At 47.5% G+C, this 57,671-nt stretch carries 41 protein-coding genes, 7 tRNA genes, 2 rRNA genes and 1 riboswitch (1 of these 51 running past the window's edge); of the genes, 46 read left to right on the forward strand and 4 right to left on the reverse strand.

Annotated features, from left to right (window positions below):
• From U1I11_RS13215 to U1I11_RS13255, 9 genes are all read left to right on the forward strand, one after another.
• Nucleotides 1–229: ribosomal RNA gene (locus U1I11_RS13215) — 23S ribosomal RNA — on the forward strand; the annotation flags it as partial.
• A gap of 131 nt (nucleotides 230–360) precedes the next feature.
• Nucleotides 361–477: ribosomal RNA gene (gene rrf / locus U1I11_RS13220) — 5S ribosomal RNA — on the forward strand.
• Nucleotides 478–528: 51 nt separating this feature from the next.
• A tRNA-Thr gene (locus tag U1I11_RS13225) sits at nucleotides 529–604 on the forward strand.
• A gap of 35 nt (nucleotides 605–639) precedes the next feature.
• A tRNA-His gene (locus tag U1I11_RS13230) sits at nucleotides 640–712 on the forward strand.
• Between the two features lie 25 nt (nucleotides 713–737).
• Nucleotides 738–812, forward strand: a tRNA-Gln gene (locus U1I11_RS13235).
• A 12-nt stretch (nucleotides 813–824) separates the two neighbouring features.
• A tRNA-Lys gene (locus U1I11_RS13240) sits at nucleotides 825–900 on the forward strand.
• A gap of 42 nt (nucleotides 901–942) precedes the next feature.
• Nucleotides 943–1,029, forward strand: a tRNA-Leu gene (locus tag U1I11_RS13245).
• Nucleotides 1,030–1,035: 6 nt separating this feature from the next.
• Nucleotides 1,036–1,110 (forward strand) — tRNA-Gly (locus U1I11_RS13250).
• Nucleotides 1,111–1,295: 185 nt separating this feature from the next.
• Nucleotides 1,296–1,365, forward strand: a tRNA-His gene (locus tag U1I11_RS13255).
• A gap of 115 nt (nucleotides 1,366–1,480) precedes the next feature.
• Here the strand turns inward: U1I11_RS13255 and U1I11_RS13260 are convergent.
• Nucleotides 1,481–2,488, reverse strand: a complete 1,008-nt coding sequence (locus tag U1I11_RS13260; RefSeq protein WP_322906614.1) for a ketoacyl-ACP synthase III — start codon at nucleotides 2,486–2,488, stop codon at nucleotides 1,481–1,483.
• A gap of 1,065 nt (nucleotides 2,489–3,553) precedes the next feature.
• Here U1I11_RS13260 and U1I11_RS13265 point away from each other — a divergent pair.
• From U1I11_RS13265 to U1I11_RS13315, 11 genes are all read left to right on the forward strand, one after another.
• Entirely contained in the window at nucleotides 3,554–4,741 is a 1,188-nt protein-coding gene (locus U1I11_RS13265; RefSeq protein ID WP_322906615.1) for a GNAT family N-acetyltransferase, read from the forward strand.
• 759 nt (nucleotides 4,742–5,500) lie between these two features.
• Nucleotides 5,501–7,654 (forward strand): DNA topoisomerase III, encoded by a 2,154-nt coding sequence (locus U1I11_RS13270; protein WP_322906616.1) that lies wholly within the window; start codon nucleotides 5,501–5,503, stop codon nucleotides 7,652–7,654.
• A 308-nt stretch (nucleotides 7,655–7,962) separates the two neighbouring features.
• Nucleotides 7,963–8,949, forward strand: a complete 987-nt coding sequence (locus U1I11_RS13275; protein ID WP_322906617.1) for a LacI family DNA-binding transcriptional regulator — start codon at nucleotides 7,963–7,965, stop codon at nucleotides 8,947–8,949.
• Nucleotides 8,950–9,849: 900 nt separating this feature from the next.
• Nucleotides 9,850–11,364, forward strand: coding sequence for a glycoside hydrolase family 32 protein (locus U1I11_RS13280; protein ID WP_322906618.1), 1,515 nt, complete (start codon nucleotides 9,850–9,852; stop codon nucleotides 11,362–11,364).
• A gap of 46 nt (nucleotides 11,365–11,410) precedes the next feature.
• The gene (locus U1I11_RS13285; RefSeq protein ID WP_322906619.1) at nucleotides 11,411–12,823 is read left to right on the forward strand and encodes a sucrose-specific PTS transporter subunit IIBC; all 1,413 of its coding nucleotides are present in this window, start codon (nucleotides 11,411–11,413) and stop codon (nucleotides 12,821–12,823) included.
• A gap of 296 nt (nucleotides 12,824–13,119) precedes the next feature.
• Nucleotides 13,120–13,836 carry an N-acetylmannosamine-6-phosphate 2-epimerase gene (locus U1I11_RS13290; protein ID WP_322906620.1) on the forward strand — a complete coding sequence of 239 codons (717 nt, stop codon included), beginning with the start codon at nucleotides 13,120–13,122 and terminating at the stop codon, nucleotides 13,834–13,836.
• A gap of 132 nt (nucleotides 13,837–13,968) precedes the next feature.
• Nucleotides 13,969–14,145: a hypothetical protein gene (locus tag U1I11_RS13295; RefSeq protein ID WP_322906621.1), complete on the forward strand. Its 177-nt coding sequence runs from the start codon at nucleotides 13,969–13,971 to the stop codon at nucleotides 14,143–14,145.
• 817 nt (nucleotides 14,146–14,962) lie between these two features.
• Nucleotides 14,963–17,161, forward strand: a complete 2,199-nt coding sequence (locus U1I11_RS13300; protein WP_322906622.1) for an alpha-galactosidase — start codon at nucleotides 14,963–14,965, stop codon at nucleotides 17,159–17,161.
• 233 nt (nucleotides 17,162–17,394) lie between these two features.
• Nucleotides 17,395–17,586: a hypothetical protein gene (locus tag U1I11_RS13305; RefSeq protein ID WP_322906623.1), complete on the forward strand. Its 192-nt coding sequence runs from the start codon at nucleotides 17,395–17,397 to the stop codon at nucleotides 17,584–17,586.
• Nucleotides 17,573–18,220, forward strand: coding sequence for a Fic/DOC family protein (locus U1I11_RS13310; RefSeq protein WP_322906624.1), 648 nt, complete (start codon nucleotides 17,573–17,575; stop codon nucleotides 18,218–18,220). The genes U1I11_RS13305 and U1I11_RS13310 overlap by 14 nt, the downstream gene beginning before the upstream one ends.
• Nucleotides 18,221–18,460: 240 nt before the next feature.
• Nucleotides 18,461–18,745, forward strand: a complete 285-nt coding sequence (locus U1I11_RS13315) for a DUF1294 domain-containing protein (RefSeq protein ID WP_322906625.1) — start codon at nucleotides 18,461–18,463, stop codon at nucleotides 18,743–18,745.
• Nucleotides 18,746–18,858: 113 nt separating this feature from the next.
• Here the strand turns inward: U1I11_RS13315 and U1I11_RS13320 are convergent, their stop codons facing one another.
• Nucleotides 18,859–19,830: an AraC family transcriptional regulator gene (locus tag U1I11_RS13320; RefSeq protein ID WP_322906626.1), complete on the reverse strand. Its 972-nt coding sequence runs from the start codon at nucleotides 19,828–19,830 to the stop codon at nucleotides 18,859–18,861.
• 464 nt (nucleotides 19,831–20,294) lie between these two features.
• Between U1I11_RS13320 and U1I11_RS13325 the strand changes: the two genes are divergently transcribed.
• The 24 genes from U1I11_RS13325 (at nucleotide 20,295) to U1I11_RS13440 (ending at nucleotide 52,847) form a co-directional block, all read left to right on the forward strand.
• Entirely contained in the window at nucleotides 20,295–20,735 is a 441-nt protein-coding gene (locus U1I11_RS13325; RefSeq protein WP_322906627.1) for a universal stress protein, read from the forward strand.
• A 580-nt stretch (nucleotides 20,736–21,315) separates the two neighbouring features.
• Entirely contained in the window at nucleotides 21,316–22,749 is a 1,434-nt protein-coding gene (locus tag U1I11_RS13330) for a phosphopantetheine-binding protein (protein ID WP_322906628.1), read from the forward strand.
• Between the two features lie 373 nt (nucleotides 22,750–23,122).
• A riboswitch (purine riboswitch) is annotated at nucleotides 23,123–23,224 on the forward strand.
• A 309-nt stretch (nucleotides 23,225–23,533) separates the two neighbouring features.
• Nucleotides 23,534–24,031 carry a 5-(carboxyamino)imidazole ribonucleotide mutase gene (purE, locus tag U1I11_RS13335; protein ID WP_322906629.1) on the forward strand — a complete coding sequence of 166 codons (498 nt, stop codon included), beginning with the start codon at nucleotides 23,534–23,536 and terminating at the stop codon, nucleotides 24,029–24,031.
• The gene (gene purK, locus U1I11_RS13340) at nucleotides 24,031–25,212 is read left to right on the forward strand and encodes a 5-(carboxyamino)imidazole ribonucleotide synthase (RefSeq protein ID WP_322906884.1); all 1,182 of its coding nucleotides are present in this window, start codon (nucleotides 24,031–24,033) and stop codon (nucleotides 25,210–25,212) included. The genes purE and purK overlap by 1 nt, the downstream gene beginning before the upstream one ends.
• The gene (gene purB, locus U1I11_RS13345; RefSeq protein WP_322906630.1) at nucleotides 25,205–26,500 is read left to right on the forward strand and encodes an adenylosuccinate lyase; all 1,296 of its coding nucleotides are present in this window, start codon (nucleotides 25,205–25,207) and stop codon (nucleotides 26,498–26,500) included. Before purK ends, purB begins: the two co-directional genes overlap by 8 nt.
• 41 nt (nucleotides 26,501–26,541) lie before the next feature.
• On the forward strand, nucleotides 26,542–27,435 hold the full coding sequence (locus tag U1I11_RS13350; RefSeq protein ID WP_322906631.1) for a phosphoribosylaminoimidazolesuccinocarboxamide synthase: 894 nt from the start codon (nucleotides 26,542–26,544) through the stop codon (nucleotides 27,433–27,435).
• Nucleotides 27,436–27,741: 306 nt separating this feature from the next.
• A complete protein-coding gene (purS, locus tag U1I11_RS13355) occupies nucleotides 27,742–27,987 on the forward strand; it encodes a phosphoribosylformylglycinamidine synthase subunit PurS (protein ID WP_188778527.1) in 246 nt (81 codons plus the stop codon).
• Nucleotides 27,988–27,991: 4 nt separating this feature from the next.
• Nucleotides 27,992–28,681: a phosphoribosylformylglycinamidine synthase subunit PurQ gene (gene purQ / locus U1I11_RS13360; protein WP_322906632.1), complete on the forward strand. Its 690-nt coding sequence runs from the start codon at nucleotides 27,992–27,994 to the stop codon at nucleotides 28,679–28,681.
• Nucleotides 28,659–30,908, forward strand: coding sequence for a phosphoribosylformylglycinamidine synthase subunit PurL (purL, locus tag U1I11_RS13365; protein ID WP_322906633.1), 2,250 nt, complete (start codon nucleotides 28,659–28,661; stop codon nucleotides 30,906–30,908). The genes purQ and purL overlap by 23 nt, the downstream gene beginning before the upstream one ends.
• Nucleotides 30,893–32,374, forward strand: a complete 1,482-nt coding sequence (gene purF / locus U1I11_RS13370; protein ID WP_322906634.1) for an amidophosphoribosyltransferase — start codon at nucleotides 30,893–30,895, stop codon at nucleotides 32,372–32,374. The genes purL and purF overlap by 16 nt, the downstream gene beginning before the upstream one ends.
• 806 nt (nucleotides 32,375–33,180) lie before the next feature.
• On the forward strand, nucleotides 33,181–34,224 hold the full coding sequence (purM, locus tag U1I11_RS13375) for a phosphoribosylformylglycinamidine cyclo-ligase (protein ID WP_322906885.1): 1,044 nt from the start codon (nucleotides 33,181–33,183) through the stop codon (nucleotides 34,222–34,224).
• Complete coding sequence (gene purN, locus U1I11_RS13380; protein ID WP_322906635.1) at nucleotides 34,224–34,844, forward strand: phosphoribosylglycinamide formyltransferase; 621 nt, start codon at nucleotides 34,224–34,226, stop codon at nucleotides 34,842–34,844. The genes purM and purN overlap by 1 nt, the downstream gene beginning before the upstream one ends.
• 238 nt (nucleotides 34,845–35,082) lie before the next feature.
• Nucleotides 35,083–36,630 carry a bifunctional phosphoribosylaminoimidazolecarboxamide formyltransferase/IMP cyclohydrolase gene (gene purH / locus U1I11_RS13385; RefSeq protein WP_322906636.1) on the forward strand — a complete coding sequence of 516 codons (1,548 nt, stop codon included), beginning with the start codon at nucleotides 35,083–35,085 and terminating at the stop codon, nucleotides 36,628–36,630.
• A 107-nt stretch (nucleotides 36,631–36,737) separates the two neighbouring features.
• Nucleotides 36,738–38,015: a phosphoribosylamine--glycine ligase gene (purD, locus tag U1I11_RS13390; RefSeq protein ID WP_322906637.1), complete on the forward strand. Its 1,278-nt coding sequence runs from the start codon at nucleotides 36,738–36,740 to the stop codon at nucleotides 38,013–38,015.
• A 1,054-nt stretch (nucleotides 38,016–39,069) separates the two neighbouring features.
• Nucleotides 39,070–39,846 carry a hypothetical protein gene (locus U1I11_RS13395; RefSeq protein WP_322906638.1) on the forward strand — a complete coding sequence of 259 codons (777 nt, stop codon included), beginning with the start codon at nucleotides 39,070–39,072 and terminating at the stop codon, nucleotides 39,844–39,846.
• Nucleotides 39,843–48,038 (forward strand): zincin-like metallopeptidase toxin domain-containing protein, encoded by an 8,196-nt coding sequence (locus U1I11_RS13400; RefSeq protein WP_322906639.1) that lies wholly within the window; start codon nucleotides 39,843–39,845, stop codon nucleotides 48,036–48,038. Before U1I11_RS13395 ends, U1I11_RS13400 begins: the two co-directional genes overlap by 4 nt.
• On the forward strand, nucleotides 48,035–48,388 hold the full coding sequence (locus U1I11_RS13405; protein WP_322906640.1) for a hypothetical protein: 354 nt from the start codon (nucleotides 48,035–48,037) through the stop codon (nucleotides 48,386–48,388). Before U1I11_RS13400 ends, U1I11_RS13405 begins: the two co-directional genes overlap by 4 nt.
• 360 nt (nucleotides 48,389–48,748) lie before the next feature.
• A complete protein-coding gene (locus tag U1I11_RS13410) occupies nucleotides 48,749–49,450 on the forward strand; it encodes a pre-toxin TG domain-containing protein (protein WP_322906641.1) in 702 nt (233 codons plus the stop codon).
• Between the two features lie 20 nt (nucleotides 49,451–49,470).
• Nucleotides 49,471–49,794 (forward strand): hypothetical protein, encoded by a 324-nt coding sequence (locus U1I11_RS13415; protein ID WP_322906642.1) that lies wholly within the window; start codon nucleotides 49,471–49,473, stop codon nucleotides 49,792–49,794.
• Between the two features lie 272 nt (nucleotides 49,795–50,066).
• On the forward strand, nucleotides 50,067–51,308 hold the full coding sequence (locus U1I11_RS13420) for an RHS repeat-associated core domain-containing protein (RefSeq protein WP_322906643.1): 1,242 nt from the start codon (nucleotides 50,067–50,069) through the stop codon (nucleotides 51,306–51,308).
• Between the two features lie 16 nt (nucleotides 51,309–51,324).
• Nucleotides 51,325–51,804, forward strand: a complete 480-nt coding sequence (locus U1I11_RS13425; RefSeq protein ID WP_322906644.1) for a hypothetical protein — start codon at nucleotides 51,325–51,327, stop codon at nucleotides 51,802–51,804.
• 187 nt (nucleotides 51,805–51,991) lie between these two features.
• The gene (locus U1I11_RS13430; RefSeq protein WP_322906645.1) at nucleotides 51,992–52,228 is read left to right on the forward strand and encodes a hypothetical protein; all 237 of its coding nucleotides are present in this window, start codon (nucleotides 51,992–51,994) and stop codon (nucleotides 52,226–52,228) included.
• 25 nt (nucleotides 52,229–52,253) lie between these two features.
• Complete coding sequence (locus U1I11_RS13435) at nucleotides 52,254–52,421, forward strand: hypothetical protein (protein WP_322906646.1); 168 nt, start codon at nucleotides 52,254–52,256, stop codon at nucleotides 52,419–52,421.
• 189 nt (nucleotides 52,422–52,610) lie between these two features.
• On the forward strand, nucleotides 52,611–52,847 hold the full coding sequence (locus tag U1I11_RS13440; RefSeq protein WP_322906647.1) for a hypothetical protein: 237 nt from the start codon (nucleotides 52,611–52,613) through the stop codon (nucleotides 52,845–52,847).
• A gap of 210 nt (nucleotides 52,848–53,057) precedes the next feature.
• Here U1I11_RS13440 and U1I11_RS13445 read toward each other — a convergent pair whose 3' ends face one another.
• Nucleotides 53,058–53,786, reverse strand: a complete 729-nt coding sequence (locus U1I11_RS13445) for an amino acid ABC transporter ATP-binding protein (RefSeq protein ID WP_322906648.1) — start codon at nucleotides 53,784–53,786, stop codon at nucleotides 53,058–53,060.
• The gene (locus U1I11_RS13450) at nucleotides 53,779–55,242 is read right to left on the reverse strand and encodes an amino acid ABC transporter substrate-binding protein/permease (RefSeq protein ID WP_416235623.1); all 1,464 of its coding nucleotides are present in this window, start codon (nucleotides 55,240–55,242) and stop codon (nucleotides 53,779–53,781) included. The genes U1I11_RS13445 and U1I11_RS13450 overlap by 8 nt, the downstream gene beginning before the upstream one ends.
• 437 nt (nucleotides 55,243–55,679) lie before the next feature.
• Here U1I11_RS13450 and U1I11_RS13455 point away from each other — a divergent pair, with 437 nt between their 5' ends.
• Nucleotides 55,680–56,603: a nucleoside hydrolase gene (locus tag U1I11_RS13455; protein ID WP_322906887.1), complete on the forward strand. Its 924-nt coding sequence runs from the start codon at nucleotides 55,680–55,682 to the stop codon at nucleotides 56,601–56,603.
• An 884-nt stretch (nucleotides 56,604–57,487) separates the two neighbouring features.
• On the forward strand, nucleotides 57,488–57,671 hold the 5' portion of the coding sequence (locus tag U1I11_RS13460) for a DeoR/GlpR family DNA-binding transcription regulator (protein ID WP_322906649.1). It continues 614 nt past the right edge of the window; 184 of the gene's 798 nt are visible here — the first part of the coding sequence; the start codon lies at nucleotides 57,488–57,490; its stop codon lies beyond the right edge, outside the window.

Genomic DNA, 57,671 nt, shown 5'->3' on the forward strand with positions numbered 1-57,671 from the left:
GACCGGGATGGACGCACCGCTGGTGTACCAGTTGTTCCGCCAGGAGCATCGCTGGGTAGCTACGTGCGGACGGGATAAGCGCTGAAAGCATCTAAGCGTGAAGCCCCCCTCAAGATGAGATTTCCCAAGTCAGTAAGACCCCTTGAAGACGACGAGGTAGATAGGTTGGAGGTGGAAGTGCAGCAATGCATGGAGCTGACCAATACTAATCGGTCGAGGGCTTATCCTATCTTCTATATACGCGATGATTCGTTTCGGATTCAGTTTTCAGGTGATCGACACCTGTCAGGGGTAGCTTGTACCAAGGAATTCACTTTCTTGTTCAAGATACTTACGAAGCCTAGGCTTCGACAACTAAGATTTGGTGATGATGGCGGAGGGGTTCCACACGTACCCATCCCGAACACGACCGTTAAGCCCTCCAGCGCCAATGGTACTTGGACCGCAGGGTCCTGGGAGAGTAGGACGTCGCCAAGCAACATTTTTTACCTTAAGGTTTTCATTGGAAATGTGAAAACCTTACTTTATGCCGGTGTAGCTCAGTTGGTAGAGCAACTGACTTGTAATCAGTAGGTCGGGGGTTCAAATCCTCTCGCCGGCACCATTTTCTTTTGAGGAAATATAGGATGTTTCATTGTGGCGGTCGTGGCGAAGGGGTTAACGCATCGGACTGTGACTCCGACATTCGCGGGTTCAATTCCCGTCGATCGCCCTTTATTTTTTCTTTTTTATATCGTAGGGGGTTAGCCAAGCGGTAAGGCAACGGACTTTGACTCCGTCACGCATAGGTTCAAATCCTATACCCCCTGCCATTTCATTTATATGAGCCATTAGCTCAGTTGGTAGAGCACCTGACTTTTAATCAGGGTGTCGAAGGTTCGAGTCCTTCATGGCTCACCATTTGTGTTTACAGATGGTTGAATAGTTTTACTTGTGTAATATGCGGTCGTGGCGGAATTGGCAGACGCGCACGGTTCAGGTCCGTGTGGGCTTACCCCCGTGGAGGTTCGAGTCCTCTCGACCGCACCATATTATGCGGACGTGGCTCAGCGGTAGAGCATCGCCTTGCCAAGGCGAGGGTCGCGGGTTCGATTCCCGTCGTCCGCTCCATATAGATTTCAGTAGGTGCCAGAATGGGCAGAGGAGAAATGTAGTATTTGTTTCTTTTATCCTGATCGAGGGCGCTTTTGTTTTGGGTTTAAGGCTTGAATGGGTACTTTGGGACAGATGCGATGTTGGATGAATGATATTGTTGCCCTGTATTCGTATTGCGTTAAACCTTCACTTCCTGATCCGCGAGTGTCGTTCTGTGGTAGAACGTTCGGTTATGCAACCGGAGTTTGGGTTCGAATCCCATCACCCGCTTCATAAAAAGAGGCTGTTTTCACGTCAACATGACGTAGAAAGCAGCCTCTTTCTGTATGGAAAATGGGTTCGTTTAAAGAGACGTTTTTATAAGCGTATACAGTATGGAATTGTACTATTGTGAATGGGTACGCTGGATGGTAGGATTCCATTGAAGCAGCATGCCCATCTGGGTTAGTCCTGCACCAAAGCCGTACATCAGTAATGTGTCGCCGGCTTGTACTTTTCCATCTTGTATGCCTTGTTGTAGGGCGAGCGGAATCGATGCAGAGGAAGTATTGCCGAACCATTCGGCACTTGTTAGCGTATGTGCAAATGGGATGCCAGACTTCTCGCAAATGGAATCGATCATTTTCAAATTGGCACTATGGGGAATAAACCAATTGATTTGCTCGGTTGTACGTTGATTGCGTTCAAGCAACTGGCGCACACCTTGTGGTACGGTACGTACTGCCCATTTATACACTTCGCGTCCATTTTGATAAATATTGCCATTACCTTCCATTGGTATACCGCTAATCTCGTTGGACAGGCTGCTGCGATACACATGCTGTCCGCCACCGCCATCACTATCCATGATCGTATCGATAAAGCTAGGATGATCGGCATCGTACTCGACCAGTGCCGCACCGGCACCATCGCCAAATAAAATGCATGTGCTGCGGTCGGTATAATCTAGCGTTTTGGTCATCGTTTCGCTGGCGACAACGAGAATTTTGCGATGCATTCCCGCAGTGATTAGGCTGTTTGCCATATGCAGCGCGTATACAAAACCGGCACAGGTTGCATTCAGGTCAAATACACCTGCGCCGGCAATATGAAAATGCGCTTGAATCTGTGCCGCTACACTCGGAAATACATAATCCGCAGTCGTAGTAGCGACGATAATTAGTTCAACTTCGTTCACACTGACCGGGTATTGGGTAAGCAAATGCTGTACAGCTTCGATGCCAAGTGACGAACTAAATTGATCAGGAGCTGCGACTCGGCGTTCTCGCATCCCGGTGCGCTGGACAATCCATTCATCTGAGGTGTCGACCATTTGCTCCAAATCGGCATTGGTCAGTCGTTGTTCGGGTACATATGTTCCAAGAGCAGTAATACGAGCTGTAGATGAAATCATCTAGGTCACCTCATTTTGTAGTTGTAGGGCTATAATGTAGCGGGTTGCGGTAAAAGCAAGCATGGAGCAAAAATGCAACGTGTTTCCATTGTATGATGAATGGACAAGTAGTGGGATAGAAGTGTTCATTTTGCATGAAAGGATTGTCAGTGGTAGCTGTGCATGCATGGATACAAACTATCTCATTCATATGCAAAAGTTGTTTGTTAGTTGAGATGAATACAAATAAATATATAATACATAGGAGAGCCGATATGGAAAAATTCAGTACGGTTTATTTAGGTTATGATCCTTTACGATCCGCTAAGCTGTCTCAAGCAAAATCAAGTTCGAACGTATCTGAACGCATTCATGATCAAGCGATGATGAGATAGACACACCATAAATGCATCTGAGACAAGCTACTAGAAGTAACAGGCTTGTATCAATAAAATATAGCAAAAAAAGAAAGTAGCTGTGAGATTGAATTAATACTTGGTATTAGTATCTGGTGCTAATATTAACAAATATTTAAGATGAAGTAAATAGAAATTGTAATTCATGATAGTGTTATTTAATAGCGATGCTATACGCTATTAAATTTCATGTATAACTCGTCTTATTTTAATTTAGTATATGTGCATTTCCTAATTGTTTGAAGATGGACAAGTTTAGGCATATTCAAATCTGACTCGGTATGGAGACAGGCTACTAGAAATAATGAAGTGGCAGAACAATATGGCGATGTAAGTGTTTGCGAATATGAATAGGATTCGGAAAAAGGCAGATGATCGCTTGCATTGGTAGCGCTTATAAAAGTCTGTTATGATGTTGGAGACAGTGCTGGTCAATGTGCTAGGCAGTATTTTCAAATCGCTATACTTATCAGTTCATCTATTAAAATAGTTGGAATGTAATGGACAGTATGCTCAATAGGATCATATCGTCTGGCGAAAATAATACGTTGCTTCCAGCAGTTTGAAAACATATGTTATCGTATCGTTTATTCTGTGTCAGCCCATTAGGTTTGTTGGGTGGCAATCGTGAGGATGAATGAAAGCTAATTATAGAATGGAGGAGAATGACTTGGAGATTAGGCAGTTAAAGGCAGATGAGTTTGAGCAATATATGGAGTTGTCGATGTATGCTTTTCAGTATAAGCCAAGTGCGGAGGAGATGGAGCGGGCGCGTCAGTTGTTCCAGCCGGAGCGAGTATGGGGGATTTTTGCGGATGGGGTGCTGCAAGCCCAATTACAATTAATTCCATTTCAAACTTACATACAACAGCAAAAAATAGCTATGGGTGGCATAGCAGGTGTATCTACATGGCCGGAAAATCGCCGTCAAGGACTAGTCGATCAGCTGCTTCGTCATGTTTTGCAGCTGATGCGGGAGCAGGGGCAGTCGGTTTCGTTTTTGCATCCATTTTATTTTCCATTTTATCGTAAATACGGCTGGGAGCTGTATGCGGAATATATGCAATATACGATTCCGACGGCATTGCTGCCTGCAAAAGTGCAAACAGACGGAGCGATCAAACGTGATGTGCGTGATTTGGAGCTGCTGAATGCGATTTATGAGCAATATGCGAGCGAATATAACGGTACACTTGTGCGTGATCCACAATGGTGGCAATCTGCAAAGCTTCGCGCAGAAAATATACGTACAGCTGTTTATTATGCAGCCGATGGGCAGGCACAGGGATATGTGTTGTACACGATTGCCGATAAAGAAATGAATATTAGCGAGCTTGCTTATACGACAGAGGAAGCGCGACAGGGGCTATGGACGTATATTTCTAATCATGATTCGATGGTGCAGCAGGTGAAGCTGCGCGCGCCAATGGATGATGGGTTGCCGTATTTGCTGCAAGACCCTCGGATTGATCAGCAACGGATACCTTATTTTATGGCAAGGATCGTCAGTATGCCGACGTTTGTAGAGCAGTATATGTTTGCAAAAGGGATTGGCGGACAGTTAACGATTGCAGTGAGCGATCGGGTGGCAGATTGGAATGATGGCATTTGGCGGATCGTATGGGATGAGTATGGACAGGCGACAGTGGAGCAAGTGGCGGACGTGGAGCGCTCGCAGCAGTCGGCAAATGTTGTTCATTTGCAGGCGGATATTCGGGTATGGTCAGCGTTGTTGCTCGGCTATAAGCGTCCACATGAGCTGTATCGCTGGCAGCAATTGCATGGAAATCAGCAGGCTGTACAATTGTTGGAACGACTTATTCCGCAGCGCGGGACGCATTTAATGGACTTTTTTTGAGCGGTAACGAATCGTTGATAGGGCTGTATTATGGATTGATTGGTCGGACATGTGTTTGTGGTGCGGATGATGATCAAATGGGATAGATGAAGATAAGCAGTCAAAAAGTCTTTTTTGCCATGAGAAATGGGCTTGTGAATGGATGTTCGTTTACCTGGTGGGAGCGGGTATCTATTGTGCGGCATTTTGGATGGGAGAGAAGGCTTTTTGTGTTTATTTTGTATGTGTATTTATGGTGGTACAGGGCTTATGGTGGTCGCAGATCGGCATAGGTGTGGATCGTTCAATCTTTGGCGATCGTGATGGAAGTTGAACGGAGCCGGTATAATCGTCTGCATCGGTGCAGAAGTTGTGTTACATTTAGAAAAGCCAGTTTACCTGTACATGATTGGTCGCATAATGTGTGTAGTAGATTGGCTTAAATAAAATCAAGTGTGAACGCACTTTAACGTATGCATAATCGAGTGATTATTAGATAGGTAGGCGATACATTCATTTGAGACAGCCTACTAGGCGATGTGTTCAAACGATCTTATGTATTATTTTATTGTTCACAACGGTCAGAAATAAGACCTGGTATAGCTTAGTCTGACGCAAACTACCCGTATCGAACGATCTGTAAAGCAGTTTGAAGACACGCCCTAATAAGAGCCTGGAAATATACAGATTAAATTGAACTGGAATAGTGGAGCGCTAGTTTCAACTGAAGCGGAGGAAACGTTTGGATATACAGCAACCGCAGGAAAGGAAGATAATACGATGAGTAAAACGCTTGTACTGGCGGAGAAGCCGTCTGTGGCACGGGAGATTGCACGTGTACTAGGTAGTCAGCAGCAACAAAAAGGGTATTTGGAAGGGCCGACTTATATTGTGACATGGGCGCTTGGGCATTTGGTTGGGTTGGCGGAGCCGGAGGATTATAATCCGCAGTATCAGAAATGGAATTTGGAAGATTTGCCGATTTTGCCGGAGCGGATGCGTTTGAAAGTACTGCGTGAAAGTGCGCAGCAGTACAAAACCGTCCAGCATCTGCTGAAACGAAACGATGTAGGTACACTTGTCGTCGCCACCGATGCCGCGCGTGAAGGCGAGCTGCTGGCACGCTGGATTATCGGGCTGGCAGGTTGGAAAAAGCCGTTTCAGCGGTTATGGATATCATCGCAGACGGATCGGGCGATTCGGGACGGTTTTAATAAGTTGCGACCGGGGAAGGAATTTGATCGTTTGTACGAAGCAGCACGTTGCCGGGCAGAAGCGGATTGGATGATTGGGCTGAATGTGACGCGTGCGCTGACGTGTAAATTCGATGCGCAGTTATCGGCAGGACGGGTACAGACGCCTACGCTCGGTATGATTATGCAGCGCGAACAGGAAATTCGTAGCTTTCGTTCGCAAGATTATCGGACATTGTACATCGATTTGGGCGAATTTCGTGCACATTGGCGTAGCAAGCAAGGAGACGGTAGGCTGTTTGAAGCTGAACCGGTACAGCAACTGCAACAGAAGTTGGAAGGCAAACAGGCTCGAATTGCCAATGTAAAAAAGAGCGAACGTCAAGAGCCTCATCCACTTGCTTATGATCTGACTGAATTGCAACGGGATGCAAATCGCCGGTATGGATTTTCAGCCAAGCATACGTCCAATGTGCTGCAAAAGCTGTATGAGCAGCATAAGCTAGTTACGTATCCACGTACCGATTCGCGTTATCTTACGTCTGATATGATCGATACGCTCAAAGAACGGTTGACGAGTATCGCTGTCGGCCCGTATGCACCGCTCGCACGTCCATTGCTGCGCGGCAAGCTGACGATGACGCGCCGGATTGTGGATGACAGCAAAGTAAGCGATCACCATGCGATCATTCCGACCGAAGAAACGGTGCTGCTGAACGGTCTGAGCGCAGATGAGCGTAAGTTGTACGATTTGATTGTGCGGCGGTTTATTAGTCTCTTTTATCCAGCTGCACGGTATGATACGGTACAGGTGATGATCGAAGCGGCGGCAGAGACGTTCCAAGCGAGCGGCGTGACCGTAAAAGATAGTGGCTGGAAAGCGGTCTATGGCGAGCAATGGACGGACGATGAGGACGAGGAGCAGGATGACACTGCGTCCGCACAACGTGAGCAGGGGCAGACGGTGCAGTCGCTGCCAGAGCTAAAGCAAGGTGAAGTGTTGATGATTCGGCGCACTGTAGTGCAGACTGGACGTACATTGCCGCCTAAGCGCTATACGGAAGCAGCGTTGTTATCGCGTATGGAAAAACATGGCTTGGGCACGCCTGCTACACGCGCCGATATTATTGAAAAGCTTGTTGCATCCGATACGATTGAGCGTCAGGGGCATTCGCTTCATCCGACTGGCAAAGGAACCCAGTTGATCGAGCTCGTATCGCCTGAACTGCGTACACCGGAGCTGACGGCACGTTGGGAAGCGGAGTTGGAGCGGATTGCGCGTGGTCAGGGGAAAGCAGAGCCTTTTTTACAAGGCATTCGTGAGATGGCAGCTTCGCTTGTTGGTGGTGTAAAGACGAGCGAGGTGGAGTATAAGCCGCATAATTTTTCCCATAGTCATTGCCCGGATTGCAATACACGTATGTTGGAGAAAAAGTCCAAGCGTGGCACCTTTCTTGTCTGTCCGGCTGACGGTTGTGGGTATCGACGCTCGACGGAAAAGCAGCTTACCCAGCGTCGCTGCCCGCAATGTCATAAAAAGATGGAACTTAAAGACGGCAAGTCAGGCAAATATGTGCAATGTCTTGGTTGCGGCATTACCGAAAAGTTAAACAAGGACGGCGGTCGTCCAGTCAATAAGCGGGAACAGCAAAAATTAGTGCAGCAATTTCAGCAAAAAGAGGAATTTGGCTCGAATTTGGGGGATTTGCTTAAAGCGGCTCTGCAAAATAAGTCGCAATAACGATGATCATTCCAGGAGGGGAGCGTATGGCAAGCGAATTAAAAATATTGTTTGCTTAAGCGAGCAGAAGCTTGTTATGATGCAGGGATTAGGCTGTAAAAGGCGTATATTATATATACGCATTGGGGAATATTTGGAAGATGCACAACTGCTGGACGATGTTGTAGAGGCAAGCGATTAGAACATATACTCAAACGTAAGCTTACATTCGTACAGTATACATCACCATCACCATTTTTCGTTATAAATAACAGGCGAATAGCCGATCACACGGGCGCTTCAAATGGAGCGTCCTTCTGGAGGTTAACATGAGCAAGACGATTGCAGATATTGCCCGTATTGCCGGTGTGGCGAAAAGTACGGTATCCCGTTATTTAAACGGCGGCTCGGTCAGTGTGGCGACACGCCACAAGATTGAACAGGTGATCAAAGAAACAGGATATGTGCCGAATACGTTCGCACAGAGCTTAAAAGCAAAAACAGCTAATATTATCGGTACGATTGTGCCTAGGCTGGATTCGTTTGCGACTTCCCATACGTTAATGGGCATTGATGATCAGTTGCGTCAGCAAGGCTGTCGGATGCTGATTACGAATACGAGTCAAGATATGAATCGCGAAATTGAAGCGATTTACGAATTAGCACGGCAGAAAATATCCGGTATTATTTTGCTGGCAGCGCGTATTACCGAAGCGCATCTGGAAGCGATCCGTACGACTAATATTCCGGTGCTGCTCGTCGGTCAGCAGCATGAGCAGATTCATAGTTTGATCCATAACGATTATGATGCAAGTTATGAATTAGGACGTTATGTGCTCGATCAAGGGCATCGTCGACTTGTTTATCTCGGTGTGACCGAGCAGGATATTGCAGTAGGTGTACGTCGAAAGCAAGGCTTTACACAGGCGGTGGAAGAAACGAATGAATGTACAATTGCTTATTATGAGACAAGCTTTCGTATGTTTGATGCACGCCAATATGCACGAACACTGTTACAGAAACCGCTTGATGCGACGATTATCGTCTGTGCGACCGATAATATTGCGCTTGGTGTGATGAAGGCGGCGCATGAGCTGGGCATTCGCATTCCAGAGCAGCTATCGGTAACCGGTTTTGGTGGTTATGATGTGACGGAAGTAGTTCATCCCGCGCTGACTACGATACGTTATCCGTATGAAGAAGCAGGCAAGCTTGCCGCACAGGACATCGTAAAATTGGTACATCGTCAGCATGTACAAATGGTCACCGTGATGGATTATGAATTGTTGCAGCGAGAAAGCGTTGACAAATGCTGAAAGCGGTTTTATAATAACTTTGGAATCGGTTCCAAATCGCTGTAATCGGATACAAAGTGATCGATGATAAAGCGAGAATTTGGAATGGATTTGCAGTTAATTAGGCTTGATTCGATATGCAATAATCAGGCAAGCACAACGAGATGGAGTATAGGGAAGCTGCAAGAACAGGCATGAACGGAACGTGTATGAACATAACGTATATGAACATAACGTATATGAACAGCCAGTGTCCAATTTGAATACAACCAGCAACTGATCTCCTCAAGGAATCAGTTGTTATTTAAAATCGATTGGAACCGGTTCCTGTTTATACGTAAAAAGGCAACGACAATCTTGATGGCGCAAGTGGAAGCAAAGTAATTGCTCATAAAATTTTAGAGATTGCTAATGCTTTGACCGAGAATAATTGGAGTGTTAAATCTGTTTTAAGATCGTATTGAGCAGCATTTCAGTATGCAGTCAAAATTAGCATTTAACTTGGTCAAAGTACTAGTGCGTGTCTTTAAACGGCTTTCTAGACAGTTCGATGCGTTTATTCATTAGATTATGCTTGTATACGTAGCTTGACTCACTTAAAACGCGATCAACTTGAATAATAAAATGATAATGCTGAAGGTTTGAAGACAGTGCCTAGTCTGAATAGGAAATAAATAATCAGCTTGTTAGAGTATAGCATCAACAAGTACGGGAGTAGAGCAGCCGAATTAACCGATATTGCTACTGCTGTTCGTAACGTATAGCATCAACAAGTACGGGAGTAAAGGGGCTTTCACCGAGGGAATTTACTTGTACTGTGTATACGCCCTAGCCCATATGATTTGCGAACAGATCGCTAAGCCTGCAAGAGATTATTTTTTTAATAAAATTGGAACCGGTTCCGTATAGATGGAGATAACGATGAAAATGACGAGAGAACAGAAATATCGCTTATTAGACGAGGTAGAGCAGCAGGAAATCGAGCAGCTTTTACAAAAGATTCAGGCGTCCCCGTGGCGTCAGCAGTATCATATTCAGCCGACGATGGGGTTGCTAAACGATCCGAATGGATTTGCTTATTATGATGGGTATTATCATTTATTTTATCAATGGTTCCCGCTTGGTACGGATCATGGCATGAAGTATTGGTATCATTTAAAATCAACCGATTTGGTGAACTGGATCGATTGTGGGATCGGGGTGAAACCGGGAGATTGGTTCGATTCGCATGGTGCGTATTCCGGCAGCGGTATCGAGTATGAGGGGAAGCTGTATTTGATGTATACAGGCAATACGCGTAATACAGAATGGCAGCGTCATTCTTATCAATGTGTGGCGATGATGGATCAAAACGGTCATATATGCAAGCTGGAACAACCGGTGATCGCTGCGGTGCCTGCCGGGTATACCGAGCATTTCCGCGATCCCAAAGTGTGGCGCGATGGCGACTCGTTCTATTGTGTAATCGGAGCGCAGCGCAGTAATTTGTCCGGTGCGATTGTGATGTATCGCTCACCTAATATGGTGGATTGGGAGCTGCTCGGTGAGTTGGAAACCGCGCTGCCACAGTTTGGCTATATGTGGGAATGTCCGGATTATTGGGAAATGAACGGGCAGGCGGTGCTGTTGTTCTGTCCTCAAGGGCTAGCTGCTGAGGGGGAACAGTACCGCAATATTTATCAGTCCGGCTATGTGAGCGGAAAACCGCTGGCACTGCCTGAGCTGAAGTTGGAACATGGTTCGTTTCGCGAGTTGGATTATGGGTTTGATTTTTACGCTCCGCAAACGACAACAAGGCCTGATGGCAGGCGCATACTCGTAGGCTGGATGGGGCTGCCGGATACGCATTACCCGACTGATGGTCATGGATGGGCGCATTGTTTGACATTGCCGCGTGAGTTGGAACTGCGAGCGGATGGTGTGCTGCTGCAAAAGCCTGTGCCAGAGCTTGCATTACAGCGTGGTAAGAAGGTCGAATGGGCTGGTTTATTGCCGGAAGGACGCAGTCAGTATGACGGTTTGAGCGGGATAACGTATGAGCTGGATTGTCGCTTGCAGTGGGATGCGAATGATCGGTATGCAGGCGACGCCGGCGCGCTTACTTTTGGCTTGGAGTTACGTACAGGGGAGTGTGAGCGCACCGTACTGCGCTATGAAGCAGGCAGTCGTCGGCTGACGCTGGATCGCTCGCTGTCCGGGCAGCCATTTGCCGAGGCATATGGCACGACACGCACCATTTTGCTGGAACGTGAGTTGGAGCGGCTGCATTTATTTGTAGATGTATCGTCGGTTGAGATTTTTGTCAATGATGGAGAGGCGGTATTGACGAGCCGTATTTTCCCGCAGCATAGTAGTCAAGGCATCGTATTTGTCGCTGAGGCTGGACAGGTGAAGCTTCATGCTGAAAAATGGGAGTATCCTTCCAAGCAAATGTAATGAAGTTGCCGTAGTCGTAAAAATGGGTAGGAGAGGATGAATCAAAATGGCGCAAAATGATGAAATTGCCAATGAAGTGCTGGCAGCGGTGGGAGGTAAGGACAATATTGCTTCGTTCGCGCATTGCGCAACACGGCTGCGAATTATGGTTAATGATAAAGACAAAATCGATCAAAAAAAGGTCGAAAATATAGACAAGGTGAAAGGCGCATTTTTCAATTCCGGGCAATACCAGATCATTTTTGGAACCGGTACGGTTAATCAGATTTATGAGGAAATGGAGAAAATGGGGCTGGACGGCTCGACTAAAGAAGAAGTGAAAAGCCAGGCAAAACAGCAAGGTAGCCGCTTCCAGCGAGCGATTCGTACGTTTGGTGATGTGTTTGTGCCGATCATTCCGGTGCTGGTGGCGACCGGTTTGTTTATGGGATTGCGTGGTTTGCTTACACAGCCTGAAATTTTGGCGCTGTTCGGTATGACCAAAGAAACGATCTCACCTAACTTCCTGTTATATACACAGGTGCTGACAGATACGGCATTTGCCTTCTTGCCAGCGCTTGTTGCCTGGTCAGCATTCCGTGTGTTTGGCGGCAGTCCGGTACTTGGTATTATTCTCGGCTTAATGCTAGTTAACCCTGCGCTACCGAATGCGTACTCGGTAGCGGACGGTTCGGCGCAAGCGCTGCGTTTTTTTGATTTTATTCCGGTCGTCGGCTATCAAGGTTCGGTTTTGCCGGCATTTATGGTTGGGTTGCTAGGCGCGAAATTGGAACGATTTTTGCGTAAGCGCATTCCGGAAGCGCTTGATTTGATTTTGACGCCATTTTTGACGTTGCTAATTATGATTACGCTAGGGCTGTTTGCGATTGGACCGATTTTCCACTCGCTTGAAGAAGTGGTGCTGAATGCGACGACAGCTGTACTGAATTTGCCGTATGGTATTGCTGGTATCGTTATCGGTGGGCTGCATCAGATCGTCGTGGTGACGGGTGTGCATCATATTTTTAATTTGCTGGAAATTCAGTTGTTGGAGCGTACGGGCAAAAATCCGTTTAATGCGATCATTACGTGTGCGATGGCGGCACAAGGAGCCGCATGTTTGGCGGTCGGTCTGAAAACAAAAGACAAAAAGTTGAAAGCGCTCGCGCTGCCATCGTCATTGTCCGCATTCCTCGGTATTACGGAGCCGGCGATTTTTGGGGTGAATTTGCGGTATATGAAACCATTTGTGATGGGCTTGATTGGCGGAGCGGCAGGCGGATTTTTGGCGTCATTGTTCCATCTCGCCGGTACAGGGATGGCGATTACGGTATTGCCGGGCACATTGCTCTATTTAAACGCACAGTTGCCGTTGTATATTTTATGTAATGGGGTGGCGATCGCGGTCGGGTTTGTGCTCACATGGCTGTTCGGGTTTAATGATAAAATGTTGAATGATCTGAAAATTGCCGGGAAATAAGCAGTGTACCGGTAAAAAGTATCGGCTTGAGCAATAAAGCAGCCGCTCGTATGATTATGAACACGTACGATGAACGGGCATACGCAGCAAAACGATACATCAAAAATTACGAACTAACAGCAGGTAACCATCGATTAGGAGGGTGCCTGCTTGTTGGCGTTGTTTTGTTATTTGTAAACAGATTTGTTATTGTTAAGCATAAATAAGGTGATATGGAAATCGGTATGTAGACGTAGATGCCCCCTTTTTTCGAACAGGCATCGTGGTTTGACAAATGGAACAGGAGTGATGAACAGATGAAGCTAGATTCCCTCGGTTTACAACAGCAATTGATCGTATCTTGTCAGGCGCTTGCGGATGAACCGCTGCACGGTGCATGGATGATGGGGAAAATGGCGCTTGCCGCCAAACAGGGCGGAGCGGCAGGCATCCGTGCCAATTCAGTGGACGATATTATCGAAATTCGCAAGCAAGTGGAGCTGCCGGTCATCGGCATTATTAAACGCAATTATGGCGAGCATCCGGTCTTTATTACACCGACGCTACAGGAGGTAGCAGAGCTGGCAACGACTGGCTGTGAGATTGTGGCGCTAGATGCTACTTGTCGTCCGCGTCCGGACGGCATGGAGCTGGCGGAGCTAGTGCGCCAAATTCGACTTCATCATCCGCAACTATTGCTAATGGCGGATGTGTCAACGGTAGCGGAAGGGATCGAAGCAGAGCGTCTCGGCTTTGAGCTGGTGTCGACTACACTAGTCGGGTATACCGCTTATACGCAAGGGCAGAAAGTGTATGCGGACGACTTTGCCATTTTACAAGAAATGGTACGGCAGATTTGTGTTCCCGTCGTGGCGGAAGGCAATATTTTGACACCAGAGATGGCGGCGCGCTGTTTGGAGTTGGGCGTATACAGCGTCGTTGTCGGCGGTGCGATCACACGCCCACAGCAAATTACAGAGCGGTTTGTGGAAACGATGAACAGCGTGCAATCCACTTCCGTGACGGAACGATAGTTGGATGCGTAATAACGTTTTAATAACGTTAAAAAGTGTGCTTGTACATTGAATTTCGTGTATACTGTAAGCAAGACATAGAGCATTTCGGTGGGGCGATCACGGCATAGCCTTCAATAAGGAGGTGACGCCATGATCGCACTTGTTTTGATGGAGCTGGTGGATATTTTAAAAGCATTTGCCGCAGCGCTTAGTATCGTACTGAGCGCGCAAATTGTATCGGATCGTCCGCCGCGTGTTCAAACACAAGAAAAAACCCACCGAGTAAGGTTCAGAGCCTTCGGTGGGTTTTCTGCTCATTTTGAGTAGAATTGCGTGCCGTGGTTTCCCAGGCTTTGTGTCCCAGCCCTGTCGTTCCCGCGACGGGGCTTTTCCACATACAACTAAACTGACTTATGCCCTTATTATATACGTGGCAAGCGGTCATTTCAACGCTCATTTTTGCAAGTGGGCGAGAAATTTTATGGATCAGCTAGCTTGAGTGCGATTATGTTGTTTGTCTAATATAACACATCTAGTGTTTGCTGCTGCGCTGTCTGCATCTCTAATTGCTCATTACTTGCCCGTTGCCAGCCTACTATGCAGACCCGATTAAATTTGAACTTTGATTGTGTACTGAAATTCTGATCCATGCGATCTTAAAACAGATTCAACATTCAAATTCATCTTGGTCAATGTGCTGGAGCAAACCAATACAAAGCGGTCGCTGCGGTAAAAGGGGCATGATCCAAAGGGGCGATGTCGATAAGAGAAGCACGTTGTGCGCGGTAGCGAGCGCAGTTATCACTTCGTCGGTATGTGGATCGTAATACGAACAGCAATGAACGCAAGGAACGCAAGGAACCATGAAAATAATGGATCATGCCATTTTGTTTCGCCGTCGCTCGTTCTACAATGAGAATGTAAGCGTTATAGTAAGAGCCGGGCAGCACAGTGTTATGACTGTTTACAATTGCAACAGACGAGAAGCGTAGAGCAGCATCGATTGCTTGCTGGATGAGCCGGATGGAAACTAGCATAAGGCTGCAATGAATCGTGATTGCCATCCATACTGTTATCGATCGTTTTACAACTTCGCACACAAACCTGTTTGCTGTACCGGTCATCATATAGGAGGAACACAATTATGCCTATTTTATTTGACCAAAATCAACAGATTTTTCATTTGCAAACGAATGCGACCAGCTATGTGATTCAGCTTGTTCATGGTCGTCATCCTGCTCATTTATACTGGGGACCGCGTTTGCGTCAGCCTTCGGTTAGCAGTTTGCTACACCGGATTGAGCGCTGTTCGTTTAGTCCTAATTATTATGCGGAAGATCGGACATTTTCGTTTGATACATTGCCTCAGGAATATCCGGGGTATGGACGCGGTGATTATCGCGAGCCTGCTGTTGAAATTGCGCTCTCAAACGGGTCGACTGTGAGCGATCTGCATTATGTTAGCCACCGGATTACGCTTGGCAAACCAAAGCTGGAAGGTTTGCCGGCAACGTATGTAGAGCATAACAGTGAAGCCGATACATTGGAAATTGTGCTGCAAGATGAATTGACCGGTGTGGAAGCGGTATTGCAATATTCGGTCTTTAATGAATTGAATGCGATTAGCCGTTCGGTGCGACTGCGTAATGGAGGGACAGCAACGGTTTCGATTGAGCGCGCATTGAGCAGCAGTGTGGATTTTGGTGCCGATCAATTTGAAATGTTGCATCTGTCCGGTGCCTGGGTGCGTGAGCGTCATATGCATTACCGCAAGCTGGCGCCAGGTTTGCAGCGTGTTGAAAGCAAGCGCGGTTCCAGCAGTCATCAGCACAATCCGTTTATTGCATTGCTTGAAAAAGGTGCGGATGAGCAGCATGGTGGCGTATACGGGATGAGTCTAGTATACAGCGGTAATTTCGTGGCACAGGTGGAAGTGGAGCAATTTGGCACAACACGGATGCAAATCGGGCTGTCACCGTTTGATTTTAGCTGGCAATTAGCGCCGGGGGAATCGTTCCAGACACCGGAAGCGGTACTTGTGTATTCCGCTCATGGGCTAGGTGCATTATCACGCACATATCATCGCTTATATCGTACTCGATTGAGCCGTGGCGAGCATCGCGATAACGTTCGTCCGATTTTGATTAACAATTGGGAAGCGACGTATTTTGATTTTGATGCACCAAAAATTAAACAAATTGCTGCTGCCGGCAAAGAGCTGGGCATCGAACTGTTCGTGCTGGATGACGGTTGGTTCGGTCATCGGGATGATGATCGCTCCTCGCTTGGCGACTGGGTGGAGGATCGTCGTAAACTGCCAGAAGGATTGAGCAAGTTGGCACAACATATCGTCGATACTGGCATGCAATTTGGGCTTTGGTTTGAACCGGAAATGATCTCGCCGGATAGCGATCTGTATCGTGCACATCCAGACTGGTGTTTGCATGTGCCGGATCGTAACCGTACGATGGGACGCGAGCAGCTCATTCTTGATCTGTCACGCGCCGATGTGTGCGATTATATCGTTGATTCGATCAGTAAAGTGTTATCGTCTGCACCGATTACGTATGTCAAATGGGATATGAACCGCAATATGACCGAAATCGGCTCTGCTCTGTTGCCAGGGGAACGCCAGCGGGAAACAGCGCACCGTTATATGCTCGGTCTGTACAATGTGTTAGAGCGCATCACGACCGCATTCCCACATGTGCTGTTTGAAAGCTGCTCTGGTGGTGGCGGTCGCTTTGATCCGGGCATGCTGTATTATATGCCACAAACGTGGACGAGTGATGATACCGATGCGGTTGAACGACTGAAAATACAGTACGGCACAAGCGTTGTCTATCCGGCAAGTGCGATGGGCTCACACGTATCGGCAGTGCCAAACCATCAGGTTGGGCGCATCACTTCGTTTGCGACGCGCGGTCATGTAGCGATGTCGGGCAATTTTGGTTATGAATTGGATTTGACTCGTTTGACAGATGAAGAAAAGCAAGAAGTACGTGAACAGGTCAAACAGTATAAACAATTGCGTGAACTCATTCAATTTGGCGAGTTTTACCGTTTGCTTAGCCCGTTCGCTGGCAATGAGGCGGCATGGATGTTCGTTTCTGGCGATCAAAGTGAAGCATTTGCCGGTTATTTTAAAGTGTTGGCTGAGCCGAATCCGCCGCTGCGTCGGTTGAAGCTGCAAGGGCTTGATCCAGAGCGCCAATATCGGATGAGCGTCAATGGTGTTGCTGAAGGTTTGTATTATGGCGATGAGCTAATGTATCACGGGATTGCGTTGGCAGAGCGTTATGGTGATTTCCAGAGTACGTTGTTCTCGTTTCGGGCGGAATGAGTCGGGCGGGAGTATGCAATAGTAAAAGAAATGAATAAATAAAGAGAACACCATTACGGTGTGCTTGGGCTGTCGAGACTTTTTCGACAGTCTTTTTTTATATCTTCTTGGTTGATGACGACATAAAAATAGCAGCTGATCCAATACCGAAAACTCCTGATATGACTGAGGGAAACATGTTTTTAAGGTGTTGGAAATGGTATAATATCGTATAGACTTAAATAGAAGGAGCGATGATAGTGAAGAAATTTACGGACATACAAGCAGAACGGGCAATTCGGGGAGCTAAAGCGACATTAGCTGTTGAAGGTATGTACCCAACCATTGAACAAGAAAAACTAGTTAAGCAGCAGCTAACCGGCAAAATTAGTGAAGCACAATTTAAAAAGATGGCATTGGAGATGGCAACGGGTGTCAAGGTATAATGATGAACAATCTCGGTACTATTATCCCGGTACAGATGTTTTAAAAAATAAAGTAAACATCCGCGATGCTGTGGCATTGGGAGCGTATGAGCTAAGCATGACTTTACTTCGGACATCTCAACTAAAAGAGCATCCGCTTGCCGGCAAGTTTGATTTAAAGCATCTGCAAAGTATTCACTATCATCTGTTCAAAGATGTGTATTCGTTTGCCGGCAAGTTGCGAACCGAAGGTATTGCTAAAGACAACTTTCCGTTTGCCTTGCCGCAGTACATGCAGGATGAGGCACAGGATTTATTTCGTCAGTTAAAGGCAGAGAAAAATTTATCCGGATTGCCTGCAGACAAGTTTGCTGAACGTGCAGCTCATTATATGGCTGAAATCAATGTACTGCATCCATTTAGAGAAGGTAATGGACGGACTCAACGCGAATTTATTCGCTGCCTGGCGCATTTCAATGGGTATGCACTTGAATGGGAACGCACTAATCCGCAACAGTTGCTTCATGCATCGATTCGTTCTGTCTCCAATACCGATGCACTGACTCAACAAATACATAATTGTTTAGTGAATAAAGAACCAGACCCTGCTATTGCCCAGCAATATAAGACAAATGCTCAAGCACTAGAAAGATAAAGCTCCTTCGATCAGAAGGAGCTTTATCTTCAGCGTGTCGAGCAACCTAGCGTTTTAGATAGTGGCTGGGTTGCTTAACGCTTTGAGAACACCATTACGGTGTTCTTTTTATTTGATTTGTGTCCGCGCATGATGCCATGTATACTGTTCGTAGCTCGTTGCCAGGCAGCTTGTCATCAACGGCTATATAATCGATCAGCAGAGGCGAAACGAGTAGAATGGTTGGAATGAGGGACGGCAATGACGATACAAATCATCGGTGTTTGGCTGATCATTATTAATGTGGTTGCCTATATTACGATGTCACTGGATAAAAGCCGGGCAGTGCGCGGACGAAGCCGCGAGCGTATACCGGAAAAAACGCTGTTCACGCTTGCCGCTATCGGTGGTGGTGCCGGCATCTGGATCGCTATGCTCACACGTCGCCACAAAACGAAGCATCGTTCATTTGTGCTCGGTGTGCCTGCACTGCTGGTGTTGAATGTGCTGCTGTATGGCTATCTGTTTTACCGTTTGCTGGCATAATCAACATTAGCCGGAGCAGCATACCGATGTGGTATCGCTCCGGCTAGTTGTCGTTTTTAGGAGAACGGTTCAAGCTCATGGCGCGCTCTGCATACGTTAACTTCTAACCTGTTTCAATCACGCGCCTGCTGACGATAGCTGCTCGGAGTTGCACCGAATCGCTCCTTAAACTTTTTATGGAAAAACGAAGCGCTGGCATAGCCGACCTCCTCGGCAATTGCAGGAATGGGCATATCCGAGTTCGTTAAATACAGTGCTGCTTTGTTCAATCGTTCCATTTGCAGCAAATCCATAAACGAATAGCCAGTTTCTTTTTTCAGCAAAGCGGAAACGTAATTCGGATGATAATCAAACTGTTGGGCAAGCTCAATCAGGCTGCAATCGCGGTAATGCTCACGGATATAGCGCAGCAGCTCCAGCACGGTCGTATGATGTGAATCCGGCTGTGTGCCACTATGCCGTACCAATTCGGTAAACAATATAAAGCAGTAGGCATCGATCAGTTTAGCAGAGCAAAAATCGCGCTCAAAATACTCACATAATATGCGTATCATCGTATCGTGAATCGGCAGCTCCGGTTTGGCTTCAAAATACAAATAACGATTGACCCGGCGACTGTCGATCAGTGCATGCACCAGAAACTGAGCGATCGTATCGGTAAACCGGTTCAAACAGCGGAATGACAAATAGTCTCGTTTAAGCTTCACATCGATAATAATATCGTTTATACCTGTAGGTGAGACCGTATGTGGCGTTTGTTGATCGATTAAAATGAGATCGCCTTCACGCATCACGATGTGTTCGTGTAGCAAAGCGATCGTGCATTGCCCCCGATATACATAAATGAGCTCGCTATAGGGATGCATATGAAATGGGATATCTGTACCAGGAGGCTGCTGTGAAACAACGATGTGATGCTCGAACGGTACATCATATATGCTATTGAAATGGAGATCGAACACATATACTTGTTGTCCTTGTATATTTACCGATTGCGGCTCGTCATTTGCAATCAGTTGGTGCCAATCCGAACGAGGACGTTGATTGTTTTGCAGCAGAAACGCATCCAGTTGTGAGGGGTTCATCGGTATGCTCCTTTCATCATTGTGGGGGATGCTAATATGGTGTAGAAGCTAGCTATGGAACACTTCTGTGTGCAAACTAATCATTACTTTGCTTATTATACAATCGGTTCATGAAGATAAAATGAACAACACTTAAAATATTGCACCGTTTGCAATGGAGTATAATCGTACAGGCGCTGGAACGAGCAAGTTGAGCCACATTGCGTTGCGCGCTCGTTTCAGCAGGAAACGGTTGCGGGTAATTCATCGTACAGGCGCTTGCTGTGCGTCTGTGCCGACTTGCCGGTTAGGATGGACAAGTTGATAGGATCGCGGCAGATGCGGCTAATATGTTAACAGTGATATAATGGGAATGTGCCATCTGAACTGTCCGGGCATGTACATAACCGTCTGCAGCAAGAGAAACCGGGCAGCGGCTATCATTTTGTAATCAGCGTCACGCTGAGAAAGAGAGGGGAACAAACATGTTATTTTCTAATATTTTGCTTGCTTATGATGGTTCCAAAGCATCTAACAAAGCGCTAAATCGTGCGATTGAGTTGGCTAAAGCGAATCCTGAGGCGCATATCGATGCGATCCATGTGTTTGATTTTCCACGTTATTTTATGGGGGAAGGGATTGTACCAGTACCGACCACTTCCAATGAAGAACTGTATGAGATGGCGATGCAGACGGCAAAAGAGGCAAAACGCCGTTTGGACGAATCCGGCATTACGAACCAATACGATGTGGAAATGATTCAAGGTTCCGCCGCCCAAAGCATTCTTGAATTTGCCGAAAGCCATAACTCTGATGTGATCATTATCGGTAGCCGTGGTTTGGGCAGCATTCGCGAATTTGTGCTTGGCAGTGTCAGCCATAATGTAGTGCAACATGCGCGTATTCCGGTATTGATTGTAAAATAAAGCGATCTTCACATAGCGGCAGCAGTCTGAATAGCAGACTGCTGCCGTTTTGAATATACACTGTTACAGTTGGCTAACATGATGATAGGCGAATGAAAGTAGCCGCTTGGTCGATGTAAACTAGTAGGCTGTCTCAAATAGAAATTGTGTTTGAACGTACCTTAACCGATTCATCATCAAGCAATGGTTAGATCGACAAACTGTAAATGTATTTGAGACGATTTACTAGTAGGCTGTCTCAAATGGAAATTGTGTTTAAACGTACCTAAATCGATTCAGCACCAAGCTATTGTTGGATCGACAAACTGTAAATATATTTGATACAAACTACTAGCTGCTTGCTTGGTGCATAATTTTACATAATAATACTAATTTACTATATATTATGATGTAAAAATGCCGATAACATAGGTATGTTGTACATAACAAGAAGCGAATGTACAGAACGAATTGGATTAAAGTGCATACATTTATTGTTAAGCAGGTTAATAAGACAGTAGTGCAACATCTTCTATTCAGCAATTCACGCACACCGATCAACAACGATAAAGTGATCCAACGGAGAAGGGAGTTATCACAGATGGAAATACGGCTGCAAGTATCAGACGCTATGTTAGGCAAACTTGATCTGCTTATGGAGCGGATTCCTTATTTAGCCGAAGCGATAACCGCTGTACATTATATCGAAGACGATCATATCATTGTTGTTGATTGCCATGAACAACAGGAGGCACAAGCAGAGGAGCTGCGTGCAGACTATGCCGCTCTGTGCGACAGTCTAGCGCCAACGCGTGTGCTCGGCAAAACGGTCGTACGCAGCAACCGATCCGGCTCGGAGCAGGCGACGGCGCAATCAGTGGAGCGAGCGGCAACCGGATCGGTATCCGCAACTTATCTAGATGAAACAGACATTACGCTGCTGGAGCAGCTTGATCGTGTATTTATCGATATCGCCCGTCGACATGGGGCGATTTTGCGCGAATATCCGTCCACGTTTACAAAAGCGAATATGGCGCGCAACCAATATCATATTAATTTCCCGCAACATATCGTCGGTGTGGCGACCGTGCCGCATCAGTTTAAAACGATCAATCGTTTTCGTGAGCAAGCGGCTGCGCATACTCATCATCAGTCGCTCGTGCCGACTGGCGAAATTTTGCAGCCATGTATTTGTTATCACTGTTATGAGGAGCAGCAAGGTAGTCGTACAGGCAAGCGCCACGTTATGACCGCAAAAGGCAAATGTTTTCGCAATGAGATCGCTTGGCGTAAGGACGAGTTTCGGCGCGCTGAATTTATGATGCGCGAAATCGTATTTGTCGGTGATCAGCAGTGGGTGATGGACATGCGCAATGCGATTATGGACGATGTATGGGAGCTGTTTACGAGTCTCGGGTTAACAGGTCACATCGAAACAGCGACCGACCCGTTCTTTTTCAGCCAAGATGTGAAAACAAAAGGCACGTATCAGCTAGTGAGCAATGCAAAGTATGAACTAGCGGCGGTGCGCAACAATGGACAGCAAAGCTCGATCGCCTCGTTTAATTATTGCGAAGATGTGCTGTGTAGCAAATATGATATTTGTGATGAAGATGGTAAGGAGCTGTATTCTGGCTGTGTTGCATTTGGAATGGATCGCTGGAAGGAAGCATTATTAGAGCGATACGGGCGTGATCAGAGCCAGTGGCCTATAATTACGTCAGTAACGCCGCAGACGATACAGCCGGAAGCCGACGTTTCTATACACTTGTCGCAAACCGGTTGTGCGGAAGATACGGAGCAAGCTGTGCTGCATGTGCTGCACAATATTTTCCAAACTGAAGTGGAGTTGCACCCGGATAAACCATTGAAGGAGGCGGGACTGGACTCCATTACAACGATCGATCTGATCGTCGGTTTGGAGACAAGGCTGGGCATTCATATTGAGGATCAAGATTTAACAGTGGCTAATCTTTCGTCCATACGCACGATTACCGAGCTGTTGAACAGCAAGTACTGTGTAGTGAATTCATAGTGAGACAGCTTTCTGAACAATCAGACAGATTGATCTATCAGCTAGAGTGCGGAAGTAAACGAACGTAGTCAGCATCTTGCTTCAGTTTATGTGTAACCCTATTGTATTAACTATAAGCAGGCGTACCGGAATGATGGTAAATCCCGCTCTAACAATCGAGCATCGCTTTTGATAAAACTGTTCGTTTGTTTCCAAAGGGGAAATGATGTCATAGCGGTGCGTCTTTTTTGCCATTTTACCGATTGATCCCATTGGATAGGTTGTATAATCGACTAAAATACGAACAATGGAAAATGTGAACTTTATAACGTTCGCCTTTTAAGTTGACATATCGTGTAGCTCATTGGTACACTGTGTAATGAAGCTTATAGTTAACGTGAATTGTGATTTTACTCGTATAACGCTGGGAATAAGGCCCGGAAGTATCTACCCGAAAACCGTAAATTTTCGGACTACGAGCGCAGATAATGAACAGGCGAGCAGTCGTCGGGCTGTCTCGATGTTGCGGCTGTATCCGGTGCCATCCTTGAAGCTAAGGGAGAGCCGGTCGATCAAGCGCCTGCATTTCATCTGTTTGATGCTCGTAGTCCGGAAATCTTGAGAAACAAACAACATTTGTTTACTCATAGATTTGCGGATTTTTTTCTGGCTGGAAATTGGAATTGTCATAATGGGGCGGCGATTTCCAGTCGCTAACATTGCGCGAACAAGCGAATGCTATGCTTGATCTATAAAGCCGTCATTTGGTTTACTATTTATCCTTTTACAGAAAGTAGGTAATGTCATGTCAGTACAGATCGCTATCGTGATGGGCAGCAAGTCAGATTGGGAAACGATGCAGCATGCCTGTCAGGTGCTGGACGAGCTGGATATCCCTTACGAAAAGCAAGTCGTATCTGCACATCGTACACCGGATTTGATGTTCCGTTTTGCTGAAGAAGCGCAAGATCGCGGAATTAAAGTTATTATTGCTGGTGCCGGAGGCGCAGCGCATTTGCCGGGCATGATTGCCGCCAAAACGCTGCTTCCGGTTATTGGTGTGCCGGTCAAATCGGCGGCGCTAAACGGGCTTGATTCCTTGTTGTCGATCGTACAGATGCCGGGTGGCATTCCAGTAGCGACGGTAGCGATCGGCAAAGCGGGCGCGATCAATGCCGGGTTGCTTGCCGGACAGATGCTCGGTGCATTTGATCGTGCGATTCTGGAACGTTTGAACGAGCGCCGCGAGCGCATCAAGCAAGAAGTGCTGGCATCGAGCGAAACGCTAGGAGCGGACGAATGATGAACGAATCGGTACAAGCACATGTGATCGCGCCTGGCTCGACGATTGGGATACTTGGTGGCGGGCAGCTCGGACGGATGATGGTGTTGCAAGGTGCACCGCTCGGCTATCGATTCGTTACGCTTGATCCGGCAATGGATGCGCCATGTGGTCAAGTGTGCAGCCAGATCGTAGCCGGTTATGATGATGTGACTGCCGCTGGAAAGCTTGCCGAGCAAGCGGATGTGATCACCTATGAATTTGAAAATGTAGATGCCGGTGTAGCGGCATTGTTAGAGCAGCAGTCGTATGTGCCGCAGGGCAGTAAGCTGTTATATACGACCCAGCATCGTCTGCGGGAGAAACGGGCGATTGAAGCGGCAGGCGCGACCGTAGCGCCGTATGCTGAAGTGACAAGCGCCGAGGAAACGTTGGCAGCGGTACGTCGTTTTGGCACACCATGTGTCATGAAGACGGCGACAGGCGGTTATGATGGTAAAGGGCAATTTGTTATTCGCAGCGAGGAGCAGGCAGCACAGGCGTATGCCGAGCTCAGTGTAGCAGGCACCGACCTGGTCGTAGAGCAGTTTATCGACTTTGCGTGTGAACTATCCGTCATCGCCGCCCGCAGCAGCAATGGCGAGATTAAAACATTCCCGGTTGCCGAAAATATTCATATCGATAACATTTTGCATCTGTCGATCGTGCCTGCGCGTGTGGCGGATGAAGTGCAGCAGCGTGCCGAGCAGATGGCGGCAGCGATCGCTGAATCGATGGATGCGGTCGGCTTGCTGGCAGTGGAACTATTTTGTACCGTGGATGGCGAGCTGTATGTGAACGAGCTGGCACCACGGCCGCACAATTCCGGGCATTATACGATGGAGGCGTGTGCGACCTCCCAATTTGAACAGCATGTGCGGGCGATCTGCGGTTTGCCGCTTGGCAGTACGAAGCTGCATATGCCGGTGGTGATGGTGAACATTCTCGGTGAGCATGTGCCGGATGTACAACAGCGTATGCTGATAGCAGATGACGATGCAGAGCGGCTGCATGTCATACCGAAGTACCATTTATATGGTAAAGCAGAGGCGAAAACGAAACGTAAGATGGGACATATCAATGTGCTGTGTCATAATAGTGAAGACGCTCTACATTGGATAGAGCAAACCAACATATGGGGGACGAGAACATATCATGATTGAACGTTATAGCAGACCCGAAATGCGCAACATCTGGAGCGAGGAAAACAAATTTAAAGCATGGCTTGAAGTCGAAATTTGCGCCTGTGAAGCATGGGCAGAGCTTGGTGTCATTCCGCACGAAGATGTAGCCAAGCTGCGCGCTAACGCCAGCTTTGATATCGATCGCATTTACGAAATCGAGCAGGAAACACGCCATGACGTAATCGCGTTCACGCGTGCGGTATCGGAAAGTCTGGGCGAGGAACGCAAATGGGTACATTACGGTTTAACTTCGACCGATGTGGTTGATACGGCGCTCGGTTATCTGCTGCGTCAGGCGAATGAAATTTTGGAACGTGATATCGTTCATTTTATCGAAATTTTGAAGGAAAAAGCGTTAGCTTACAAAAATACGCCGATGATGGGACGCACGCATGGCGTACATGCCGAGCCAACGACATTCGGTTTGAAAATGGCGCTTTGGCATGAGGAAATGAAACGTAATCTGGAACGTTTCCGCCATGCGGCTGACAATGTGCAATACGGCAAAATTTCCGGTGCGGTCGGTACGTACGCCAATATCGATCCGGCGGTAGAGGAGTTCGTCTGCAATAAGCTGGGCACCAAAGCGGCACCGATTTCCACACAGACGTTGCAACGTGATCGTCATGCTGAATATATGGCGACGCTAGCGCTCGTAGCGACTTCACTCGACAAATTTGCAACCGAGATTCGCGCCTTGCAAAAGAGCGAATTCCGCGAGGTGGAAGAAGCATTTGCCAAAGGTCAAAAAGGCTCATCCGCGATGCCGCACAAACGCAACCCGATCGGTTCGGAAAATATTTCCGGTCTGTCGCGTGTCATCCGCGGTCATATGGTATCCGCGTATGAAAATGTAACATTGTGGCATGAGCGCGACATTTCGCATTCGTCGGTGGAGCGTATTATTTTGCCGGATGCAACGATGCTGCTGAACTATATGCTGAACCGGTTTGGCAATATCGTGAAAAACTTGACCGTGTTTCCGGAAAATATGCAGCGTAACATCCAGCGTACGTATGGCGTACCGTTCTCCGGTCGTGTGATGACGAAGCTGATCGATAAAGGCATGAGTCGTGAGCAAGCGTATGATACGGTGCAGCCGCGTGCGATGCAGGCGTGGGAGCAGCAGCGTTCGTTTAAAGATATCATTTTGGAAACGCCGGAGATTACGTCGCAACTGAGCAGTGAAGAAATCGATGATGCCTTCAATTCGGCATGGCATTTGAAACATGTGGATACGATTTTCAAAAAGCTTGGTTTGGACTGAGTAGCAGCGATATATACCAACTGAGGGAGAGGGAACGCAACATGACAGCACAGGCATTATCCACGGCAGCGAATCTGATCGATGCGCCGCTAATTTATAAAGGCAAAGTACGCGAGCTGTACGATTTGGGCGAGCATCTGTTGATCGTCGTCACCGATCGTATCTCGGCATTCGACTATGTGCTTGATCCGCCGGTGCCGCATAAAGGCGAGGTGCTCAATCGGCTGAGCGCGTACTGGTTTGGAGAAACGAAGCATCTGATCGACAATCATGTCGTGCATATCGATGTGGACGAGCTTGGCGATATCGTGCGTGATCGCGAAGCGCTGCGTAACCGGATTATGGTTACCCGCAAAGCGGAGCGAATCGATATGGAGTGCGTCGTACGCGGGTATATTACCGGCGGCGGCTGGCGTCAATACGAACAGACCCGTGCAGTGAATGGGATTGCCTTGCCGCTCGGCTTGCGCAAAAATGAAGCGTTCCCTCACCCGATCTTCACCCCGGCAGCGAAAAACGATGTCGGTCATGATGAGGACATTTCATTTCAGCACATGCAGCAACAGATCGGAGAACAACTAGCTGTACAACTGCGCGACAAAAGTATCGAGCTGTATGAATTTGCGCGCAGGCAGTGTTTGCAGCACGATATTATTTTGGCGGATTGCAAATTTGAGTTCGGTTTGATCGATGGCAAGTTGATTTTGATCGATGAGATTTTTACCCCGGATTCTTCACGTTTCTGGTCAAAAGCGAATTATGCGCTGGATATCGAAATCGACAGTATGGACAAAGAGCCGGTACGCACGTATTTGGCAGGCACCGACTGGGATAAAAACAGTCCGCCCGCCCCGCTGCCTGCTGAAGTCGTACAGGCGACCGCAGACCGCTATCTGGCGATTTATGAAAAGCTGACCGGTTCCAAACTTTCGTAATTCGCATAAGGTAGCGATACTGAAATGGACGACGGCGAGACGTTCATTGTTATGCGGACTCGTTTGTATAGAGGTTTGTGTATAAACAATGTACGATATAAGCAACCGATATAACGATGACCGAGGCGATGTGTAGCAATTGGGCTACAGTTTTCACCGCAACGGTTATCGATTGCAGTCCTATCGTTGCTTTTGTTTTAAAATGAACAGCAGTACTGGTAGATAGGCCAAACATGCCACAATGCCCGGCACATCCTACCGCTAAAGCGTAAGCTACTCACCATCCCAAGGAGGAACAATTAACCTATGATCAAAGCGACTGTCCATGTGACCATTAAAGAAAGCGTACTTGACCCACAAGGAGCGACCGTACAAGGCGCACTGCATTCTCTCGGATTCAATGAAGTGGAGAGCTTGCGCATCGGCAAATTTATGGAGATTGAGCTGGATACCGACAACCGCGAGGAAGCGGAACAGCGCCTGAAAGTAATGTGTGAGAAACTGCTGGCTAATACGGTAGTTGAAGACTATCGATTCGAACTGGAGGGTTAATTCCATGAAATTTGCGGTACTCGTATTTCCTGGCTCCAACTGTGATATCGACTGCTTCAAAGCGGTCGAAGAAACGCTAGGCGAGCCGGTTGATTATGTATGGCACACGGCAACCGATCTGTCGGCTTATGATTGTATTCTCGTTCCGGGCGGCTTCTCCTACGGTGATTACTTGCGCTGCGGCGCTATTTCCCGCTTTGCGCCTGTTATGAATGAAGTGGTGAAAGCGGCAGAGCAAGGCAAGTACGTGCTTGGCATTTGCAACGGTTTCCAAATTTTGACTGAAGCGCGTTTGCTGCCTGGCGCATTGCTGCGTAATGAATCGATGAAATTCCGTTGTCATGATACGGTGCTGACCGTAACGAACAACGAAACTCCGTTCACGCTCGATTATGCCCAAGATGAAGAAATCATTATTCCAATCGCACACGGCGAAGGCAATTATTATTGTGATGAAGCGACATTAGAACAGCTGAAAGCGAACAAGCAGATCGTATTCCAATATGGCGACAATCCAAACGGATCGCTGCACGATATCGCTGGCATTTGCAATGAGCGCGGCAATGTCGTAGGCATGATGCCGCACCCGGAGCGTGCGGTCAACGAACTGCTCGGCAGCACAGACGGCAAGAAAATGTTTACATCTATTTTGAAAGCCTGGAGGGATCAGCATGACGCAGCAAACATCCGTTAAGGAACCGACGGCGGAGCAAGTCGCAGAACAGAAATTGTACCAACAAATGGGCGTATCGGATACCGAATTCGACCTGATCTGCGGTTTCCTCGGACGTAAACCAAACTATACGGAAATCGGCGTATTCAGTGTCATGTGGTCGGAGCACTGTGCCTACAAAAACTCCAAACCACTGTTGAGACGCTTCCCGACGGATGGCCCGCGTGTATTGATGGGTCCGGGCGAAGGTGCTGGTATCGTCGATATCGGTGACAATCAGGCGGTTGTATTCAAAATTGAAAGTCATAACCATCCATCCGCAGTAGAGCCGTATCAAGGGGCGGCTACCGGCGTGGGCGGGATTATTCGCGATATTTTCTCGATGGGCGCACGGCCGATCGCGTCGCTCAACTCGCTTCGTTTTGGCAAATTGGAAAGCGAGCGTGTGAAATATTTGTTCGAGCATGTGGTCGCTGGTATCGCGGGTTATGGAAACTGTATCGGTATTCCGACCGTTGGCGGCGAAGTGATGTTTGATGAGAGCTATGAAGGCAATCCGCTCGTCAATGCGATGTGTGTCGGCTTGATCGATCACGATAAAATTCAACGCGGTGTCGCCAAAGGGGTAGGTAATCCGGTATTTTACGTCGGCCCGCCAACTGGACGCGACGGTATCCACGGCGCGACATTTGCGTCTGAAGAACTGACCGAAGAATCGGAAGCGCGCAAAACAGCGGTACAAGTGGGCGATCCATTTATGGAAAAGCTCGTTATGGAATCGTGCTTGGAGCTGATCGACAGCGGTATCGTACTCGGTATTCAAGATATGGGCGCAGCCGGACTGACATGTTCCAGTTCAGAGATGGCAAGTAAAGCGGGTAACGGTCTAGAGCTGTATCTGGATCAGGTGCCACAGCGTGAAGAAGGCATGACACCGTACGAAATGATGCTGTCGGAATCGCAGGAACGGATGTTGTTTGTCGTGGAACCGAAGGATGAAGCGCAGGCGCTGGAAATTTTCGAGCGCTGGGGTGTCATTTGTGCCAAAGTCGGTAAAGTGACCGATGATGGTCGTCTGAAGCTGTTCCATCATGATGAGCTGGTTGGTGATATGCCTGTACATGCACTTGTTGACGAGTGCCCGGTATACAATAAACCATCTGCCGTACCTGCCTATTATGAGCAAATGGCAACGGTGGACACGACAAGTTATAACGAAGTGACCGATCTGTCAGCTGCCCTCAAATCCGTACTCGCTTCGCCAACGGTAGCGAGCAAAGCATGGGTATATGATCAGTACGATTATATGGTGCGCACAAGCACCGCCGTTCGTCCGGGTTCAGATGCGGCGGTTGTGCTTGTACCTGGCACACGCAAAGCGCTGGCGATGACGACGGACTGCAATTCCCGGTTTGTGTATCTTGACCCGGAAGTGGGCGGCAAGATTGCAGTCAGCGAAGCGGCGCGCAATATCGTCTGCTCCGGTGCAGAACCGCTGGCGATTACGGACAACTTGAACTTTGGTAGCCCGGAAAAGCCGGAAATTTTTTGGCAAATGGAAAAATCGGTCGACGGTATGGCAACAGCTTGCCGCGCACTGGAAACGCCGGTAATCGGCGGTAATGTTAGCTTGTACAATGAAAATGCACGCGGCTCCATCTATCCAACACCGGTTGTCGGTATGGTCGGTCTTGTACACGATACCGATCACATTACGACACAAGCATTCAAACAAGCGGGCGATGTGCTGTTCCTGCTCGGTGAAACGAAAGTTGAGCTAGGCGGTAGCGAATTCCAATATGTCGTACACGGCAAAACAGAAGGCCGCCCACCGGCGCTTGATCTAGTCGTAGAAAAACAATTGCTCGATGGCGTATTGAGTGCCATCCAAAGCGGTCTCGTACAATCTGCACACGATCTGTCCGAAGGCGGACTGGCGGTTGCGCTGGCAGAGTCATGCATCAGCGGTAAGCTTGGTGCCGAAGTGGAGCTGCAATCGAACGGTCTGCGCAGCGATCTGTTGCTGTTCAGCGAATCGCAATCCCGTATTTTGCTGTCGGCAACGGCGGACAAAGCGGACGAACTCGCCAACAAGCTGGCGACAGCAGGCGTACCGGTAACACGAATCGGACAAGTTGTAGCGGCACCAAATCTTAATATTCAAGTGGACGGTAAGCAAGTCCTGGCTGAAGAAGTAGACGCACTTCGCCAGGTCTGGGAGGATGCGATTCCATGTCTGATGAATTAAACGGATTACAACTTTGGACCGGGGACTATTACAATCAGGGCACCGGGCCAAATGATATTTTTGATACGTTAAAGGAGGAATGCGGCGTCTTCGGTGTCTACGGACACTCGGGGGCCGCTTCCCTGTCTTATTACGGTCTGCACGCTTTACAACATCGTGGGGAAGAAAGCTGCGGCATATGTGTAAGTGACCGGAACCAGTTTAACTACCATCGCGGGATGGGACTCGTTAAGGAAGTATTTGATAAAGACATGATGAGCAAGTTGAACGGCGACATCTCGGTCGGTCATGTGCGTTATTCGACGAGTGGTAGTAGCCATCTTGGCAATGCACAGCCGCTCGTATTCCGCTATCGTGCAGGTGAGCTGGCACTGGCGACTAACGGTAATATCGTCAATGCGCCGCAAATTCGGCGTGAGTTGGAAGAAGCAGGTTCGATTTTCCAGACGACGAGTGATACGGAAGTGGTTGCGCATCTGATCGCACGTTCGTCGAAGCCGCTTGTGGAAGCGGTCAAAGATGCGTTTCGCCGTATTGTCGGCGGTTTTGCTTTTCTCGTGATGACGAATGAGCAATTAATCGTAGCCAGCGATCCAAATGGCTTGCGTCCACTCACGATGGGACGTCTTGGTGATGCGTATATTTTCACTTCGGAGACGTGTGCATTGGAGACGATTGGTGCGGAAGCGATTCGTGATGTGAAGCCGGGCGAGCTGCTTGTGCTGGATGAGAACGGATTGCATGAAGATTCCTATGTGGACGAACCGCAGCGTAAAGCGCTTTGTTCGATGGAATATATTTATTTTGCCCGCCCGGATAGCGATATGAACGGTTCCAATCTGCATTCGGCACGTAAACGGATGGGTTCGGTGATGGCGCGTGAAGCGTTCGTCGATGCCGATCTCGTCACCGGTGTACCGGATTCCAGCATCTCGGCAGCGATCGGTTATGCCGAACAAACCGGTATTCCGTATGAGCTTGGAATGATCAAAAACAAATATACCGGACGTACATTTATCCAACCGAGCCAGGAGCTGCGTGAGCAAGGTGTCAAAATGAAGCTAAGCGCTGTACGCCGCGTTGTGGAAGGCAAACGTGTCGTGATGATCGACGATTCGATCGTACGCGGCACAACGTCGCGCCGCATCGTCAATATGTTGCGCGATGCCGGTGCGATCGAAGTGCATGTGCGCATCACATCGCCACCATTTAAAAATCCATGTTTTTACGGTATCGACACACCGGATCGACGCGATCTGATCGCTTCCTCCAAGTCGATTGAAGAAATCCGCGCGGAAATCAACGCCGATTCGCTCGCTTTCCTAAGCCATACCGGGCTAGTGGAAGCGGTCGCTGGCGATAATCAGAACGACTATAAAGGCGGCATGTGTATGGCATGCTTTGACAACGACTATCCGACCCAGGTCGATTTCGGCGGCGAAGAACAATTCGGGTGTGGGTGTTGAGAGGGAGAGACTGGTTTTCATTTGTGGAAAAGATGATGTGGAATAGGTACAGGGACCGCTCCGGGGGAAGAATAGGTCGCCGCTCGTGTGTTGAAATCGGGTGCCTTGGATTGGATAACCTCTTGTAGAAGAAGGAACCCGATTTCAAAGGCGATCTCAGACCTATTTCCTCCCCCTGCGCTCCGCACATTCCGCTTCAGTTTCCAAGAAGGAAAATCGTTTCTCGGGTGGAAGTGGCAGGTGGGCAGATCAAAGGCACAAGATCAAAAGCACAAGATCAAAAGCACAATAGATACAAGCAGAGATTTTGCTCTTGTGTGAGATCGTAAACACATCCAAATGCATACCCTAAACTCAATACAGCATACCGAACAGCATGCTATACATCTAGCTGCATCATACGATTCAACACAATCTCTATTGGTGCGACCGGTAATCAACTTGATCTGGGAACGATCAACTTCAACATATGTATCGTCTCTTAATTTTTAGAACGTTTAAACTCATTGAAATTTAATAGTGTCCCAACTATCTGAGTAGCAGTTACGAGCAGTATTTCCCGACAACCCCCTAATGAGGCGGAAATGGTGTTGGAGCGCAGTAGCTTTCTGCACGAAGCGGAGAGGATGGAATCGTTTGGGCGTAGCATTTGCCGCTGGCTTTTGACCGCTAATCGGTCATTCCAAAAAAGCCAGCGGCAACGGCGTAGCCCGAGCGATCCATCCCCGCAGCGTTGTAGCAGTAAATCCGCAGTCGCTCCACCACCATTTCCCGCCACCATTTCAACAATGAAAGGTGCGATGGCAGTGTCAGAAGCGTATAAAAATGCCGGCGTCGATATTGCGGCAGGCAATGAAGCAGTCGAGCGGATGAAAAAGCATGTGAAAACGACGTTCCGTCCGGAAGTGATGACGGATTTAGGTGGTTTTGGTGCGCTGTTCGGTTTGAATAAAGATAAATATGAGGAACCTGTACTCGTGTCCGGTACGGATGGTGTCGGTACGAAACTGAAGCTGGCATTTGCGATGGACAAACATGATACGATCGGGATTGATGCGGTGGCGATGTGTGTGAACGATATTGTCGTGCAGGGCGCAGAACCGTTATTTTTCCTTGATTATCTCGCTTGTGATCGTGTTATTCCTGAGAAAATTGAAGCGATTGTTTCCGGTATCGCGGACGGTTGTCGTCAGGCAGGCTGTGCGCTAATCGGTGGCGAGACGGCTGAAATGCCGGGTATGTACGCTGAAGGCGAATATGATATCGCTGGCTTTACGGTTGGAATTGTAGACAAACCTAAAGTAATTACAGGCAGCAGTATCGCTGCTGGTGATGCGGTAATCGGTCTCGCTTCGAGCGGTGTGCATAGTAATGGCTTCTCCTTAGTGCGCAAGCTGCTGCTGGAAGATGGCGGTTATGAGCTGACTGCACAAATAGCTGAACTGGACAATGCGGTATTGGGTGATGTGCTGTTGGAGCCAACACGCATTTATGTAAAATCATCGCTGGCACTGCAAGAGACGGTGCAAGTGAAAGGAATGGCGCATATTACAGGCGGCGGTTTTATCGAAAATATTCCACGGATGCTGCCGGATGATGTCAATGTAGATATCGAGTACGGCAGCTGGCCGATTTTGCCCATTTTCCAACTGATGCAGGCAAAAGGGGCGATCAGCAATCGCGATATGTTCACTACGTTTAATATGGGCATTGGGATGGTGATCGTGGTGCCTGCTGAGCAAGTGGAACAGGCGCTGACCGTGTTAGAGCAGCATGGTGAGCAGGCGTATCAGATCGGCACGGTGACTGAAGGCGAACGAATCGTAACCTTTACCGGAGCGGATGTGTAATGAAGCCTGTAGCCATTGCCGTATTTGCATCCGGACAAGGCAGTAATTTTCAGGCGATGGTCGATGCCGAGCGCAGTGGTCTGCTCGGTTTGGCTGAAGTGAAGCTGCTTGTGTGCGATAAGCCGCATGCGCCGGTTGTTGAGCGGGCGCAGCGTGCCGGTGTGGACACGTTTGTGTTTCAGCCGAAGGAATATGCTAGCCGTGAGCAGTACGAAATGGAAATTGTGGGCGAGTTGCAGCGGCGCGGCATCGACTATGTCGTATTGGCAGGTTATATGCGGCTATTAACACCAACGATGGTCAATCCGTATATGGGACGTATGATTAATATTCATCCGTCCCTGTTGCCGGCGTTTCCGGGCAAAGATGCGATCGGGCAGGCGCTGAATTACGGGGTAAAGCTGACAGGGGTAACCGTGCATTTTGTCGATAACGGTATGGATACCGGTGCGATTATCGCACAACAGCCTGCTCCGATCCATCCGCACGATACTGCCGATACGCTCGCTGAACGTATTCATCATATTGAACAAACGCTGTATCCACGTGTCGTGTCCCAGCTTGCCGCAGGCAAGATTCGGCTGGCGGGCGATGGGCGTCATGTAATTGTCGAGCAATGATACCGCTATCTTCGATGTGGACATGCTCATAAAATATAGATGGTAAGCCAATCTATCGTGTACATTCAAATTGATCCTGTTGTGGAATCTATTCATGTATTCTGTTAAGCGGTCAAAAGATCAGCTCCGCGTTTATTCCATGCATGCAAATAGCATCCGTTCGTTTGTATATTGCTGTGTTGCTTATCGTATTATGATCGATTCAAGCTGTACCCATTTGAAGGAGGAATCCCTAATCATGAGTATTAAACGAGCGCTCGTTAGCGTATCTGATAAAACAGGTGTCGTCGATTTTTGCCGCGAGCTGTCCGAGCTGGGCGTAGAGATCATTTCGACCGGAGGAACAAAAAATTTGCTGGCGGATGCAGGCGTACCGGTAATCGGTATTTCCGAAGTGACCGGCTTTCCGGAAATTTTGGATGGACGTGTGAAAACATTGCATCCTGCTGTACATAGCGGTTTGCTGGCGATTCGTGACAGCGAAGAACACCAAAAGCAGATGGACGAGCTTGGACTCGGTTATATCGATCTTGTCGTTGTAAACTTGTATCCATTCCAGGAAACGGTAGCGAAGCCGGATGTCGCTTACGAGGATGCGATTGAAAATATCGATATCGGCGGCCCAACGATGCTGCGCAGTGCGGCGAAAAACCATGCGTTTGTTACGGTCGTAGTAGATGCGGCTGACTATAGTCATGTGCTGGAAGAAGTACGTGCAGGTGGCGATACGACACTGGCGACACGGAAAGGGCTGGCGGCAAAAGTATTCCGTCATACCGCAGCATATGATTCGCTCATCTCCGACTATTTGGCAGGCGTGCTGGAAACGCCATACCCGGAGCGTTACACCGTCACTTATGAAAAGATTCAAGATTTGCGCTACGGCGAAAATCCGCATCAGACGGCTGCATTTTACCGCAAGCCATTGGCACCGGCAGGCACGCTAACTACAGCCGAGCAACTGCACGGCAAAGAGCTGTCATATAACAATATTAACGATGCCAATGCCGCTTTGCAGATCGTCAAAGAATTTACCGAGCCTGCGGTTGTAGTCGTGAAACATATGAACCCTTGTGGTGTTGGTGTTGGCACAACGATCGCTGAAGCATACAACAAAGCGTATACGGCTGACCCAACATCGATCTTTGGCGGCATCGTTGCTGCTAACCGTGTGATCGATGCGGAAACAGCGCAGCCGCTGAGCGAAATTTTCCTTGAGATCGTCCTGGCACCAGACTTCACTCCGGAAGCACTGGACATTTTGACGAAAAAGAAAAATATTCGCCTGCTAAAAATGGGCGAATTGTCCCCTATCGGTGAGCGCAAAGCACAGCCGATCGTAACGATGGTCGAAGGCGGTATGGTCGTGCAAGATAGCGATGTGCATATCATTACCGAAGCCGAGCTGAACATCGTCACCGAGCGTGCTCCGTCTGCGGACGAATTGAAGCAATTGCTGTTCGGCTGGAAAGTCGTCAAGCATGTCAAATCGAATGCGATCGTACTTGCAACCGACGATATGACGGTCGGTGTCGGTGCTGGGCAAATGAACCGTGTCGGTGCCGCCCAAATTGCGATCGAGCAAGCAGGTGATAAAGCCAAAGGCGCGATCCTCGCTTCAGATGCCTTTTTTCCGATGGGCGATACGGTTGAAGCCGCAGCTAAAGCAGGCATTACGGCGATCATCCAGCCAGGCGGCTCGTTGAAGGACGAAGAATCGATCAAAGCGGCAAATGAGCACGGGATTGCGATGGTGTTTACCGGCATCCGTCATTTTAAACATTAATAATGAATAGCCTCAACCTGCACAGGCGCCGTATCGGTTACGACAACGCTAGTGCAGGTTGTATTCCTGTATTCCATTTTTTTATTTTACGAAACGGAGAGTGAACTATGGATATTCTGGTGATCGGCAGCGGTGGGCGGGAACATGCGATCATTTGGGCACTGGCGAAAAGTCCAAATGCGGATCGTATCTATTGCGCACCTGGCAATGCTGGCATCGCACAAATTGCCGAATGTGTACCGATTTCGGTGCATGAGTTTGATAAGCTAGCTGATTTTGCCGCTGAACGTAATGTAGGACTCGTCATGGTTGGGCCGGATGATCCGCTCGCTGATGGGATCGTTGATGTGTTTGAAGCGCGTCACATTCCGGTCTATGGTCCACGTAAAAATGCAGCCATTATCGAAGGCAGCAAAACATTTATGAAAGACCTGCTGCACAAATACAATATCCCGACCGCAGCGTATGCCAAATTCGACAATTACGATGCGGCGCTGGACTATTTGCAACAACAGTCGCTTCCGATCGTCATTAAAGCGGATGGGCTTGCTGCTGGTAAAGGTGTGACGGTAGCGCGCAGTATGGACGAAGCGATCGATGCATTGCAGGCGATTATGCAGGATAAAGTATTCGGAGCAGCAGGTAGCCGTGTCATTATCGAGGAATTTATGGCAGGGCAAGAAATGTCCATCCTCGCCTTTGTCGACGGTGAAACGGTACGGGCGATGCCTGCCGCGCAAGATCACAAGCCGGTTTATGATCATGATGAAGGCCCCAATACCGGCGGAATGGGCACGTATTCGCCACTGCCACATATCGATCAGGCGATCATTGACGAAGCGATGGAGACGATCGTCATTCCAACCGCCAAAGCGATGGTGGCGGAAGGTCGTCCGTTTTGCGGCGTATTGTTTGCCGGTCTGATGATCACACCGGACGGCAAGCCAAAAACGGTCGAATTTAACGCGCGCTTTGGCGACCCGGAAACACAGGTTGTGCTGCCACGTTTGAAAACCGATCTGCTCGATATTTTCCTCGCTAGCGTCAATGGCACATTGGCAGAGCTGGACATCGAATGGTCGGATGAGGCAGCCGTCTGCGTCATTTTAGCTTCCGGTGGCTATCCAGCTTCGTATCCAAAAGGATTACCGATTCATGGTCTGGATGAAGTCGATCGCTCGAAAGCGCTCGTGTTCCACGCTGGTACAGGCACGAACGCAACCGGTGAATATGTCACTAATGGCGGTCGTGTGCTTGGCGTCGTCGGTCTAGGCACAGATATTGCGTCCGCACGCACGGCAGCTTATGAGCAAGCGACGAAGATTACATTTGAAGGCAAACACCAGCGCAGCGATATTGCAGCGAAAGCGCTTGTTGGTCGTTAATACAGGCTACTAGTACTTTGACCAAGTTAAATGTTAATTTTGATTGTGTACTGAAATCCTGATCCATACGATCTTAAAACAGATTCAACACTCAAATTAATATCGGTCAAGGTACTAGGCGTTATGTTCCTTATCCATTTATCGTTCAAAAACGTCTCGTTATAAAGTGGAGCGAGCGGAATATAGGCGGCTATCTCGTCAAAATAAACAGCAGCGAGCAGTCTATCACATAGCTTGCAGACATGTCTTCACATGGAAAATGGCAATCGTAACAGCTTAACGCCGATTATAAATGTTTTAACATTGATGTTAGTGTATACATGCACACTCGAAAGTTACGACAAAATATAATCCGGCTGTAATTTTATGTAAACTTAATTTGTTGATATCCCTGTAAGCCAAGCAGAAGCCTATTCGGAGCGATAACCGTTGTTGGTTAGCATCTGAATAGGCTGGAACGCTTGTGCACAGGGATTTTTTGTGCCAATAATAGCATAGTCTGATCCGGATCAGCGTATACGGTCACAAACGATGATCCGATCATCCGAAATACCCCCTGCACTTGTACCTATATTTTCCTGTTATTAAGTAAGTCTCTTTCAAAACAATATTTTGTATCGGTTAATCAATAAATGAAATGTATAGTTAAAAAGTCACAAATAATTAGTAAATAAGTCTTGATTATTTAAAATTTTATTATAAATATGGTATACGTTCCGATATAAATGAAATGACATAGCAAGTATGTCTGTTAACGTATTGGATCAGTAGACGATGTGAGTAGCCATTCAAATTCAGTGATGTGAGGAGGAGAGACTTTGCGTTCATTGCAACATTCGTGTGTAGTCATATCGTTTAGACAGCAGCAGCTAACAACGACAAAATAGAATCGCAATGAAGCACGGATGTGGTAATGTGTCACGATCAAGTATTACGCAACAACTTAGCAATAGAATGACATCCGTTAGCACGTAAATGAAATGATAGCGGCGAATGCCTAGTGTGAAGGCGAATCAACCTAAAGCAGCAACAACCAAATAAGGGAGCGGATAAAATGCTTGGATGGATAACCAGAAAAGTAGTTGTCGTTCTGTTATGTGTAGCAATTGCAATGATCGGTAGAGCTGCTTATGCAGCAGATTATAAGTATGATGCGCTGAATCGGGTAACATCAGCAGAACGAGCAAATGGTGTAACAACGTATACGTACGATGCAGGTGGGAATTTATTAAGCATCAAGTCGACCGATACGCCTGCTGTGCAGAAAAGTAATGTCATCCAAAATTGGAGCGCTTATATTACACCAGGCATCAAAGCGGTTTACCAGACGGCAACCGTTGATGTATACGCCTCATCGGTTACGAATGATGTGTATACGAATTCCGCATCGACCGTTACGTCAAATGTCTACGGCAGCGCTGATGAAACGGTAACTTCAGACGTCTATGCTCCACCTACACAAAGTATGGTTGCCCAATGGATGACATTGGATGCCAGACGAGCAGGCGGTGCCAGCATTTATCGCGATATCCCGGTACAAAGCAATACCAGCTATACATATCATGGCTGGGTGACATCCGATCTATTGCAGGACGCCGTCGTACAGGTCGTTATTAATTATTATGATCGTCAGCAGCATTTGCTACGTTATGATCATGTGCTGAATGTGCAGCAAAATGAACGATGGACACCTTATACCGCCACACTAAGCACGCCGGCAGGTGCAGTCAAAGCGAGAGTGCATTTGCAAGTCGTATTGCTCAAACCGAATGCCCATGCGCATGTCGGTTTTGCTGACCGCACATTTAAGAAAGCGGGGGCAACGTCATGAGACCATCTTCCGCCAAAGCGTGGTATACCGATTGGATGCGCATACGGTATTTGAAGTGGCTTGGGCTTGTTTTGTTTGTATGGTTGGGCATGGCGGTGCCGTCTGTGCATGCGGCGCAGTCGCATGTGGTTACGCTATCTGCCGGAAACGAATGTACATTTAGCCATTCTTATTCCAGCGGTGTGGAAGTGTATGTACAAGGTCAGCAATTTGAGTATGCATTGTACACTCCGCAAGAACATGCGCAAGAATATGGAATATACTCCGGTCGTCGCGGGATTTTTGTGCCGATCGGTTATAAGTTGAGTATTGCGAATACTTCTTCGAGTAATGTGACTGTAGACCCAGGAACACGGCAATTAACGTGGGGAGATGTTGTTAATGGAGGGCATGCCTTAGTTAGCACGGCACTGCAACCCGGTGACAGCGTGAGAGCGTACAATTTGAGTCAAACGGCAAGCAATACGATTCATATCGGTGGCATTAGTGCCTATCTCAAAACGAATAGTGCGGAAACGCAGAACATATTTAACCATCATGCTATGGCAGGCGTCCAAACGGTTGAAAAGAGCGGCTCCATTACGATTACGAATCGGGATACGCAGTCCTATACCGTGTATGCGGCTGCGAATAGCTTTGAATTTACAGTGGGCAGTGATCCCGCCGATTTTAACTACACCTTACCTGTACAAGGCTCTTTGCAAATGACTAACACATCGAGCAAAACCAACTATGTGTATGTCACTGCTAAGGGTAAATATGAATATTTTATTTATAATGCAGACGATTCTACTTACAGCTCCGGTCTGACTACAGCGTACGACAAAGCGGTACAGCCCGGTCAGCGGTTAGTCATTACGAATACAACGTCTGCACCGATCATACTGGACGGCGAGTATGATGCCTTCGCAACGTCAACCCAGGTCGATCCGCCGATGACGACGTATACGCTCGCAGCAGGCGACAGCCTTAACGTGCAAAATACGTCGAATAAACTGGACAAATTGTTAATCAACGGTTGGTATGAACATGCTGAATATACGGCTTCCGGCGATGTGGCTAATTATGATGATGGCAGCACATTATCGACCTATATGTTGCCAAGCGGTAATACGGTCGTGTTTACGAATCCGGGCAGTCCTGGTAGCGAGCCGATTACGATTCGTGTGCCGAGGCAGCAAACGAGTGTTTCCAATTCGGACGATCCGGCATTGTATACACATAATTTGGCGCCAGGCGGTTCGCTCGAAGCGACCAATCTGACGAGCGCTGATGCGAGCATTCAGACGAATAGTCGGTATGATTATGCGTTTTACGACAATATGGGCATTACCAGTTATCAGGCGTATGCCGCAGTTGATGGGTTCCGGGTATCGGGTGGAGAACGCGTCGCATTTACGAATGTAGGTGTAACCACAGACTATATTTATGCGCCTTATGAAGCGTTCCGTTTTGCCGTCCATTCGCAACCGATTACCTTCACCGCAACACTGCAACCTGGACAGACGATCAAAGCGGTCAATACGTCGCGCTATACATTTAATGTGAGTGCGAACGGACAGCATCATTATGCGATCTATGGACAGACAGATCACAGTGTGACAGATTATGGGTTCCCGGTAAAAGGGGGAACGTACCCGGTAGCAAACGATCAATATATCGTCATTACGAACAGCGGTACGACACCAATGACCGTTTCCGGGCCAAACGATGCGTTTACGTGGAGTAATCGTACCGCACCGGCGCTGTACAAAGGGTATTTAAATTCCGGTGCAAGTGTGCAGCTTTCGAATGCTAGCGGAGCGACGTTTGAGCTGTCTGCACAAGGTACGTACGATCAAGCGACCTATCAATCGGATCATTCGGTGCAGTCGCTAGATCATAACAGCACAGCAGCTTCATTGCCGCTGTATGTCGGTGACCGCACTGTCATTACCAATTCCGGCAGTACACAGCTTGTGCTGTTGGCGCCTTATGATGTGACCGATGTGCAGTCCAGCGCCGAGCCTGCATTGCTAATCAAGCAGCTTGCGGTTAATCAGAGTGCTGAGTTTACGAATATGTCGGATGCGACAGAAACCGTATATTTTACCGGCAAACATGATGTGATGGATTATGATACAAACGGTAATCCGGATACGTATATGTACCAATCTGACAACGACTATCAGTGGCTTGGTAGTACGCAAAAGCTGGCGGTTATGAACCGGGATACGAAGCAGATCGAAGTGTATGGTGCTTACGAGCTGTTTAAAGCAACGGATCGTCAGCATCCCGTCACATTCCATGAAGTGATCACGAATACGCACAGCTTGAATTTGACCAATACAGCAGGCAAATCATTCGATCTATATTCGCTCGGCGCCGCGTATGACAATGTAGTACGCGAGTCAAACGGCAAAATCGACAGTATGCAATTGATGGACACCGATCCTATTCAATCCGTCGAAGCAGGCGATAAAGTGGCGGTGACTGGCTCGTCGACGACTTCATCTGTGCTGGAAGGGCCGTACGATGTTTTCAATATTCAGGCGAGAACGAATCCTGCATTGATCAAACGTACGCTCCAACCGGACGAGTACGTCGATGCCGTCAATGTTGATTCCGGCGCTGCTTTACTCGGTGTACAAGGGCAGTTCAGCCTTGCCAATTATGCAGCCGATGGCAGTCTGAGCCGCTATGCCGATTGGATGGCACCTGGCGATGTGACGTTAGCATCCGGTTTACGGGCAGGTGTGCAAAATATCGACACCGCCAATACGATCGTTTATGGGCCGTATGAATCGTTTATGTTCAAAGATCGTCAGCATCCGGTTACGTTCAAAACGGTACTGTCATCCGCTCAGACGATCGCCTATATACAAAATGCACTGCCTAATCTGACGCTACACACGAATGGCATCTACGATTATGCGCAATACAAGAGCAACGGTGCACCGGAGAGCTATGGTGTACAACAGACTGACCCAGGCAACTATGTGTGGCGCGGAGATCGCGTCGTCATTTCGGGCAGTCCGAATGAACAGGTGACCGTATCCGGTTCATACGATGGTTTTCAAGCTACCCCGGTGCAAGAACGACCGGTGCTGACCAAAGTGTTGCAAACAGGTGAAAGCTATTCGCTGCGCAATATTTCACCAGGCGGCTTCAGCTTGAAATTAAGCGGCACCTATGCGTATCAACTGTACGATGCTTCTGGTAAAATGACGTACAGTTTGGATCACAGCACATCCGGGCTACAAATTTTACAGCCAGGCGTGCGCATTGCGATTACGAGTGAAGACACCGGGCCAGTAACGATCTGGGCACCGACGGAAGCGGTTCGTGTGACTCAGGGCGACGATCTCGCCTCCAGCACGCTATCACAAGGTCAGAGTATGAAAGCGACCAATACGTCTACCCAAGCGTCCAGCCTGCTCATCGATGGTACGTATGATGTCGCCGTCTACGATGCATCCGGGCAACCGACGGCTGACTATGCGTACAAAAGCACAGACGCCGCCAATGGAACCGTCTCGATTCCTGCTGGTGGTTATGCGATTGTGACCGCAGACTCAAGTGCAGGCATTATCGTACGTGCGGACAAAGCAAGCATTACATTTGCCGCTGCCAATCATGCGGCATTGTCGCTGTACGCTCTGCCTAAAGGCAATATGCTCAAAGTTACCAATGTGACCGATCACAATCATACATTATCGGTCAACGACAGCTTCAACTATTGGACGACGCAAACGACGGAGCAGCCAGGCAATGGCACAGCAGAGATCGGTAGCGGCGATACCGCGATCATTCGTAATACGAGCGCCGGAGCGGAGACGGTGTACAGTCCGTACGGATTGTTCCGATGGGCAGAAACGACCGATCCGGTCATTACCCCACCGGCGACCGGCACACCGATCAGCTCGCTCAATCCGGCGAATGGCGATCCGCAGACATTTTATGCCGATCCGATCGATACGTCCACCGGGGCGCAGATGATTAACCAAAATGTACTGACCGCACATGGCAGTATCCAAATCCCGTTCCAGGCACAATACTATTCGCTGCTGCAAGGCGATGGTGCACTCGGCAAAGGTTGGAGCGATAACTATGCGATCCGTTTGCAACACGATGCAAGCGATGGCAGTGTGAATGTGTATTGGAATGATTTCCGGTTTAATACGTTTACACGTCAAGCGGACGGATCGTACACATCATCTCAAAAAGAAGTTCAGTATGACCAGCTGATCGCTAATGCGGACGGCAGCTATACGTTAAGTCGATACGATCGTACGACATTGCGTTTTGCTGCAAATGGCGCATTGCAATCGATGAGCAATAGCGATGGCATTACCGTCAACATGCAGTATGACGATGACGGCAAATTGACGGCAGTGATCGAGCCGTCCACCGGAGCGAAACTAGTACTGACGTATAATGCAGCAGGGCTTGTCGCTACCGTTGCAGATCAGTCAGGCCGTAAAGCATCGTTTACGTATGACGATAATGGTCAATTGACAGGCATGACCGACCCAACCGGTATCCAAACGACGTATACGTACGATACCAATCACCGCATCGCCACAGGTGCACTCGCCGGACAACAGCTATTCGCCAATACGTACGATGCGACCGGACGTGTAATCAAACAAACCGATGGCATTCCAGGTCATGTCACCACACTGGCGTACAGCACGGCTAATGGACAACTGACGACGACGATTACCGATCGTAACGGCAATGTACAGCAGCGTGTACATGACGCTCAGTACCAGCTCGTGCAAGTACAAGATGCACTGGCAGGCAAAACAACGTATACGTACGATCAACAAGGCAATCGTACAAGCATTACAAACGCGCTAAATCAAACGACCCGTTTTGCCTACGATGCCAAAGGTAATGTAATCCAAGCAACCGATCCATCCGGGCAGTCGATCATGATGACCTATGACAGTCTGGGCGATTTGCTCACAGCAACCGGGCCGGACGGCAGCACGATCACCAGCACGTACGATAGCCGTGGTCGGCTGCTGACGACAACCGGCACCGAAGGGCATAAGCTCACGTATGCGTACAACGAACAAGGACAATTGACCTCGGTCACCAACCCACGCGGCGGACAGACGTTGTACGGATATACGAACGAGCAGTTGAGCACCCTAACGAACCCGACCGGTGAAAAGATCACGATCGGCTACGATGCGGCAGGACGGATGACGAGCGAAACGAATGCGGCAGGCAATACCGCTCGCGTCGTATACAACGACAGCGATCAACTGATCGCCGCGATCGATGAACTGAACCACAAAACGAGCTACACGTACGACGATCAGCATCGTCTGGCAAGCGTCACCGATCCAAACGGCAATGTGACGCGTTATAGCTACGATGCTAACGGCGACTTGACCGGCATTACCGATGCGCTCGGCAATGAGACAAGCATCGCCTACGATGCCGAAGGTCGCATGATCGGGGTGACCGATGCGCTTGGACGCACCACCACCTTCACGTACGATGCGGACGGGAATCTGCTCAGTGAAACGAATGCCAAAGGCGAAAGCCTGCGCTATACGTACGATGCACTCGGTCGCCCGGTCTCAGCTTATGACGGGTTGAATCATACAACGTATACGGTGCAATACGATACCGCCGGCAACCCGGTTAAATTAACCGATGCGCTCGGCAACACGTATACGAGCACGTATAATGAGCTGAATCAACTGACCGGATTGACCGATCCGCTCGGTCATACTACAACGTACAGCTATGACAAACGCAATCAACTAACCGATGTAACAGATGCGCTGCAAGGACATACGTCGCAGACATTGGACGCGTTTGGCGATATTACTGCCATGACCGATGCCAATGGCAATCAGGCGCAATATCAATACGACCTGATCGGTCGCCTGACGCGCGAACAAGATGCCGCTGGCGGCAGCCATACGTATGTGTACAATAATGTCGGTCTGGTGAGCCAAGATACGGACAAAGATGGACGTAAGACAACGTATGCGTATGATGCGACCGGGCATTTGATTCATTTTACCGATGAAGCCGGTGAAGTGTCGTACGGACAAGATGCGAACCATAACATCGTATCGGTAACGGGCAGCGATGGCAAAGTGATTCGCCGCACATTCGATGCGCTGAATCGAGTGGTGAGCTACACGGATGGGGACGGGCATACGATAGGGTACACGTATGATGCCGCCGGACAATTGACGACATTAACGTACCCGGATGGCAAAAAAGTACACTATACGTACGACCAAGCTGGACGGATGTCGACCGTGACCGATTGGGCGGGACATCTGACGAGTTATGCGTATGATGCTGCAGGGGAACTGATCACGACCACGTATGCAGATGGTACGCAGGAACACCGCACCTACGATGCTGCGGGACAGTTGACCGGCTTGACGGTGCTGAAGCCGGATGGCAGCACGATGGCGCAGACAGGGTATACGTATGATGCGGATGGCAATGTGACCAATGAAGATGGCGGACAGATCGATCTTCCGGCAGGCAGTGTGAATGATGATGTGTATGGGCCGGGGTTGTCGCCGGATGCGGGAAGTGATGCGGCGGCGAGTGGTAATGGAGCGGCAAGCAGTAACAACGTGCAGATGCAAAGCGGCGCTTCATCCACCTCCACCACCGGAACTGCTAACGGACAAATGTCCGCCACCGCAGCAAGTACAGCTGTGCAAGCGGATGTGTATACCGGAGCAGGTACAGGAAGCCCTCCAACGAATCCAACGGTAACACAAGACACCTACGGTCTACTGGGTGACCTGACGATGACCTACACCGCGGATAACCGCCTTGCCACTGTAAACGGACAAGCGGTACAGTATGACGCAGAAGGCAATATGCTGCATGGCCCGCTGCAAGGCAGCCTGCAAGATTACCACTACGATGCCCGGAATCGATTGATCGCAGCTGGTGGTGTAAGCTATGGCTACGATAACGAAAACAACCGGACATCGATTACCGTTAACGGTGTAACGACGAAACAGATCATCAACCCGCAAGCGGTGTTGTCACAGGTGTTGATGGAAACGGAGGGTAACGGCAATCCCACCGCATGGTATGTGTATGGACTGGGACTCATCAGTCGTTACGATGCTAGCGGCACCATGCAGACGTATCACTACGATTTACGTGGCAGTGCGATTGCATTAACCGATGCGAAAGGCAATGTGACCGATACGTACACCTACGATACGTACGGCGAGGAACTCCATCACGACGGCACCACAAATCAGCCATTCCAGTATGACGGACGTGATGGGGTGCAGACCGATCCGAACGGATTATACCAAATGCGTTCGCGGTACTACAACCCGGAAATTCGCCGTTTTGTAAACCGGGATGTGGTGACAGGCACGATTGCAGATGGCTTGACGATGAACCGGTATGCGTATGTGAATGGCAATCCGGTATCGTATGTCGATCCATTTGGGCTCAGTGCAGAGCATTCGGATCAGATGCGGACGGGATTTAGTATGGCGCTGGATGCGATTCCGTTTGTAGGTACGGTAAAAGGGATTCAAGAAGTGCTGACCGGGGTGGATTGGATCACCGGGCAGCAGTTGTCGGTGGCGGATCGCGTAGCGGAAGGTGCGGGGGTATTGCTGAGTGTACTTCCGGAAGGGAAGTTGTGGGGGACGTTAGCGGCGAAGGAAGCGATTGAGGGCGGGGCGTGGGTTTGGAAGCAGGTTGGGAAAGAGGCGGTTGACAAGGCTAGAGGTTTTGATTATAAAGAATGGGAAAATATACCTGTTAGTGGTCAAACTCGTCTTACATCTGATGGCTTAAGGATTATGAGTACGCGAGATTTAAAGAAGTTTAGAAAAGATATGAATGATGCTAATATTAAAGTTGTTTTTGATAAAAAGGGGAAAGTCCTCCCTAGAAACGTGGCAGGAGGATTTGACCCATTTACTGGGGAGATGATCTTAAGACCTGATGCAACATTTTTAAGTGTTCTTCATGAATCTTACCATGCGAAACAATTTAGAGAACTTGGACAAGAGAATTATTTGAAACAATCACGGTCAGAAAGAGAAGAATATGTCTACAATGAAATCATGAAAAATAAAGAACAGTTTAGTGCTGAAGAAATATATGAAGCACAAAGATATATTTTCTTGATTAGAAATGGGCATTGGCCACTATCTGATTGGAAAGGGTTTGAGGATGAGTGAAGGAAAAAAAGAAAACGAACCTAACAGCCAGCCAAGCTATTCAAATTGCAAAAGAGTATCAAAACAAATATGACATCTATGGATTCATACATGAAGATATAGAAAAATCAGTAAAGTTCTATAGTGATTTTTATAAAATCAAAGGAAGTGCATGGCTTGTTTTGGCAGATATAACACCCAAGAGATACGAAGGCGAAGATGAAATTACTTTTGTTATTTCTGATGAACAAGGTAGGGTAGACCATGTTTTAGATCATAATGGTATTACTTATCGTTATCATTTATTAAGTAATAAAGATTATACTGATGAGGAATTCGAAGCCATTTTTAATGACGATAAGAGCGATTGATTGCTGACACAAAGCAAATTTGTAAAACAAAAGATTTAACAGTCTTCATTTTAATTTTATATTTTAAATAACACTATTCCTTTATGTTTAACAGGTCGATTGTGGTCAAAAATGGTACCCATCGACCTGTTTTTTTGTTGTATGGGGAATGTATAAATAAAGATTTATTTATACATAATTGAAAAGAATATTTACTGCAAAGTAGCATATAGGATTACTAAGTATGATGCACGGAATCATCTGATTGCTGCCAATCGTGTAAGATACGGATACGATAACAAAACAATTGAAATTCTCTCATATGTCGATCTGTTTGAGTTGAGTGCAGAGCATTCAGATGCGATGCGGACGGGGTTCAGTATGGCGCTGGATGCGATCCCGTTTGTAGGTACGGTGAAAGGGATTCAAGAAGTGCTGACCGGGGTGGATTGGATCACCGGGCAGCAACTGTCGGTGGCGGATCGCGTAGCGGAAGGTGCGGGGGTATTGCTGAGTGTACTTCCGGAAGGGAAGCTATGGGGGACGTTAGCGGCGAAGGAAGCGATTGATGGTGGGGCGTGGGTTTGGAAGCAGGTTGGGAAAGAGGCGGTTGAGGAAGGTAGTAAACGTGTAGGCAGTGCATATGATCATGTATATACGTCTACTACACCGTTAGATGATCTATTCCCTAAGCTGAAAGGGGTGAATCCGCATTATGTGGAAGGGGCTGGACCTGGGGTGAATATTAATTGTGTTTCTTGTGCGAATGCTACCCATGCTCGAGTTACTGGGAATGATACAGGGGCTGTAGCGGAAAACATGAAACAGTATGGTTTACACAATGATTTACTTCCTTCTTCTCCTTGGGGCTTTTATAATCCATCTTCTGTGGCGGATATAACTAGAAGGGTTATTGAAGAAGGTGATGGGTTTACTGCTCCTGTTGTAATCCATCAAGGCAAGATTCTACATGTAATTAATGTCGTTAATAAACATGGAATAGTTTACTTCATTGATTCGCAAATCGGAAAGATTGTGGAACTACAACCAGGTCTTATTTTAGAATTGGGTAAGCCATTTTAGAGTAATAATGGGAGGATTAGATGAAAGAATATATTGCAAAAATAACTTTTGAAGAAGCAAAGAAGCTCGCTGAACAATTAGCATTTAAAAGACTAAACAGTTATAGAAAAAGTGAGCATACTAAGCTATTAAGAGAGAATTATCTAGAGGCTGAGTGTTGCTGGTTTTTCTTTAGAAATAAAGAAATAGAAGGACCAGATGATGGTTTTCGTTTGTGGGACTGTGCATATTCGATAAGTAAAAAGGGGGAGTGCGGGACAATTGTTGATTATTCAGACTATCCTGAGAAGTTAAATGAATATATTCAGCAATTTTCAGATCGGTGCAAAGAAAAAGGATGTTGATTGGATAATTTATAGAAGGGTTTTCGGTAGATGATATTTTATCTCGAATTCCTCAAATGGCAACAAGGGGAGCATTGAATCTAATAAAAGGAAAAGTAACTAAATCTATATTATATGGAACAGATGGATCATAGTTATATAAATATGATCCATCTGTTCTTGTTTGGTTAGCTAGTCTTTCGAACATTGTCTCAAATAAACAAAAATTTTGTACAGTTAGGCAGATTAGCCGTTATTAATAATGGTTTTACCAGTATGACGCAGAAGGCAATATGCTGCATGGCCCGCTGCAAGGCAGCCTGCAAGATTACCACTATGATGCCCGGAATCGATTGATCGCGGCTGGTGGTGTAAGCTATGGCTACGATAACGAAAACAACCGGACATCGATTACCGTTAACGGTGTAACGACGAAACAGATCATCAACCCGCAAGCGGTGTTGTCACAGGTGTGGATGGAAACGGAGGGTAACGGCAATCCCACCGCATGGTATGTGTATGGACTGGGACTCATCAGTCGTTACGATGCTAGCGGCACCATGCAGACGTATCACTACGATTTACGTGGCAGTACGATTGCGCTAACCGATGCGAAAGGCAATGTGACGGACACGTACACCTACGATACGTACGGCGAAGAACGGAGCCATGAGGGTACCACGAACCAACCATTCCAGTACGATGGACGTGATGGGGTGCAGACCGATCCGAACGGCTTATACCAAATGCGTTCGCGGTACTACAACCCGGAAATTCGCCGTTTTGTAAACCGGGATGTGGTGACAGGCACGATTGCAGATGGCTTGACGATGAACCGGTATGCGTATGTGAATGGCAATCCGGTATCGTATGTCGATCCATTTGGACTCCGTGCAGAGCATTCGGATGCGATGCGGATGGGGTTCAGTATGGCGCTGGATGCGATTCCGTTTGTAGGCACGGTGAAAGGGATTCAGGAAGTGCTGACCGGGGTGGATTTGATCACCGGGCAGCAGTTGTCGGTGGCGGATCGCGTAGCGGAAGGTGCGGGGGTATTGCTGAGTGTACTTCCGGAAGGGAAGCTATGGGGGACGCTCGCGGCGAAGGAAGCGATTGATGGTGGGGCGTGGGTTTGGAAGCAGGTTGGGAAAGAGGCGGTTGAGGAAACGGTTGACGCGGCGAAGAAGCAAGGATATCGGCTTAAGGCGAACTTGCAGTTGTTTGCTGAGAAGACTGGAAAAAGTGACGACTTTGCCATAGAACCATTCCTGCCGGATGAGTCATATGGTAAGAATCTGCCCAAATTTGTTGAACCAGGAACAAAAAGCCTAAATAAACATGACGAATTTGGTAATCTTAAACAAACTAAATACTATGATGATTACGGTGGAGAAAAAGGATGGATTGATTGTTCTAATCATGGCTATCCTGATAATCATAGTGTTCCACATTGGCATGAGGTACGATGGAATGAGAAATATCCAATAGGTGGATATAAAATTGACCATCGTATGGATACAAAACCACCTTTTTAGGGAGGCGTGAAAAAGTGTGTTGAAATTGCAATATTCTGATGCAAACAATAATAGTGAGTTTATTATCAATTTACTCGAAGTTATCAATAAAAAATGGAGTGACATATATTGGGGAGCAGGTGATATTGAAATAATACCCAAATATAATGATGATTATCCTGGTACTGGAAAAAATAAATCTATTGAAGTAGCTTTTAATTTTGGAAACAAAGTTGAAAGAGAAAAAATTGCTTATTTGACATTTTCGCAGTTTATGGAGGTACTGGAAGATACTCAAACAATAAGAAACGCTGTTCTTAATTGTTTTCCAGACGACGTTCCATTTGATTATAATTTCCGTCCAAGAGTTGCAGCCAGCGAACTTAACAAAATTCAGCATGAGTTAGCACAATTAGAAATTAGAATTTTAGATGGCGATTTATTTTTCATTTTGTCGAAAGATAGGGAGGTTATCTTGTTGATAGAGGAACAGACGCAGGAATTTATACTGACTTAGTCATTGATAGATAATTTAAATACCTTGATTGGCTTCATGCCTTTCAAGGTTTCTTTTTTACAAATTATAAAAAAGCCAACTCCAAATCGTACATCGACCGCCCCAACTTCACTCCCTCCAACAATCTGCTACAATAAAAAAACCACCTCCCCCATCCCAGCACTCAACATACGAAGGGGCATCTACAATGCAAAACCAACCAACCTACGCCCAAAACATCATCGTCCACACCAAACACAACAACACACACCAATGGTTTGTCACCGATAAAGAACTATGGTTTTTGGACTTGAAAAAATTTATTGCAGCTTATATTCAGCAAGGATGGGACATTCCCAATCGTGGACTTCTCCGCTCGATTTCATATCGCGATTGTAAACGAGCATACAGCAGCGGCATTTTTTCAACAGATCAGTCCCTTTGAGGCCAGTACAGACGAATTAAGGAGCATGGTGGAGCAGCGAACATACAGCCATATTTCAGACATGTTTCCTTCGCTGTATGTGGATGTTGACGGTAAGCAATTGTTTTCTTCCTATCCTGAGCCTGCATCGTATGAACGTTATGTACCAGACGGATGGCGTGGAACGTATGGGCAATGGATGGAGATTTCCTGAGAAAGAACGCTATTGGATCATTCGAGGCATTGATCGACTGGCAGAAGACAATTGAGCATACATCATACTTATACGTTTAAGATCGTGCAGAATGATGTTTAGGCGTATCCTTTTGCCACAGTTGCTTAGTCTACGATTACGAAAAATACCTATATGAAAAATACCTATATTATGAAAGGAGTGAATGCAATGAAACAACGCCTATTTCGCGCCGAGTTAATCGAGCTTGTGCAGCGCATTCAGGATGGAAGAGGAAGTGAGCAGCAACAGGAGCAATGGCTGGAACAGCTCATACAGAGCGTACCGCATCCAGATGTAAGTAACCTTATTTTTTGGAATAATGAAGAATGGACAGCAGAGTGCATTGTGGATGAGGCGCTCGCTTATCATCCGATCATACTCGGTCAAGCGCCAAATGAAGATTAATTCTATTTTTTCCATACTTTACTCCATACGAGCAGAAGTGAAGCAGTGGTAGGTAGATGAGCATAAGCGATGAAAGATGTATTGAAGTCCAAACCGGATTCAACATCAAGCGCCAAAATAACCCCCGTGTACAGCGTAGGCTGCTATACACGGGGGTTGGGATCATTTTAAAAGATGTGGAGATGATGGCTGGACGTACATATGCTCTACTTACAGCACTTTCTCCAAAAAGCTAATCGTACGTTCATGTTTGGGACTGCCAAATACTTGCTCTGGCGAGCCTTCTTCGACGATATAGCCGCCGTCCATGAAGATGACGCGGTCAGCGACTTCACGGGCGAAGCCCATTTCGTGGGTTACGATCATCATCGTCATACCTTCGCTTGCCAGGTCTTTCATTACGCCGAGTACTTCACCGACCATTTCCGGGTCAAGCGCAGACGTTGGCTCGTCAAACAGCATAATGTCCGGGTTCATTGCCAGCGCACGGGCGATCGCCACACGCTGCTTTTGACCGCCGGACAGACTGCCTGGAAATGCGTCTGCCTTGTCGGATAAACCGACACGTTCGAGTAACTGTAGTGCCGTTTTGCGCGCTTCTGCTGCGGATTGCTTTTTCAGTTCAACCGGAGCAAAGGTGATATTTTTGAGCACGCTCATATGTGGAAACAGATTGAAATGCTGGAATACCATCCCGATATTTTCACGTACTTTGTTAATGTCTGTGCGGCTGTCGCTAATGTTGTAATCATCGACGAGCACTTCGCCGGCGGTAATTTCTTCCAACTTGTTCATGCAGCGCAGCAGCGTACTTTTACCAGAGCCGGATGGCCCGATCACACAGACCACTTCGCCTTCTTCCACCTGCATATTGATGTCTTTCAATACTTCGTTGGAGCCAAAGCTCTTTTTGAGGTTGGTCACTTTAATTTTACCCACGGCGAGTTCTCCTTTCGACAGCATCTGCAATTTTGGTTAGGATGGTGATTACTACTAAATACATGATGGCGACCATAGACCAAATTTCAAAGGATGCATAGTTATCGGCAATAATGATTTTACCTGATTGAGTCAGCTCGATCAGACCGATTGCCGACATGATCGATGTGTCCTTCAGCGTGATAACAAGCTGATTAATAAAGGACGGAATCATCACTTTAATCGCTTGTGGAATGATAACTTTGATCATAGATGTACGGTGCGGAAGACCGAGAGAACGAGCTGCCTCCATTTGCCCTTTGTCAATTGACTGAATACCACCACGAATAATTTCCGTAACATATGCACCGGCGTTCAAGCTGAGTGCCAGTACAGCGCCAACGATTAATGGCATTTTAAAGCCAAATGCAGCTGGTAAACCAAAATAAATAAAGAAGCCGAGTACAATTAGAGGAATGCCACGGAACACATCTACAAAGATTGTTGCAATAGCACGTCCTAACTTATTATGACCAACTTTCAAGAAAGCGAAGATCAGACCGAGAATAAACGCGAAAAATAGCGACATGATCGTATACAAAAGCGTCATACCCAAACCTTTTAACAATTCAGGGAATGCCGCAGTCATAATCTCTAGACTACTTTTTGGTGGTGGTGGTGTAGTCGATTCTTGACCCGGTGTGGAAGAACCAAGATATTTGGCGACAATACGATCGTATTCACCATTTGCCTTAAGATTAGCTAGACCAGCGTTGAATTTTTGCAACAACTCTGTATTGTGTCCTTTATTAACTGCAAATCCATAAGGAGCGCCTTTTTCTTTTTCGGTTACTGTTTTTAATGGTAAGCCTTGTTGAATCGCATAAGCAATAACTGGATAATCGTCAAAACATGCGACCGAGTTGCCTGCCGTAACTTCCTGATACATCTGAGCGGAGTCATCAAATGGTACGAGCGTGAATCCATATTTATCTTTAATCGAATTCGCAAAAGAATAGCCTTCGGTTCCCGTTTTTACAGCAACACGCTGACCGCGCAAATCATCGTAGCTCTTGATCGTATCATTGTTGCGCCCAACAGCCATAACAACGCCAGATTCGTAATATGGTTCTGAGAAGTCGAAGGTTTGCTTGCGCTCGTCGGTAATACTCATGCCTGCGATCATGCCATCGATTTGATTGGCTTGCAGTGCTTGTAGTGCTGCATTAAAGCCAAGCGGACGAATTTCGTACTTGAATCCCTGATTCTGCGCAATAGCAGCCATTAAGTCCATATCAATTCCGATATACTTGCCATCACGTTGGAATTCAAACGGTGCAAATGTAATATCTGTGCCGATAAGATAAGTCTTTCCCTCTTGCGACTGAGCCGCTGCGCTTGGACTCCAGCTTGCGGTACACATGCCGAAGAAAAGAAGGAGAGCCATAAATAACCACATAAATCTAGATTTCTTCATAAAATCCTCCATTTCCTGTACTCCACATTACAAGTTTGTGATGATTGCAGGCGTAGCTCATCAATCGAATGAAAAGTCATACTGCCTTCACATTCTATGTAACATTAAATGTCCCACACCACATGTCTTCTTATTCTACAAAAAAAAATTCTAATTGACTATAGCGCTGTGAAGCTTGAACGAGTAAAATTTGGGAAAAAATTTGGAATTGGTGGCATATAACCTGCCGGAAACACAGTTTTAAGCATCTAGATTAGGATAAAAATTCGGGTGTTGTCAGCACCGCTTCTAGCAACGTATGATAAAAAGCAATGATGTTATGCACTGCAATCCAGTTTTTTCTTGTGAGATATACTGGGGTTAGAGGATAGAACTGGATAAATGCATAATGAACAACCCTATTGATTTTAAACCTTACGAGAAGAAAGGAAACGATCATAATGAAATCTGTTATTTTGGATGTGGATACCGGTATCGATGATTCGATGGCGATTGCGTATGCGGTACATTCGCCGGAGCTAAATGTGTTAGGCATTACAACGGTATTTGGCAATATTACAGTGGAGGAAGCGACGCGCAATACGCTCGTTGTACTGGATCAGTTGGAACGCCCGCTAGCGGTGTATCCGGGTGAGGCAAAGCCGCTACAACGGGAGTATACGAAGCCATTTGCCCGTCATATTCATGGCGAGGACGGCATCGGCAATCAATTTCGCGAACCTTCCGCAAGACAGCCGGAATCGTTGTCCGCGCCGGAATTTATCGTGCAGCAAATTATGGCGCATCCGGGTGAAATTACCGTTATTGCGGTTGGGCCGCTCACTAATATTGGGCGTGCTTTGCAGATGGAACCGCGGATTGCCGAGCAGATCGAGCGTCTAATCGTTATGGGTGGTGCAGTGACAGTACCCGGCAATGTGACGCCTTACGCTGAAGCGAATACGTACTCTGATCCCGAGGCGGCAGCGCTCGTATTTGGCTCCGGTATGCCGGTTACGTTAGTCGGTCTGGATGTGACGATGCAAACGCTGCTGACCGCTGCCGATCTGGAACAGTGGCGCAGTCTGAATAGCGATCTTGCTCATTTTCTCGCGGATATGACTGATTTTTATATGGAAGCGTATAAAGGGGTCATTACGAGCGGGCGCGGCTGTGCATTACATGACCCGCTCGCTGTCGGGGTGGCGATTGATCCAAGCTTTGTGCGTACCGAATCGTATGCTGTACATGTGGAATGCACCGAGTTGGCGTCGCTCGGTAAAACGACCGGTGTACATGCAAGCCCGGCTCCCCATATTGAAGTTGCACTTGATGTGGATGCAGAGCGGTTTGTTAGCCATTTTTTGAGTCGGATTGTGTAAAGAGGGCGGGCGTAGATCGGATACGTCGATGCGTATGCTAGGGCTAGAGTTTGTTAGGTATAGGCTATAGTCTATGCGAACAAGAAGCTGATGCAAGTGAGTAACCGGTGTATGTAAAATTGTGTAATCATTACTTTAATAGCATAATGCGATAAACTATATAAGCGAATAAACCGTACCTTTAGATGAAGGTGCGGTTTTTGTATGCGCTGAACAGCAGTGCGGCGTAATGGCAAGTTCATAAGCTACTTAAATCGTTGTTGGGTGGAACTGAAATGGTGATTTGATAATATGACTACTGAATCGATGTTCGTACAGTTGACCCATCAGTAGTATGCACATGTCCGTACAAATACTGCTTTGTTTCAATTTTAAATACAATTAATGTAAAAAATAGCACAAAATCAAGAAATTAAGCTTCGAAATAAGCGAATAAGCCCTTTTTTATTGTGACGATTGTCCAAATACGGTATATTGAAATAGATGAACATATTGCACACGGACGCTTGTACGCACTGCAAAACAATAAGCGTTTACATGCTGTCCATATGCATCACGAGCCGTCTACATTTCAGAGCAAACCATATACGCAATATACTGAAATTAAGTGGTTTCAGTGTTTGCGTTCTATCAAACACGAGGTGCAATGAAAAGGATTTTTGCGTAGCAAAAGATCGTACTGCTTCAGTGTTTGCGTTCTATCAAACACGAGGTGCAATGAAAAGGATTTTTGCGCAGCAAAAGATCATACTACTTCAGTGTTTGCGTTTTTCTCCTACTCACATCATGTATACTGCTTCCTGCTTAACGTAGTATCCAATATGGATGTACAGCTTGCAGATCGCTTAGATTGATAATTTATATAGTAAGGCCAGGTGTACTCAATGAGCAGCAAAAATCCGAGGCGACAAGACGCATTATCTGCAGCACAACGCAAACTCGAGACACTGCGCATCCTTGAAGCCGAAGGCACTGTCCGTGTATCCGGATTAAGCCGCCGCTTCAATGTGACAGAAGAAACGATTCGGCGTGATCTGGAACGTTTGGAGCTTGAAGGAATCGTTGTGC

It is taken from the genome of Paenibacillus campi (assembly GCF_034659835.1).
GTDB lineage: Bacteria > Bacillota > Bacilli > Paenibacillales > Paenibacillaceae > Saccharibacillus > Saccharibacillus campi.

Excerpts from the sequence above, each read along its gene's own strand:
- U1I11_RS13260 (WP_322906614.1), bottom strand. The coding sequence starts at position 2,488 with ATGATTTCATCTACAGCTCGTATTACTGCTCTTGGAACATATGTACCC.
- U1I11_RS13270 (WP_322906616.1), top strand. The coding sequence starts at position 5,501 with ATGAGTAAAACGCTTGTACTGGCGGAGAAGCCGTCTGTGGCACGGGAG.
- U1I11_RS13275 (WP_322906617.1), top strand. The coding sequence starts at position 7,963 with ATGAGCAAGACGATTGCAGATATTGCCCGTATTGCCGGTGTGGCGAAA.
- U1I11_RS13280 (WP_322906618.1), top strand. The coding sequence starts at position 9,850 with ATGAAAATGACGAGAGAACAGAAATATCGCTTATTAGACGAGGTAGAG.
- U1I11_RS13285 (WP_322906619.1), top strand. The coding sequence starts at position 11,411 with ATGGCGCAAAATGATGAAATTGCCAATGAAGTGCTGGCAGCGGTGGGA.
- U1I11_RS13290 (WP_322906620.1), top strand. The coding sequence starts at position 13,120 with ATGAAGCTAGATTCCCTCGGTTTACAACAGCAATTGATCGTATCTTGT.
- U1I11_RS13295 (WP_322906621.1), top strand. The coding sequence starts at position 13,969 with ATGATCGCACTTGTTTTGATGGAGCTGGTGGATATTTTAAAAGCATTT.
- U1I11_RS13300 (WP_322906622.1), top strand. The coding sequence starts at position 14,963 with ATGCCTATTTTATTTGACCAAAATCAACAGATTTTTCATTTGCAAACG.
- U1I11_RS13305 (WP_322906623.1), top strand. The coding sequence starts at position 17,395 with ATGATAGTGAAGAAATTTACGGACATACAAGCAGAACGGGCAATTCGG.
- U1I11_RS13315 (WP_322906625.1), top strand. The coding sequence starts at position 18,461 with ATGACGATACAAATCATCGGTGTTTGGCTGATCATTATTAATGTGGTT.
- U1I11_RS13320 (WP_322906626.1), bottom strand. The coding sequence starts at position 19,830 with ATGAACCCCTCACAACTGGATGCGTTTCTGCTGCAAAACAATCAACGT.
- U1I11_RS13325 (WP_322906627.1), top strand. The coding sequence starts at position 20,295 with ATGTTATTTTCTAATATTTTGCTTGCTTATGATGGTTCCAAAGCATCT.
- U1I11_RS13330 (WP_322906628.1), top strand. The coding sequence starts at position 21,316 with ATGGAAATACGGCTGCAAGTATCAGACGCTATGTTAGGCAAACTTGAT.
- purE (WP_322906629.1), top strand. The coding sequence starts at position 23,534 with ATGTCAGTACAGATCGCTATCGTGATGGGCAGCAAGTCAGATTGGGAA.
- purK (WP_322906884.1), top strand. The coding sequence starts at position 24,031 with ATGAACGAATCGGTACAAGCACATGTGATCGCGCCTGGCTCGACGATT.
- purB (WP_322906630.1), top strand. The coding sequence starts at position 25,205 with ATGATTGAACGTTATAGCAGACCCGAAATGCGCAACATCTGGAGCGAG.
- U1I11_RS13350 (WP_322906631.1), top strand. The coding sequence starts at position 26,542 with ATGACAGCACAGGCATTATCCACGGCAGCGAATCTGATCGATGCGCCG.
- purS (WP_188778527.1), top strand. The coding sequence starts at position 27,742 with ATGATCAAAGCGACTGTCCATGTGACCATTAAAGAAAGCGTACTTGAC.
- purQ (WP_322906632.1), top strand. The coding sequence starts at position 27,992 with ATGAAATTTGCGGTACTCGTATTTCCTGGCTCCAACTGTGATATCGAC.
- purL (WP_322906633.1), top strand. The coding sequence starts at position 28,659 with ATGACGCAGCAAACATCCGTTAAGGAACCGACGGCGGAGCAAGTCGCA.
- purF (WP_322906634.1), top strand. The coding sequence starts at position 30,893 with ATGTCTGATGAATTAAACGGATTACAACTTTGGACCGGGGACTATTAC.
- purN (WP_322906635.1), top strand. The coding sequence starts at position 34,224 with ATGAAGCCTGTAGCCATTGCCGTATTTGCATCCGGACAAGGCAGTAAT.
- purH (WP_322906636.1), top strand. The coding sequence starts at position 35,083 with ATGAGTATTAAACGAGCGCTCGTTAGCGTATCTGATAAAACAGGTGTC.
- purD (WP_322906637.1), top strand. The coding sequence starts at position 36,738 with ATGGATATTCTGGTGATCGGCAGCGGTGGGCGGGAACATGCGATCATT.
- U1I11_RS13395 (WP_322906638.1), top strand. The coding sequence starts at position 39,070 with ATGCTTGGATGGATAACCAGAAAAGTAGTTGTCGTTCTGTTATGTGTA.
- U1I11_RS13400 (WP_322906639.1), top strand. The coding sequence starts at position 39,843 with ATGAGACCATCTTCCGCCAAAGCGTGGTATACCGATTGGATGCGCATA.
- U1I11_RS13410 (WP_322906641.1), top strand. The coding sequence starts at position 48,749 with ATGGCGCTGGATGCGATCCCGTTTGTAGGTACGGTGAAAGGGATTCAA.
- U1I11_RS13415 (WP_322906642.1), top strand. The coding sequence starts at position 49,471 with ATGAAAGAATATATTGCAAAAATAACTTTTGAAGAAGCAAAGAAGCTC.
- U1I11_RS13420 (WP_322906643.1), top strand. The coding sequence starts at position 50,067 with ATGCTGCATGGCCCGCTGCAAGGCAGCCTGCAAGATTACCACTATGAT.
- U1I11_RS13430 (WP_322906645.1), top strand. The coding sequence starts at position 51,992 with ATGCAAAACCAACCAACCTACGCCCAAAACATCATCGTCCACACCAAA.
- U1I11_RS13435 (WP_322906646.1), top strand. The coding sequence starts at position 52,254 with ATGGTGGAGCAGCGAACATACAGCCATATTTCAGACATGTTTCCTTCG.
- U1I11_RS13440 (WP_322906647.1), top strand. The coding sequence starts at position 52,611 with ATGAAACAACGCCTATTTCGCGCCGAGTTAATCGAGCTTGTGCAGCGC.
- U1I11_RS13450 (WP_416235623.1), bottom strand. The coding sequence starts at position 55,242 with ATGAAGAAATCTAGATTTATGTGGTTATTTATGGCTCTCCTTCTTTTC.